The organism is Streptomyces sp. H27-C3 (assembly GCF_030063415.1).
Lineage (GTDB): Bacteria > Actinomycetota > Actinomycetes > Streptomycetales > Streptomycetaceae > Streptomyces.
Window position 1 is genome coordinate 1 of sequence record NZ_JASITA010000049.1, and the last position, 50249, is coordinate 50249.

A 50249-nucleotide genomic window follows, 5' to 3' on the forward strand; every position below is an offset into this window, starting at 1 on the left:
ACTTACCAGGTGCCCTCTTGCTCGGGTCTGATGGAAGCGTAAGAACTCCCATCATCCCAGGCCAGCGGGCACCTCTTCTGATTTCTCCATCCACAGCCCGACCACTACGCGGTGGATCGAGGCTGAGCGGTGACCCGTGCCCGGGACGGCAGTTCATGGGTGACGCGCGCCTCGCCCTGGACACCGCCCTCAGCAGGTGTGACGCCGAGTTCGTCCAACCGGGGCAGCACCACCCCGAACAGAAAAGGATCAAGAAAGACCCTACCCTCTTGGAGCCTCCATCTCCCTGACCAGCTAATCCTCACCCAGTGACCAGCAAATCCTCACTGCTTGTCCAGCACCAGCACCCCGAGAACCAGCCCGGACACGGAAGCGAAGACTCCCACCCATCAGTAGTATGACTGTCCGTCACCACCGCAAGTGAGACAGATCCGTTAATTTGACACACCCGGACGACGTAGATCGGCCGGTCGGCGACCGCGCCGTCCCGGAGCTCATGAGTTCTTTATGGCGAACTCGTGGATGGAGTCGGCGACGTATTCGACCATTTCCTCGGTGAGGCCGGGGAAGACGCCCACCCAGAAAGAGTGCTCGGCAATCAGGTCACTGTTGGTCAGTGGGCTGGGGATGCGGCGGGCCACCCCGGCGTAGGCGGGGTGGCGGGTGAGGTTCCCGGCGAAGAACCTGCGTGTTCCGATCCGGCGGGAGTCCAGGAATTCGACCATGTCCTTGCGGGTGTAGGAAGCGTCCGGGTCGATGGTCAGGCAGAAGCCGAACCAGCTGGGCTCGCTGTCGGGCGTGGGTACGGGCAGGATCAGGCCGGGGGTGTCCGCGAGCCGGTCGTGCAGGCGCTGCCAGTTGGCTCGCCGTGCGGCGGTGAAGTCCGGGAGCTTGGCCAGCTGGGTAAGGCCCAGAGCGCCCTGTAGGTCCGTCGCCTTCAGGTTGTAGCCGACATGGGAGAAAATGTACTTGTGGTCGTAGCCGTGGGGCAGGTCGCCCAATTGGTAGTCGAAGCGCTTGAAGCAGCGGTTGTCCTCCCCGGGCTCGCACCAGCAGTCGCGCCCCCAGTCGCGAAGCGATTCGATGATGCGCCCCAGCACCAGGTTGTCCGTCAGAACGCACCCGCCTTCGCCCATGGCGATGTGATGGGCGGGATAGAAGCTGACGGTGGAAATGTCACCGAAGGTGCCGGTCGGCTTCCCGCGGTAGGTCGAGCCGACGGCGTCGCAGTTGTCCTCGATCAGGAACAGGTTGTGGTCCGAGGCGATCTGGGCCACTTCCGCGGCGGCAAACGGGTTGCCCAACGAATGGGCGATCATGATTGCCCGGGTCCGGGGGCCGATCGCCGCCTCGATCCGTTCCGGGGTGGTGTTGTAGGTCCCCAGTTCGACGTCGATGAAGACCGGGATCAGCCCGTTCTGGACGATCGGGCTCACCGTGGTGGGGAACCCCGCCGCGACGGTGATCACCTCGTCGCCGGGCACCAGCCGGCGGTCCTCCAGCAGCGGGGAGGTGAAGGCGGTCAGGGCCAGCAGGTTCGCCGACGAGCCGGAGTTCGTCAGGTGCGCCTTGCGGAGTTTGAACGTCTTTGCGAAATTCCGCTCGAACTTGCGTGAACTGACGCCCGCGGCGATCCGCATGTCCAGGGCGGCCTCGACGAGCGCGACTCGGTCGTCGGCGTCGAAGACCGCTCCGGACGGCCAGATCGGGGTGACCCCGGGGACGAAGTGAGCGGGGGGCGATCCGTGCTGGTCCTCCGCGGAGCCGTGGTACGCGAGCACCTGTTCCAGGATCCGGGCCTTGGCGTCGTTCATGGTGTTCCCTGCCTTTCCCTGGGAGTTGCGCCGCGCGGGATGCGGCCGCGCTCGGTCGCGTCAGGTCGGCACATGGGCCGCACTCCCTACTGCTCGGCATTTCTTGATGGCCTCGTCCAGGCGCGCTGCCACGGTTCGTACGTCGTCGTCGGAAAGGCCGGGGTGGAGGGGAAGACAGAGCGTTCGGCCCGCCGCGTGGTCGGACTGGGGGAGCACGGCGTCGGAGCCGTAGGCCGGCACCTTGTGCAGGGTCGCGTAGCGGAACGTCGTGTAGATGCCCGCGGCGAACAGCTCGCTCGCGACCTGGTCGCGTATCGCCGCGTCCATCTGGACCCAGTAGAAGTAGTAGGAGGACGCGTGGCCCGCCGGCAGTGGCGGAGGTAGCAGCAGTCCGGGGATCCCGGCGAGTTCGCGGTCGTACAGGTCGACGATCTCCCGCCGCCGTCCGATCAGCTCCGCGAGACGGCTCAGCTGCACGGAGCCGATCGCCGCGGTCAGGTCGTTACCGATCACCCGGCGGCCCACTTCGGGGATATCCAGCTCCCACCAGCGGTGCGACACCTTGGCGGCTCCGAGGCCGCTCGGCTGCGCCAGACCGTGGTAGGCGAGGCGCCGGGCGCGGGCAGCCTGCTCGGCGTCCCGCGCGTAGAACATGCCGCCGTCGCCCGTCACCATGATCTTCATGGCGTCGAAGCTCCACATGGCCATGTCGCCGAACGAACCGACTCTCTTGCCGTCGACCGACGAGGCGACCGAACAGGCGGCGTCCTCGATCACCGCGATGCCGAGCTCCCGGCAGCGTTCTGTGATCCGGACGATGTCGCCGGGGTAGCCGCCGTAGTGCAGCACCACCACCGCTTTGGTCCTGGGCGTCAGCGCCTTCTCGATATCCTCGAGAGACGGGTTGAGCGTGCGGACCTGTGCGTCGCAGAAGACCGGCCTGGCTCCGGACGCCATGACGGCGTTCGCGGCGGCCACGAAGCTCATCGAGGGCAAGACCACATCGTCGCCCGGCCGGAGTCCCAGCGTCTCCATGGCGAGGAACAGGCCGGAGGTGCCCGAGTTCACGAAGACGACGCGGTCCGCCGGCACGCCCAGATGCTCGGCGAAGGCCGCCTCGAACGCCGTGGTACGCGGCCCGTGGCCGAGCCATCGGCTGTCGAACACATCGGCCACCGCGGAGAGTTCAGCCGCGCCCAGCTGGGGTTGAAACAGGTTGATCATCACGGTCCTTTCACCAGAGCCACGACGTCCACCGTCCGCTCGGGCCGTGGCGCGCGGGCTTGCGTGGCGGTCATCCCGCCAGGTCGACGAGCTGCGGGATGCGCGCGGCAAACGGCTCCTGGGACCGGATCTCGTTCGCGATACTCGCGGCCTTGTCATGGATCGGTTGGTAGCTGATGAGGTGGTTAAGCCGCTCGGAGGTGAGCTGGTCGGGCATCAGGCCGTCGCCGATCCCGTGGGTGCGGACGAGCTTGGCGTTGACGTAGTTGTCGGCGCCGTGCGGGAGTACGTACTGGGGGATCCCCGCTGCGAAGGTGGTGAGAGTCGTCCCGCCGCCGCCGTGGTGGATTATGGCGTCCGAGACGGCGAGCAGCTCGTTGAACGGGATCCAATCAACCGGGGTGACGTTCGGCGGCAGGGTGCCGAGCGAGGTGAGGTCGGCGCCGCCGAGGGCGAGTACGAAGTCGGCGTCGATGGTGCCGGCGGCCTGGATGAGCGTGCCGAGCGGGCTGATGCCGCTCGCCCCGGGGACGGTCGAGCCGAGGGTCGCGGTGACCCGTGGGCGGGTGCGCGGCTCGCTGAGCCAGGCCGGGAGGACGCCGCCGCCGTTGTACGGGAGGTAGCGAATCGGCCAGACGGTGTCGTAGTCGTTGTACGTCCGGCGCAGAGTGGGCGGCGCCACGTCGAGGATCACGTCGGGCCGGACAGCGCTCGGGTCTATCCCATAGCGCTCGAAGTGAGGCGCCATCTGGCGGGCGATGGCGGCCGTCATCTCGGATCCGAGGATGACATTGAAACCGTGCATGACGGCGGGGATGCCGAGCACGGCCGCGACCAGGGGCCCGGTGCCGTGGCAGGGCGTGTAGAGGATGACATCCGGGCGCCAACGCCGTGCGAGCTCCACGGTGTTGTCGACGGTGGGGGCGCTGACTTCGGCGAACAGTTCGGCGATGGCGTCGAACTGGAAGTCGTCGGCGTCGTCCTCCTGCAGGCTCCGTGGCTTGAGCAGGAGCCGGGGGTGGTTCGCCGCGAACTCGTACTGCAGTTTGTCGTAGTCGACGCCCGGTGACACGTCCACGACGGGCAGTCCGGCCTCGGCGGCCTTTCCGATGTGCCCGCTCATCGCGACGATGACGTCATGGCCAGCGGCCCTCAGAGCCCAGGCCGTCGGGATCGTGGGAAACACATGACCGGCCCCCGGAGAGGACGCAACCATAACCCGCACAATATCCACCTATCGCTAGGACGGCGGCACGACCGCCGCTCGAATATAGATCCTGGAAGAATAGAAAGAGCGGGTCAATAGGGGCCGATACAGGTATTCGTCAACTATGTGCGAGGAACGTTATTCAGGTTGAAATCGTGGTGCCCGTCGAACCTGGATCCGATGAGGGACTGCCAACCTGACGGCTCCGCCAAGATCTTCGTGTGCCGCCTGAACGCGACGGAGACGTCGACGCGGGGACGATGCGGAGCGCTGCTGCCCGGATGGCGGAGGCAGTCCCTCCGGAGCGGCCCTGCGGAGGGAGTCTCTCCGCAGGTGGCATCCGAGCGGGGCAATGCCGTTGCTTGCTCCGGTGGGGCGGGTTCTGGCGCTCGTTGGCCCGGCGTGGTTCCATCGCGGACGGGATCGTCCGCATCACGTGCGGCTCGGGGCGTTTCCCCCGGGCTGATGGTGTACTTCGTGCTCGCGCCGGCTCAGTTTCCTCAGGGCTCCTGCGACGATGGCGGAGAACCTGGTCAGCTCGACACCGGGCCTGAGCGGCCAGATTTCGGACAAGTCCTCGTTCACGTCCCTCGTTCACCCTGGCGCGTCAGCGTCTTGGGGCGCGGGTCCTGGAGACGGTGTTGCGTAGGTTCGGCTGCCGAACGGCCCCGGCGGGAGGCGCGGGACCGTTCCACCGGGGGATGCGGGTCACCGCGGCGGACGGCTTCTGTCTGGATGACTTCGATACGGCTGCGCACCGGGCTGGCGTTCCCGCAGGTCCGGGTGGTGACGTTGTCGGAGACGGACGCGCACGCGGACGCGACGCGCACATCGGCGGTCTGGCCGGCGGTGAGCAGGACCTGGCCGATCGGCCCTCAGTTCGCCATGACGATCACGGGCATGTCGCGGACACATGCCGCCGGCGGGACGGCCCGTACGGTGTCTCCATAGTGGCCGCCTATTTCGCGTCATCTTCGAGGACAACCAGCAGTTCTCGTTGACCTGTGACGTTAGAATTGGGGTGCTCCAGTTTCATACCGGCCGTGGAACGTCACGACATCGGCCGTGGTGGTTGCCTTGGCCCTTCCTGTCCGGAACGGGGCGGTCCGCAGTTCTGCTGGAGTTCACGAAGTCGATTGGCGGCGTCGAGGCGGGAGGTGGCACCCAACTTGGCGAAGACGTTGCGGAGGTGCCGCTTGACGGTGCCTTCGGCGATGCCGAGTTGGATTCCGATCTGGCGGTTGCTCAACGCTTGGGCGACATAGTGCATGAGTTCGTGCTCACGAGGGGTCAGGGGAGCGGTACGCGTCACTGACGGGCGGGGGAGATAAGTCATAGAGGCACCTATGGCCGCCTTTTGGATGGCCGAAATGAGAACGGCGCGCTCCACTTCCTTGTGGAGATAGGAGACGGCACCAGCGTCCAGGACGGCTGCGACCAGGTGAGGGTCGGAGTGCATGGACAGCATGATGATGCGGGCATGGGGGGCGACGCGCAGGATTTCCTGGATGGTATGCACGGGTCCCGAGCCCGGCATTTCCACGTCAAGGAGAACGATGTCGGGGCGCTGGGATGCGGAGAGTTCCACAGCGCTTCCGCCGCAGTCGGCCTGGGCGACGACATCCAGATCGGCGTGAAGGTCGAGGAGTTCGCACAACGCGCCGCGCAGGAGGGAGTGGTCGTCGGCCGCCAGAATGCGCAACGGGACGGCGGAGGGTGCGCTCACTCGGCGGACCTCGTTTTCGACAGGGGTATGTGGATATGAGCCTGCGTCCCTTGCCCGGGGACGGAGGACAACCGGAAGTGCCCGCTGAGAGAGGCGACGCGTTCACGCATGGCGGTGATGCCGTTGCCAGCGGGCAGGTGGGGGGCAATGCCGACTCCGTTGTCGGTGACGGTGCAGGTGGAGGCGGTTGGGGAGATGAGGAGTTCGGCCACGATGCGGCTGGCGCCGGAATGAGCCAGAGCGTTGTGCAGGCACTCACGTATGATCAGGAAGAGTTCTTGGCGGTGCGATTCCGGAATCCATGACTCGTCCCCTTTGACCTGGAAGTCGACGACGGTGGTGGGGGTGGCCAGCGTCTGCGCGTAGGTGTCGATCGCCTCGCTCAGGGAGCGGTTAAGGGGCTCGTGGCGCAGATCTCCCACAATAGTGCGAGTGAAGCGGACGGCGTCGCTCAGTACCGCGAGGGCCTCGGCGATCCGATCGCGGGCGGGATCAGGTGGAGTGCTGAGTTCCTTTTCCACCTCGTGGAGTTCCAAGTATCTTATGGCCAGGCTGAGACTGGTTCCGATATGGTCATGGAGGTCCCGTCCGAGTCGAATGCGGTGTGCCGCGTTGGCATCGCCCACGCTGCGCAGCGTGGCGGCCTCATAGCCGATACGTCCCGCGCTGAGCCGGGTCATCACCGAGCGGCTGAGCATGCGGGCAGCCCGCGACAGGCACCCGAGTGAGGATTCGGCCGGCAGACGGGCGGCCTCTGCGGACAGGACGTCCAGTGCGACATCCGTGAGGATTTGGGCGGCGCGCACGGATTCCAGTGGCGACACCTGGCCGATGGCCCGGTCCGACACCACGGCGAGGGACGTGAATTCTGCGTCTGCGCCGCTTTCCGGGAAGTCTCCGGTGAGCAGGGCGCCGATGCATTCGTTCAGGATGTGCTCGGCCTGCATTCGGCAGCGTGCCCAGATGCCCGGGTGTGCGACTAGTGGCGAGGAGACGGCGGCAAGTGCCTCGGCATAGGCGGTGAGGGCCTCGGTGACAAGGTGGGCTTGGCGAACGGCGGCCGCGGCGTCTGTGTCCTGCGATGGGGGAGGCTGGGAAACGGACGGGGAGGACACTGGGTAGAACCTTTCCTCGGTTTCCTGCGGCATTCCGGAGGAAACGACGCTGGTCCGCGTCCAGGATGTGCAGGGCTCCCGCTCCAGAGAGCATAGAAATCTTGTTCGACTCAGATTCTATAATGGGGCATCTGGCTACAAGGGCGCTCAGTGAGATTCTTCGTGTCGACTCGCCCGTCCATCCGGCGTACCGTTTCGACTTGTTCGGCAGGTTGCGGGTGGGCTTGAGAGCCCCAGTCGCGCCGGATTTCACGGTTCCGGTTCTCTGCGGTGTCGTGCGGTGCGCGTGGCGCGAGCTGCTGGTGGTGGTGTTGGTGGCGAACTGCTCAGCCGGTAGTCCGTCGGCACGGATGATGAGTAACTGGGCTCCCGCGCAGGAGCGTTCCTTCCGGACGATCAGCCGCGTCCCGGCCGGCTCACGTTCTGGCGCGTCACCGTAGAGCTACGAGACTCCATCGATCAGGCGGGTCTCCGCAGTCGCCGGACTCATCCTGCGCTCCGGATCTCCTTCACCGCCCTGGTGCTGCTCGCCCGGGTCACCGTCGCCGCCGAACTCATTGGCCGTGGCGCCCGCCAGACCGACCTGGAGCGACACCACCGTGGCCAAGGCCAGGGCACACAACGGTGAGAGCAGGGCCAGGGCGCGCGATCGGCTGGAAGAAGGTCGGGCAAGGGACTGCACGGAGAGTGTCGCCATGTGGAAGAATGCATTCCTGCTGCCATGGAGGAATGCATACCTCCGCCCTACCGCTTTGGAGGTATGGGGGTGTGCCTTGCGGAACATATTCATTGAAGTGCCGCGAGCTGCTCATATATCGTCCCTCCATGAGGGGTTGAACGAAGCAGCCTGATCCCGGACAGCAATTCGACGAGGTGTCACCGTCGCCGCCCGTCGGGCGGCGCGTGCAAATCGAAGGCGCAAGTGCAGCGATGGCCCGGACCGTCTTGGATTCGATTTGCTGGGGCATAACAGGTTCGAAATACTTGACCATTTGAGGGCGGGGCGGGTGGGCCTGACCCTGGCAAGGGCGAGCAGACGGGGGGATGATCGTCTCGGTGGGGTGGAATGCGAAGCCGTGGTCGCGGACGCGACAGCGGATGGTCGAGGAGGGGCATCGGTCCGGGTTCCTCGAAGTGCCCGTGAGGCAGATCCTGACCAGGACGGATGTCGTGCACAGAGGACCTCTTCGAGTGGTTGGCGCGGTGCGGGCGGGGGCCCGTGGCGGTGACCGGTCGAGCTTCGTGGACGGTCGGTCCGGGCAGTCGGCGCCGCAGTTCCACAGCGAGAAGAGGAAGTTCCTCAACGCCGCTACGGAGTCCCGGCTGTTGGCATCGCTGCGAGCTCCGACGGCCGGGCTCTCGACGATCCACCGTGCTACCTCGGTCCTGATGTGGGCCAGGCGGCCGTCCGCTCGGGGCTGAGGACGTCCGAGCAACTGGGCCAGGGCGACTTCGCTTCGGGCGTCGATCGACCCGGTTGGCGTCGATCGGAGACCGTCGAACGCGAGGGAATGCCCGGCATCGTGTCCCGCCTGCGGGTCCCGATCACCATCAGTCCGAGCCGTCGGCATTTCACTGAAGACGGGTTGACCTTTAAAGCGCCTTCCAGGCGCCGTGATCCATTTCCTCCCGCGTGAGAGAGCGCACACGCGCCGGCGCGGTTGCAGTGCGGAAGAGGGACGTAGCGCCACGGGGTGTCGCTCGCTACGGACCTGAAGCCCTTGACTGTCCGTTTTCGAACGCACAGATCGGGATATAGCGCCGTTGGCGCATGATAATCGACGGCCTGCCCGTAGGTATTGCCGATACTAGATCTTTCATTCCAGGACCCGTGCCGACGCCTTTCGTTCTGCTGCGGTGTGGCCGGCTGTACCACCTTGTGCCGAGCAAACGGCTCGCACACTTCGGAGTGGAAAGGAAACCTGAGAGATGGCGGCTAGCGAAACGGCGGTAGTGGCGGGACCTGTGGAGAGGGACAGGTTGCGCATCCTGGTGGTGGAGAGTCACGCCGGCGACGCCGAACTCCTGGTTCGAGGTCTGAGACGGCACAGCTACCAGGTCGACCGGGCCAGCACGGGTTCCCAAGCCCTTCAGATATTCGACGACGCTGACCTCGTGCTCCTCGACCTCGAACTCCCGGACCTGGACGGCTTGGAGGTCTGCCGGGACATCCGGTCGGCCAGCGGCATCCCGGTCATCGCCGTCACAGCCAGGGCGACCGAGCTGGACAAGGTGCTCGGCCTGCAGGCCGGCGCCGATGACTACCTGGTCAAGCCCTACGGCTTCCGTGAGTTGATGGCGCGGATCGACGCGGTGATGCGCCGCGTCAAGCCCGCGCCTCCGATCGCGGAAGTTCTGGTCCACGGCCGGCTGAAGGTCGACGCCGGTGCGCGGGAGGTCACGGTCGACGGGGAGGTCGTCGAACTGACCCGCAAGGAGTTCGACCTGCTGTACCTGCTCGCGTCGCGCAGCGGTGATGTCGTCCCGCGCAGGCAGATCATGGCCCAGGTCTGGGGTGACTCCTGGTCCCGGCGCACCATCGACACGCATGTGAGCAGCCTGCGGGGCAAGCTGGGATCCAGTGAGTGGGTCATCTCGGTCCGGGGTGTGGGCTTCCGGCTGGGCCAGGCCTGACGCACCCCGGCGCGACCCTTTGGGGCGAGCGCCGCCCGGCCCGGACGAATGCCCCGCGGCCGGCCCTTCCGGGCGGTGCCGGATTCGCCGCACCGACACGGGCCTCCCGGCGCACAGCGGGCCCGGCCATACGGGCCTGTGTCGCGGACCGACCGCGACGGGCGGACTGGCCGGGGCGAGGACGCGCCGGATCGGCTGCTCTCTGCCACCTCAGCGCGGAGCGGTGCCGACCGGGACCGCCGAGACCTCCTCGCACGCGCCCGGGCGCAGGGCGGGGCATGTACACGTTTTACGTGGCCTGAGCCACCGAGACATCGACACCGGGCGCCGCGCACGTCGAAACCGCGGCCGTCGCGACCTCGACGCTGCCGATATCGCGCAGGCGTTGGTCAACTCCAGCCGCACTCTGTGGAGGAGCGAAGCCGTCCCCGCCGACCGGCCCTCCGCCACCCCTGCCTGGATCACGGTCGTTGCCGACCGTCGCATGCACCGCGTCCGGCGCCTCAAGAGACCCCCGCGCGCCGTGTTCTCCCCAGCCGAGTCCCTCCCCCGCTGCACTACCGCGCCGTCCTGACGGTCGGCATAAGCAGCGGTCTGATCGAGCGCGCGCGAACGCCAAGGCCCGACGGAGGGCCTTAGGGCTCACCCACGCGGGAGGGGATCCACAGCATTTCTGGGCGTCCCGGACTTTTCTTTCCTCTGACACAGGCCTGAAGGCGGCCGCAGACGGCTGCTGAAAGCCTGAAATTTACAGTCATGATTTATGGCTGGCCACCTTGTTGGTTCGTTACGCGGCGAAGAAAAATGGTCGAGCCGGTCCAGAACGTCGTTACGGAGTAGCTATTTCGACTTCCCGCAGGCCGACCAGCGAAATATCCCAACTGCACAACACTCTTGTCGTCAACCGAGGTGAGATCGCGGTGAATCGCTCCATGTCCGTGTGACGGACGAGGTACGTGCAGCCGGTCGCGGAAGGCGACCCGGTCATCCTCCAGGAGGTGATGTAGATGAAGCAGCCCGTCAAAGCGTGCCGATCCGGCGCCGTACTCGGCATGACCGCCCAGTCAGGTGCAGCCCTCGCAGCCAGCGCCGTCATTTGCGAGACAGAAGACTAGGAGAAGAAGATCATGCACAGCACTTTGATCGTGGCCCGGATGGATCCGGCGGCAAGTGACGACGTGGCCAAGCTGTTCACCGAGTTCGACCGTACGGAGATGCCGCACCGGATGGGAACCCGGCGCCGGCAGCTGTTCTCCTACCGGGGCCTGTACTTCCACCTCCAGGACTTTGACGAGGACAACGGTGGTCGGCTGATCGAGCAGGCGAAGACCGACCCCCGCTTCGTCGGCATCAGCGAGGACCTCAAGCCCTTCATCGAGGCCTACGACCCGACGACCTGGCGTTCGCCCGCAGACGCGATGGCCGAACGGTTCTACCGTTGGGAGGCCACGGCGTGACCGGGCGACGCGCGGTTCTCACGGGCATCGAGGTCTTGGCCCCCGGTGGCATCGGGGTCGACGCCTTCTGGGATCTGCTGAGCGAGGGGCGCACCGCCACCCGGCAGATCACCCTTTTCGACCCGGCTCCCTTCCGCTCCCGGGTGGCTGCGGAGGTCGACTTCGATCCTGAGGCACATGGGCTGAGCCCACAGGAGGTCCGGCGTATGGACCGTGCCGCGCAGTTCGCGGTGGTCGCCGCGCGCGGCGCGCTCGCCGACAGCGGCCTCGACCTCGACGCTCACGACCCCTACCGCGTCGGTGTGACGGTCGGCAGCGCGGTCGGCGCGACCATGGGCCTGGACGAGGAATACCGGATCGTCAGCGACGCCGGACGGCTCGAACTGGTCGACTACGAGTACGCCGTCCCGCATCTGTACAACTACCTCGTCCCGAGCTCGTTCGCGGCCGAGGTGGCCTGGGCCGTGGGGGCCCAAGGGCCGAACACGGTGATCTCAACGGGCTGCACCTCGGGCATCGACTCGATCGGCTACGCGGTCGAGCTGATCCGCGAGGGATCCGCCGACATCATGATCGCCGGCTCTTCGGACGCACCGATCTCCCCGATCACCGCGGCATGCTTCGACGCGATCAAGGCGACCACGCCGCGGTACGACGCCCCGGAACGGGCTTCCCGTCCCTTCGACAACACCCGGAACGGCTTCGTCCTCGGCGAGGGCTCGGCGTTCTTCGTCGTCGAGGAGCTCGAAAGCGCCCGCCGCCGCGGCGCCCGGATCTACGCGGAGGTCGGCGGGTATGCGACGCGGAGCAACGCCTACCACATGACGGGCTTGCGTCCCGACGGCGTGGAGATGGCCGAGGCCATCCGCGTCGCGCTCGACGAGGCGCGTCTGAATCCGACCGACATCGACTACATCAACGCGCACGGCTCCGGAACCAAGCAGAACGACCGGCACGAGACCGCGGCCTACAAGCGGAGCCTCGGCCACCACGCCTACCGGACCCCCGTGAGCTCGATCAAGTCGATGGTCGGCCACTCGCTCGGTGCCATCGGCTCCATCGAGATCGCCGCCTCCGTGCTCGCGATGACCCACAACGTGGTGCCGCCGACGGCGAATCTGCACACCCCCGACCCTGAATGCGACCTGGACTACGTGCCGCTCATAGCCCGCGAACAGCTCACCGACGCGGTGCTGAAGGTGGGCAGCGGGTTCGGCGGCTTCCAGAGCGCCATGGTGCTCGTCAAGCCGGAAAGGAGCGCGGCATGACCGCTTCCGTGGTGGTGACAGGCCTGGGAGTCGTCGCACCCAATGGGCTCGGCGCGCAGGACTACTGGTCCGCGGTGCGGGTCGGCAAGAGCGGCATCGGCCGGCTCACCCGCTTCGACCCGACGCAGTACCCGTCCCGCCTGGCCGGCGAGATACCCGGCTTCCGAGAAGAGGAGTACCTGCCCAACCGGCTGCTGCCGCAGACCGACCGGATTACCCGGCTCGGGCTTGTCGCCGCCGACTGGGCGCTCGCTGACGCCGGGGTCCTGCCCACCGAACGGCCGGGTTTCGAGATGGGCGTCGTGACGTCCAGCGCGTCCGGCGGGTTCGAGTTCGGCCAGGGCGAGCTGCAGAACCTGTGGAGCAAGGGAAGCCAGTACGTCAGCGCGTACCAGTCCTTCGCCTGGTTCTACGCCGTCAACAGCGGCCAGATCTCCATTCGCAACGGCATGAAGGGCCCGAGCAGCGTGGTCGTCAGCGACCAGGCCGGCGGTCTGGACGCGGTCGCCCATGCGAGGCGGCTGATCCGCAAGGGCACCCCTCTGGTCGTCTCCGGAGGCGTGGACGCGTCCCTGTGCCCGTGGGGCTGGGTGGCTCAACTGACCAGCGGCAGGCTCAGCACCGTGGACGATCCGGCTCGGGCGTACCTGCCCTTCGACCCGGAGGCGGCAGGCCATGTGCCGGGCGAGGGCGGGGCCATCCTCATCCTGGAGGACGAGGCCGCGGCACGGGCCCGGAACGCGCGGATCTACGGGGAGATCGCCGGTTACGGTGCGACGTTCGACCCGAAGCCGGGGACCGGACGGGAGCCCGGTCTGCGCAAGGCCATAGAACGCGCCCTGGCCGACGCCGGCACCGATCCCGGGGATGTCGACGTCGTGTTCGCCGACGGTGCGGGGCTCCCCGACCTGGACGCGGCCGAGGCCGAGGCGCTGCGCGCGGTCTTCGGCACGAACGGCGTCCCCGTCACCGTCCCCAAGACGACGACCGGGCGGCTGTACTCCGGCGGTGCGCCGCTGGACCTCGCCACCGCGCTCCTCGCCTTCCAGGAGGGTCTCATCCCGCCGACGGTGAACATCGACCCGGACGCGGAGTACGGGCTCGACCTGGTCGTCGGTCAGCCGCGCGCCGCCGAGCTGTGCACCGCGGTGGTCGTGGCGCGCGGTCACGGGGGCTTCAACTCCGTCGTCGTGCTCCGCTCATCCGCGTGCCGGAACAAGTCATCCCACTAAGGAGAAGAACCTTGTCTGTACAGGAATTCACACTCGCCGACCTCAAGCGGATCCTGCGCGAGGCCGCCGGCGCGGACGAGACGGTCGGCGTCGACGAGGACATCATCGACGCGACCTTCGAGGCACTGGGCTACGAATCGCTGGCCCTGCTGGAGACCGGCAGCCGCATCGAACGGGAGTACAGCGTCTCGCTGAACGACGACGTCCTGGCTGTCGAGCACACGCCCCGCACGCTGATCGAAGCCGTCAACGCCAGCCGCACGTCGGCCGCAGCGGCCTGACCAGGTGATCCGGTGGGTCTCCCGCACCCGCAGTTCCCAACCGCAGTGCCCTCAGGAAGGAAGATGATGTCTTCGCAGGAGAAGCCCGTCGCTGTTGTCACGGGCGCCACGAGCGGCATCGGCCTCGCCGCGGCCCGCGCGCTGGCCGCCGCCGGGCACCGGGTGTTCATCGGCGCGCGCGATGCCGGGAATGTCACCGCGACCGTCAAGGCCTTGCAGGAAGAGGGCTTCGACGCCGACGGAGCCGTCCTCGACGTGTGCGACACGGCTTCGGCCGCCGCCTTCATCCAGTCCGCCGTCGATTGCTTCGGGGGCGTCGACGTCCTGGTGAACAACGCCGGCCGGTCCGGCGGCGGGGTCACGGCCGATATCGAGGAGGAGCTATGGGCCGACGTGATCAACACGAACCTCAATAGCGTCTTCAGGCTGACCAAGGAAGCCCTCAACACCGGCGGCATGCGGTACAGGAGTCGTGGGCGCATCATCAACATCGCGTCGACCGCGGGCAAGCAGGGTGTCGTCCTGGGCGCCCCCTACTCGGCCTCCAAGCACGGCGTGGTCGGTTTCACCAAGGCCCTCGGCAATGAGCTCGCGCCGACCGGTATCACCGTGAACGCCGTCTGCCCCGGATATGTCGAGACGCCGATGGCCGCGCGCGTGCGCGCCGGGTATGCCGCCGCCTACGAAACCACCGAGGACGCGATCCTCGAGAAGTTCCAGGCGAAGATCCCGCTGGGTCGCTACTCCACTCCCGACGAGGTGGCCGGCATGGTCGCCTATCTCGCCTCCGACGCCGCTGCGTCGATCACCGCACAGGCCATCAACGTCTGCGGCGGACTCGGCAACTTCTGACGGTTCCCCCCGTCCGCCCCGGCCGGATGCCGCACCGCAACCGAGACAAGGAAGCCACCCATGACGACCCGTGAGGTCGAGCACGAGATCACCATCGCGGCACCTCCGCTGACTGTGTACCGCCTGCTGGCGGAAGTGGAGAACTGGCCGCGAATCTTCCCGCCCACCATCTTCGTGGAGAAGATGGACGGTGATGACACCCAGGAGCGGATCCGCATCTGGGCGTCGGCCAACGGAGAGCCCAAGCACTGGACCTCGCGCCGCGAACTGGACAGCGAGGCGCTGCGCATCGTGTTCCGGCAAGAGGTCACCACCCCGCCGGTGGCAGCGATGAGCGGCACCTGGATCGTCGAGCAGCTGAGCCCGAACGAGTCCCGGGTGCGCCTGCTTCACGCATACAGCGCCATCGACGATGACCCGCACGAACTGCTCTGGATCGACCAGGCGGTCGACAAGAACAGCCGCAGTGAGTTGGCGGCGTTGAAGACGAATGTGGAGTTCGCGCACGCCACGCAGGAAGCGACGTTCTCGTTCGAGGACTCGGTCCTCGTCAACGGCACCGCCGAGGACGCCTACGCGTTCATCAACGACGCCCACCTGTGGGCCGACCGGCTCCCCCACGTCCACACCGTCCACCTCACCGAGGAAACCCCCGGCCTCCAAACCCTCGTCATGGACACCCAGGCCAAGGACGGATCGATCCACACCACCAAGTCCTACCGCGTCACCACCCCCCACCACCGCATCTCCTACAAACAGATCACCCTCCCCGCCCTCCTCGACCACCACACCGGCACCTGGACCTTCCACCCCACACCCCACGGCGTCACCGTCACCAGCCAGCACACCGTCACCATCAAAACCACCAACATCACCAACATCCTCGGCCCCCGCGCCACCCTCGACGACGCCAGGAAATACGTCCACACCGCCCTGTCCACCAACAGCCAAGCCACCCTCGACCACGCCAAGAACCACACCGAGAACAGACAACACCCATGACGCCGACGGCGGGCGCCTTAGCGGTCGGGAGGGGCGAGCTGGACGTGTGGCTGATCCCGCCGCCGGAGGCGTCCCCATACGTTCAGAGCGGTGAGCTCGACGGGTCCGAGCGGAGGCGGGCCGCGGCCTACCGCCGGCCGGGGGACCGCCTGCTCTACATCGCGGCGCATGTCGGGCTGCGCCGGATCCTGTCGGCGTACACCGGCATCGCACCGGGCCGGCTGGCCATCGCGGGCGTGCGCCACAATGCCGAGGGTGGCCGGCACGGCCGCCCGGTGATCCTGGGGGTGCCCGGAGCCCCTCAGTTCTCTCTTTCGCACAGCCGGGGCCTGGCGCTTCTGGCAGTGGCCCGGGGGCGCGTGGGCGCGGACGTCCAGGGGATGCCCACGGCCGCGACGGCGGACGCCTGCCTCCCGGCCCTGCATCCCGCCGAGCGGGACGAGCTGTCCGGGATCCCCGAGCGGGACCGGACCCGCGCGTTCTGCCGTCTGTGGACACGCAAGGAGGCGTACTTGAAAGGGCTGGGGACAGGGCTGGCCCGCAGGCCCAGCCTGGACTACCTGGGCGAGTCCGGGCTCGGCGAGCGCCCGGAGGGCTGGGCCGTCGGCGACCTGCCGCTGTGCTCGTCCCATGCCGGTGCGGTGGCCGTGCCAGGTTCCGGGGGCCACCGGATCGCCATGCGGGTGCTGCCGGCCGGTCTCCTGCACGCCCCCGACGCCGTAGAGCGGATCAGGGGCATCGTGCCTGTGCTCCGGACCGTGCTGCCGCCGGCGGAACAGGTCACCGCTCCAGCGGGTTGACGGTATTCCTGAGAGGGGTAGGGGCCGCGGATTCTTCCGCGGCCCCTACCCCTCTCCCTCCTTCGGTCACCGCCGTGCGGCGGTGACCGCCCAGCGTTCGGTCCTCCAGCTGCGCGGCCCGTCGAATCCGGTGATCCGCTCCGGGCGCCGCCAAGGGACGTCTGCCTGCCTCCAGCGGGCCGCCGGGCCGTCCTGGCCCTCACCGGCTCCGCCGGTCCGGGCCAGGAGGACGGCGACGAGGGTAGCCAGCTCCTCGGGAGAGGGGTTACCGTGCACGACCTTCAACAGCGGCTGGTCGGTCGGGATCTCGGGCACGCTCAGCGCACCTCCTTCGGTCACTGGGGTGGGTTGCCGTGCTTGCGGCGCGGCAGGTCGGAGTGCTTGCTGGTGAGCATCGCGAGGCACCTGGACAGGACGGACCGGGTCTCGCGCGGATCGATCACCTCGTCGATCAGGCCGCGCTCGGCGGCGTAGTACGGGTGGACGAGCTCCCGCGTGTACTCGTCGATCTTCTGCCGGCGCATGGCCTCGGGGTCCTCCGCGGCTGCGATCTCCCGCCGGAAGACCACGTTCGCGGCGCCCTCCGCGCCCATGACGGCGATTTCGTTCGTGGGCCAGGCCAACGCGATGTCCGCGCCGATGGAGCGCGAGTCCATCACGATGTACGCGCCGCCGTAGGCCTTGCGCAGCACCACGGAGACCCGCGGCACCGTCGCGTTGCAGTAGGCGTACAGGAGCTTGGCGCCGCGCCGGATGATGCCTTCGTGCTCCTGGTCCACGCCCGGCAGGAATCCGGGGACGTCGACCAGCGTGACCAGGGGGATGTTGAAGGCATCACAGAACTGGACGAACCGTGCGCCCTTCTCGCTCGCCTTGATGTCCAGGACACCGGCCATGGCCGCCGGCTGGTTGGCGACGATTCCCACCGTCTGGCCGTCGATCCGGGCCAGCACGCAGACGATGTTCGGCGCCCAGGCCGCGTGCACCTCCAAGTGGTCGCCGTCGTCGACGATCTTCTCGATGACCGAGCGGATGTCGTAGGAGCGGTTGCCCTCTGTGGGCACCAGGTCGAGGAGGTCCTCTCCGACGCGGTCGGCCGGGTCGTCGGTGGCGACGGACGGCGGCAGCTCCCGGTTGTTGGCGGGCAGCATGGACAGCAGGTAGCGGACCTCCTCCAGGCACGCCTCCTCGGTGTCGTGGACGAAGTGGACGACACCCGAGGTCTCGGCGTGCACGTCGGCTCCGCCGAGGCCGTTCTGGCTGATCTCCTCCCCTGTGACGGCCCGGACCACGTCGGGCCCCGTGATGAACATCTGCGAGATCTCGCGGACGGCGAAGACGAAGTCGGTCAAGGCCGGAGAGTAGGCGGCGCCGCCGGCGCAGGGGCCGAGCATCACCGAGATCTGCGGGATGACGCCCGAGGCCCGGGTGTTGCGCTCGAAGATCCCGCCGTAGCCGGCCAGCGCGGAGATGCCTTCCTGGATGCGGGCGCCCGCACCGTCGTTGAGCGAGACGATGGGGCACCCGGCGGCGATGGCCATGTCCATCAGCTTGTGGATCTTGGCGGCGTGGGCCTCGCCCAGCGCGCCGCCGAAGAAGCGGAAGTCGTGCGCGTAGACGAAGACCGTGCGGCCCTCGACGGTGCCCCAGCCCGCGACGACGCCGTCACCGCTCGGCTTCTTCTGCTCCATCCCGAAGCCGGTCGCCCGGTGCACACGCAGCATCTCGACCTCGCTGAAACTGCCCTTGTCCACGAGCAGTGCGATGCGCTCGTGGGCGGTCAGTTTGCCTTTGGCATGCTGCCGTTCGGTGGCTCGGGGGTCGGCACCGTCGCGGGCCAGCTGCCTCCGCTCGGCCAGGTCTGTGAGTCGATCCTTCTGTTTTTCTGGTGGCACGAGGTCTTCCTTTCCTGGAGGTCGGTCGGGGAGGCGCGGTCTGCCGCCTTCGGCGGATCGGCGTCAGGATCAAGCGGAGTCGGCCGCGCGGAGACGACGGCCCGTCGGCAACCCGGGGCGCGCGCCGGCCGACAGCGGGGAGCCGGTGATCTCGCCGGGCCGCATCAGACACAGCACCGCCTTGGTGGTGGCGTAGCGCGCCGTGCCGACCGGCATGACGGGCCCCGGGCCGAGGCCGGTGATCAACGCGCCTGTGAGGGCGGGACCGACCACTCGCTGACGAAGGACACCCGGGCGGCGAGCGGCGGCCGCGTCAGGATGCGTCGTCCGGCCCGCACGGGTTCAGGAGGCCGCCGACGCGCCGGCGGCCTGCCGGCCGAGGCACTCCTCGAAGAACGCGACTGCTCGCAGGTGGTAGGCGCGGGCGGCCCAGCCGAGGCTGATGTTGTGGCCCGCGCCCGGTTGGCGGTCGACGCGAACGAGGGGTGCCGCGGTAAAGCCCGCGGCCAGGTCGGTCAGGGACTCCTCGTCGTTCCGCCACCACAACTCGCACTCGGCGAAGGTCAGTCGCACCGGGACCCGTACCCGTCCGGCCAGCTCGGCGAACCGGAGTGGCCAACGCCCGGCCTCCGTCCGCTCGTGTACGGGCATCGGCCCGACCATGGTGTCGGCTTCGCGGAAGGTGTTCGGCGGGTAGTAGCGCAGTGCGCCCCAGTTCCGCTTCCAGCCGCTGTGCCGGTTCGCGCCCAGGAACTGGCTCGGGTCGTCGAGATAGGTGTGGCCGAGTCCGGAGATGTCGAGCCCCAGCAGGGCCGGCAGGGACGAGTCCCGCTCGTCCGCCCCGGCAGCGTAGGCCAGGGCCAGTTTGCCGCCGAACGAGTGCGCGAGCATGAACATCCCGGTGCCGGTGCCGCAGTGGTCCCCGAGGTGCCTCAGCGCCATACGCAGCGCCGTGGCCTGCTCGGTGAGCGTCTGGCCGCCCGGCAACTGGGCCGCGGACGCGCCGTAGCCAGGACGGTCGACCGCGACCACGGTGTACCCAAGCCGGGCGCCGAGCGTGAGCAGGGACACGTCAGGGTGGGCCTGCCCGTCGAAGTACGCGGCGCTCGTCCCGCCGCCGTGCACCGCCACGATCGTGCCCCGCGGCGGCCCGTCCGGTACGGCGAGGAGTGCGGACAGCGTGAGGTCGCCGGCCGGCAGCGACACCGGGTGCACGCCGTGGGACACCGGGTAGCCGGGCAGGGCCGGATGCCCGGATTCGGCAATCGGGGCGCTCACGCGACGTCCGGGGCACCGAACCAGCGGCGCAGGGCGGCCTCCAGGCCGTCGGAGTCGTCGCCCGCCCAGGCTATGTACCCGTCGGGGCGGACCAGCAGCGCGGTGGCGCCACTGTAGGCCTCTTCGTCCTGTGGCGTCCCGGTCACGCTGACGACGCGGTCCTTCCATCCTGCCGTGACCGCACGAAGTTCCGGGTTGTCCGCGAGGTCGAGCAGGCAGCCCTGGGCCGCGTGCAGCAGGTCAGGGGTGCTCACCTGCCCACCGGCCGTGTTCAGGACCTCCGCAGCCATCCTGCGCCCGGCCAGGGGGTGCCCGCCGAGGTCGTACGCGACATCGAGGTGGCTGACCACACCGGCCAAGTGCCGCTTGACCTGGTCGAGGCCGAGCAGTTCGCCGAACATGTCGCGAAGCGGGTCGGCCTCGGGGCCGCCGAGGAAGACCATGCCCTGGGCGCGGGTGTTCATCAGCAACCGGGCACCCACCGGGTGGCGTTCGCCCTCGTAGGTGTCGAGCAGCCCGTCGGGCGCTGTGCCCCGGACCGTGGCGGTCAGCTTCCAGCCGAGGTTGGCCGCGTCCTCGACTCCGGTGCTCAGCCCCTGCCCGCCTGCGGGGAGATGGATGTGCGCGGCGTCCCCGACGAGCAGGACCCGGCCGCGGCGGTACTCACTGGCCTGGCGGGTGGCGTCGGTGAAGGTGCTGACCCAGTCGCCGTGGCCGTGGGAGATGTCCTCACCGGTGAGGCGCTGCCAGGCGGCCGCGATCTCGGCGAACTCCGTTGTCTCGCCGCGGTCGGCCGGCGGGGCGCCGTGCTCGCAGACGATGATGCGGTCGATCCCTTCGGCCAGCGGCGCGGCCATCACCATGCCGCCGGGCAGCCGCTCGCCCAGGGGGCGCGGCTTGACCTGGCAGCCCACCACGTCGGCGAGGTACATGCCACGGGTCGCCGACGTGCCGGGGAACGCGAAGCCCGCGGCCGCGCGGACCGTGCTCTGCCCGCCGTCGGCGCCCACCAGGAACTGGGCGCGCAGCCGGTGCTCGCCGCCGGGACCCGCCACGGCGACCGACACGCCGTCGTCGTCCTGTTCCAGGGCACGGAATTCCCAGCCGCGGCGAATGTCCGTACCGAGTTCGCCGGCCCACTCCTCCAGCACCGCCTCGGTCTGGGACTGCGGGATCCCGCGAGCTCCGAAGTGCGCGTCCTTCAACACGGTGTAGTCGAAGACGATCCCGCCGAAGTGGCCCATCGGACTGGTCTCGACGGCCCCGAATCGAGGGACGAGCCCCCGCTGCTCGAACGACTCCAGGGCGCGGGCGGTGAAGCCCAGTCCGCGCGACTGCCCGGTGGGCCGCTCAAGCCGCTCGACGACGATGACGTGCGCGCCGCCCAGCCTGAGTTCCCCGGCCAGCATCAGCCCGGCCGGGCCCGCCCCGATGATGACGACGTCTGCGTCCATCTTCGCTTTCATGAGAGTCCCTTCAACGCGCATTACCTGCGCCTCGGTGTGTGAGTGAATGCTCCGGACCGGCCGGGGCCGGGTGCAGGCGTGCCGAACCAGCGGCGCAGCGCCGCGCGCAGGCCGTCCGGGCGGATGCCCGCCCAGCCGACGTATCCGTCCGGACGAACCAGGAGTGCGCGACCCGCGGTCGCCCCGACCTCTTCCGCCGGAGGGGCGTCGCAGACGACGACTCGGCCGGCCCAGGGCGCGGCGACCGCTGCCAAGGTGACGGCCTCGTCCGAGTCCAGGAGGAACAGCACCCCGTTGCCGGCCCGCAGGAGCTCCGTGGTCCGCCGCGGGGCGCCGGGCGTCCGCGGGCGCAGCGGGAGGTCGGGCAGCCGCCGTCCCAGCAGAGCGTGCTCACCGGCGCCCATGGCGTAGCGGATGCCGAGGCCGCTGATCATTCCCGCCCAGTGTTCCTGGACACCGGGCAGAGTCAGGAGCTCGCTGAGCAGGACGCGGGTCGGCTCGACCTCCGGCCCGCCGAGCAGTAGGTGGCCCTGGGCCCGGATGTTGGCCAGGACGTCCCGTCCCACGGCGTGGCGTTCGGTGTGGTAGCTGTCGAGCAGGTCGTCGCCTGCCGTTCCACGGACCACTGCGGCCAGCTTCCAACCGAGGTTGAAGGCGTCCTGGATGCCCAGGTTGAGGGCCTGGCCGCCACTGGGCATCTGCCGGTGCGCGGAGTCCCCGGCGAAGAGCACCCGTCCGTGCCGGTATCGGGAGAGCTGGCGGTTGGCGTCGCCGAACGCGTTGAGCCACAACGGTGTCCCGTGGCTGATGTCCTCGCCCGTGACGCGCTTCCAGGCGCTGCACACCTCGGCGAAGTCGGGCGCGGTGCCGTCCCGGACACCCGGTGGCCGGCCGAACTCGTGGACCATCACCCGGGTCGTGCCGTGCCTGGTCGCGGCAATCGCGAGCCCGTGCTCCAGCCGTTGGAACCGCCGGTCGGCGACGTCCACCCCGGACACGTCGGCGCGCAGCAGCTCACGGGTGGCGTCCCGGCCAGGGAAGTCCGCCCCGGTCAACCGCCGTACGGTGCTGTCCTCGCCGTCGCAGGCGACCAGATAGCGCGCGCGGATCCGCAGCCTTCCCCGCGGGCCGACCGTCTCAGCCGCCACCTCTCCGTCGGCGGCCGTCACGGAGACCAGCCGGTGCGAGCGGCGCAGGTCGGCTCCCAGCCCGGCGGCCACCTCCTGCAGCATCTCCTCGGTGCGGGTCTGGGCGACCTTCCACTGCCCGGAATGGGTGCTGGGCAGTGCCAGGTCCAACGGCAGCCCTCCGAAGTGGCCGCGTGTCTCGCGCGGCGGCTGTCCGAGGTGCTTCGTCCAGTCGCGGGAGTCGAAGATCTCCATGGTGCGGGCGTGCAGGGTGGACGCCCGGGATTCGGTGGTCGGCCCCGGACGTTCGTCGACGACGACCACCCCGGCGCCGCCCAGCCGCAGTTCCGCGGCGAGCGTCAGCCCGGCCGGACCCGCCCCGACCACGAGGACGTCTGCGGTCATGTTCGCAGGACCCGGACCGCCGCTCATGGGTGTTGTCTGTTCTCGGTGTGGTTCTTGGCGTGGTCGAGGGTGGCTTGGCTGTTGGTGGACAGGGCGGTGTGGACGTATTTCCTGGCGTCGTCGAGGGTGGCGCGGGGGCCGAGGATGTTGGTGATGTTGGTGGTTTTGATGGTGACGGTGTGCTGGCTGGTGACGGTGACGCCGTGGGGTGTGGGGTGGAAGGTCCAGGTGCCGGTGTGGTGGTCGAGGAGGGCGGGGAGGGTGATCTGTTTGTAGGAGATGCGGTGGTGGGGGGTGGTGACGCGGTAGGACTTGGTGGTGTGGATCGATCCGTCCTTGGCCTGGGTGTCCATGACGAGGGTTTGGAGGCCGGGGGTTTCCTCGGTGAGGTGGACGGTGTGGACGTGGGGGAGCCGGTCGGCCCACAGGTGGGCGTCGTTGATGAACGCGTAGGCGTCCTCGGCGGTGCCGTTGACGAGGACCGAGTCCTCGAACGAGAACGTCGCTTCCTGCGTGGCGTGCGCGAACTCCACATTCGTCTTCAACGCCGCCAACTCACTGCGGCCCTTTTCCCGGGCCTCGGCCCGCGCCCGTTCCACCCCCGCCTGACCGGTGCCGCTCGCCGCGAACTTGTGCTCCAGCCGCACCCGCGACGCGCCCGCGCCGTGGCGTTCGATGGTCCAGACGCCGCCCAGCCCGGCGAACGGTGCCGCGCACGTCAGATCCTCGAAGTGCATCTGCCATGTGTCGGGTTCGACGACCCGGCGGATCGTCCGGCTGCGCGGCCCGCCAGCGGTGGCCTCGACGATCCGAAGCCGGTCCTCGGCCTCGGGGGCGTCCTCGTGCACGATGTCGACGACCGAGGGGAAGATCCAGGTCCAGTTCCCGGTCTCGGCGAGCAGGCGGAGAACGTCTTCCGCCGGGACCGCGACGTCTGTCGCGTGCATGACCTGGTGCATGTCCGCATAGTCCAGATGTCCTATCCTTTCCAGGTTTCCCATGCTGGCTGTCTCCTGATCGATGAGGCGGGAAGTGAGCAGGCCGGTCTCGACGGGCCGCCGCCGGCGCGAGGGATCCGGCGGCGGGGCGACCGCGTCAGCGCGTCCGCGCGCGGAGTTCTGTGCACGGACGCGCCCTGCGGATCACTCGCCTGCGGCGCGGGTGTGCACTACGCGGTAGGTGTTGCTGTCCTGCCAGGTCTGCAGGGCCGTTACGCGGGCGTCGACCTTCTGGCGCTCCACCGGGCGCTCGGACTGCGGCTGAGCGGTGAAGGCGTCGTAGGCCTCCTGGTCGTCCCACTGCGAGTAGACGACGACGAACATGCCCTCGAGCCCGCGGGCGCGCAGGCCCTTGAGAACGGTGTGGCTGCGGTAGCCGGGGACCTGCAGCAGCCACTCCTGAGAACGGCCGAGAGCGTCGACGAGGTCGTCCTGGTCGGACTCCTCGACCCCGAACAGTTCGATAGCGGTGCAGTCGTCGCGATCCGGGGAGATTTCGGTGACGCCGCCGAGCTCCGGCTTCTGCTGGGTGAACACGACCTCGTTCTGGAGCAGCCGGATCGAGGTGGTGATCTCACCGAACAGCGGGAGCGTCCGGTGCTTGAACTCCTCACCCGAGTAGCGGGCCTCGAGATCCTCGGTGCTGCGCCACTGAATGAAGTTGGCAGTTCCCGGCTTGCCCTGGCCTGCGTGGACCGTGCTGGAAATCCAGCCGTCGTACGCCGCGGAGTTGACGATTTCGCTCATCGCCGCGAGTAGTTTTACCTGCTTCTCATCCGTGTCGGTCGAGAACAGGTTGAGGACGGTCAGGTGTCGGCCATCGGCTGCGATCTTCGGCATTATTGCGCCTCTTCCGGTTTCGAATTTTCGGAACGCCACGAGCATCGCAGCCCATTCGGTACCAGTGAAGGCTCCCCGGTTCAGTATCGATGTTGATATTTCAGAGTTGCCGGGCGAACCACAGAGCTCTTCGAGATGTTTGTTAGAGGATCGAAAAGCCTCTTCAGCGGCTCCGGCCGGTGTCGCATGATTTGGCAATGCATCCAGGCCCGGAAGTGTTCGAAATAAGCGCCCTGCTGGACCGCTACCTCATCGGCCTCGACGACGGCGCAATCAACGAGGCTTGGGCGCGGGACCTCTTCACCGAGGACGCGCGGGTCGAGTTCCCGATGAGCCGGCACACGGGGCTCGACGGGCTTGACATCTACCACCGGGACGCGCTGGGGGCGTTCGCCTCCACCCAGCATCTCGGCTCACCCGCGATCGTCGACCGCGACGGCGACCTGGCGGTCTTGCGCGCCAACCTCATCTCGACCCACGTCCACCACCCCGGGGCGGTCGGCGACTCCCTTTTCCAGGTCGGCACCCTCGTCACGGGCGAGGCCCGCCGGACCGCCGAGGGATGGCGGCTGGCCGTCCTGTCGTTCCGAGTGCTCTGGACCCGCGGAGCCCCCTCGCGGGCTCAGGAGCCACGATGACCGCATTGGCCTCCGCCGGTCTCCAGGACATGAAGATGGCCGTGATGTTCGCCGACATCGGGCTGATCCTGATCGTCGGCGCGGTCCTCGGCCGGCTTGCCCAGCGAGTGGGCCAGCCCGCCGTGGTCGGCGAAATCACCGCGGGCATCCTGCTCGGCCCCAGCCTCCTCGGTCTGCTCCCCGGCGACCTGACCCAGCGCATCTTCCCGGCGGACGTCCGGCCGCTGCTCTCGGCGGTCGCTCAGGTCGGCCTGGTCCTGTTCATGTTCCTCATCGGCTGGGAGTTCGAGAAGCGGCTGGTGCGACGGCACGCGAAACTCGCGGCGGGCGTCTCGTTGTCGTCGATCGCGGTGGCCTTCGCATTGGGCGCCGCCCTCGCGGTTCCTCTGTACCCGCACCACTCCGTGGTGGCGGGGCGGGAGGTCTCCTTCGCCGCGTTCGCCACGTTCCTCGGCACGGCGATGGCCGTGACCGCCTTCCCCGTGCTGGCCCGGATCGTCACCGAGAACAAGCTGATGGGGACGCGGATCGGCTCGCTGTCCCTGGCCAGTGCTGCCATCGACGACCTGATCGCGTGGTGCCTGCTCGCCTATGTCTCGGCGCTCGTCACTTCGAACGGCGATCTGAGGGAGCTGGGTCGCATCGGCGTCCTCAGCGTCCTGTACGTGCTGGTGATGCTGCTGGTCGTCAGGCCGCTGGCCGGCCGACTGGTGTGGCGTTGGGCGGCTTCCGAGCGCTGGTCCGTGCTGCTGGCGGTGCTCTGCGCGGGCGCGTTGATCTCCGCGTGGGTGACCACCTGGATCGGGATCCACGCCATATTCGGCGCCTTCCTCTTCGGGTTCGTCATGCCGCGGGAGCCGAAGACGATCCTCAGCCAGCGGATCCGCACGCCACTGGAGCATGTCAGCACCGTGCTGCTGCCCGTCTTCTTCATCGTCACCGGGCTGGATGTCGACCTCGGGGCGCTCACCCGCGGAGACACCCTGGCGCTCGCCGCGATCATCCTCGTGGCCTGCGCCGGCAAGCTGATCGGTGCCCTGATCCCGGCCCGCATGGCCGGCCTGCCCTGGCGGGAGTCCATGGACCTGGGACTGCTGATGAACACCCGCGGACTGACCGAGCTCATCATCCTGAATGCCGCCGTCAGCCTGGGCGTCCTCAGCGGACGCATGTTCACCATGATGGTGATCATGGCGCTCGTCACCACGGCGATGGCCGGACTGCTGCTGTCCCGGCCGCCCCCGGAATCCCCGGCCGACGAAGACGGGGCGGCTCTGCCGAAGTCCGCGTCCGAGGCGGCCGCCATCAAGCCGCTAACCTGACAGATGAGAGGCCTGTTGTGAGCCCTGTTTCACGAGCCGACCACGCATCGAGAACGCCGGTCGACGGACGAGCGCTGCGTTCGGTGTGCGGACACTTCGTCACCGGCGTCACCGTCGTCACGTCTGGAAGCCAGGCGGACGGCAGCGGCAGCACGGTGAACTCGTTCACCTCGGTCTCCTTGAATCCGCCGATGGTCCTGGTATGCCTGCACGAGAACTCCCGGCTGCTGCCGGTGGTCCAGCGCTCCGGAGGGTTCGTGGTCAACTTTCTGACGCATCATCAGGAGTCTGTGGCGTGGGCGTTCGCCGGCCGTCAGACAGCCCGACTCGAGAGTGTGCCGCACCATCGGTCAGCCCACGGGCTGCCGGTGCTCAGCGAGTCGCTGGCCCATGTGGAGTGCCGGCTGGTCTCGGAGTACGACGGCGGCGATCACACCATCCTGCTCGGCGAGGTCATCGGGCTGGGCACCCCGGTTCCGGAGGAGGACCCGCTGGTGTTCTTCCAAGGATCGATGCGTGAACTCGGCTCGGCCCCGGCGCCCGCCGAACCGCGCGCCTGAGACCGGATCCGCCGGCTCTGCTCGGCGACGAGCGTGTCCTGCTCGGCCGGCCACAGCGGCCGGTGGATCCGGGCTGAGCCATTCCGTTCCTCCGGACCAGGGCCGCCCGGCGGAGCTGCGCCGACTAAGGGCTGTCCCGCAATCCCTGGCAGGCGCACGACGACAGCTACGGCACCTCGCCGCGTTGTCGGAACGCCCGAATACGTCCAGTATGCGAACGTCCCTCCGCCTTGCGATGCACCGCATCTGACGCCGTGCGCTGATCCACCAGGGATTACGGGACAGCCCTTAGTTCCGGCGGCGTGTGGCGGCCAGGTCCTCGGCCGCGTCAAAGGCCTCCCGTGCTTGGTCCACGCGGGGCAGGTTGTCGGCGGACCAGTCGGCCAGGGCCGCGAACAGCGGGGCCAGACTCCGGCCCAGATCGCTGATCTCGTACTCCACCCGGGGCGGAACCTCCGGGTGGTAGGTGCGGATCAGCAGGCCGTCCCGTTCCAGCTGGCGCAGCCGCTGCGTCAGGACTTTTGGCGTGATGGCACCGATATTGCGGTGCAATTTGACGAATCGCTGCCTTCCGTGCGCGTTGAGTGTCCAGAGGATGGGTGTGGTCCAACGGCTGAAGACGATGTCGACGACCGGGGCGATCGTGCATGCCTGATCCGGTGGTTCTGACGTCGCCTCTTCGGTGGCCTCGTCGCGGTCCACGGCGGTCTCCAGCATCTCTGCTCACCTTCCGGGAAGTCACTTTCCCCTAGGTACCCACTCTATTGAGGTTGCTAGCTTCCCGGAAGCGAGTAGTTCCAGGTTCCAGGCGCCATCTTCTGTCCGCGCTCCGAATTCCCCTAGGAGAGTCATGTCTGTCCATCAGTCAGTCAACACACCCGGAGGGAAGTCGGGCGGCCCGGCCCGACGGCCGGGCCTGATCCTGGCGTTCCTCTGCGTCGCGGGGTTCATGACCTTCCTCGACGTCTCCATCGTGAACGTCGCTCTGCCGACCGTCGAGGATGAGCTCGACATCTCGCAGACCGCCCTGCCCTACGTGGTCACCACCTACGCCACGATCCTGGGCGGCTTCCTGCTGCTGACCGGGCGGCTCGGTGACAACCTCGGCCGCCGAAAGATGCTCCAGACCGGCCTGGTGCTGTTCGCCGTGACCTCGCTGATCGCCGGGCTCTCGCAGAACGCCGCCATGCTCATCCTCTCCCGCGGCGGCCAGGGCCTGGGTGCGGCGTTCATGGCCACCTCCGCGCTGAGTCTGCTGGCCAGCAACTTCGAGGAGGGCCCGGAGCGCAACAAGGCCCTCGGCGCCTGGGGGGCGCTCAGCGGCATCGCCGCCGTCGCGGGAGTCATGCTCGGCGGCCTGCTCACCGACGGCCCCGGGTGGCGCTGGATCTTCTTCGTCAACGTGCCGATCGGCCTCATCGGCGCCCTAGTAGCTCCCGCGCTCGTGGGCGAGAGCAAGGCGGACTCCCGTCGCGGCTCCTTCGACTTCGCCGGCACCCTCGCCCTCACCGCGGGTCTGATCCTGCTCATCTTCAGCCTCGGGCAGACCGTCGACGACTCCAGCGTCCCGCAGGCCCGGATCTACGGCGGGTTCGCCCTCGCCGCGGTCCTGCTCGTCGCCTTCGTCTTCATCGAGCGCCGCGCCAAGGCTCCGCTGATCCCGCTCGGGATCTTCCGTCGACCCTCACTGCGCTCGGCGAACATCATCGCCATCCTACTCATCGGCACCGTCGTCACACTCTTCTTCTTCGCCAGCCTCTTCATGCAGCAAGTGCTGGAGTTCACGGCCATCGAGACGGGCATGGCGTATGTGCCGCTGGCCCTGCTCACCGGCGTAGGCGCCGGCATCGCGTCGAATGTGGTCACGAAGGTCCCCGCCAAGATCGTCCTGCTGGTCGGCCTCACCCTCGCGGGCACGGGCATGGTGCTGCTGTGGCGAGCGCCGTCCGACTCGTCCTACTGGGTCGATCTGCTGCCGGCGTTCGCGCTTCTCGGCATCGGCCTCGGTCTGTCCTTCGTCTCCCTGCAGATCTCCGCTTTCGCGGGGATCAAGGAAGAGGAGGCGGGAGTGGCCTCCGGCCTGATCAACACCTCCCAGGAGATCGGTGGGGCGCTCGGCCTGGCCGTCGCGGCGACCTGGGCCTTCCGCAACATCGCGGAAATGGAGGCCAAGGCCGCCAGTGACCCGTCACTCGCCGCGGCTGCCCGCACCGACGTCTTCCACGACGCGTTCCTCGTCGGCGCGACCTTCGCCGCCGCCGCGTTCCTCGTCACCCTGGTCCTGCTCCCGCTGACCAAGTCCGAGCCGGCGTCCGAGGAGCCCCAGGCCGTCGGCGCTGACGCGCCCACCACCTCCTGACGAGCGGGCACGGACATGGGACAGCTTGACCTGACCGCCGCGGCCGAGGAGTTCCTCGCCGAGAACCACCTGTGCACCTTCACGACCCTGTACCCGGACGGCGCGCCGCACGTCGCACCGGTCCGGTTCACCTGGGACGGCGAGGCGGGCCTCGCCCGGGTCATGACCATGGGGTCACGGACCAAGGTGCGGAATCTGCTGGCCACCGAGAAGGCCCGGGTCGCGGTCTGCCAGGCGGCGGGGCCCCGCTGGATCACCCTTGAGGGGTCGGCGCAGGTGCTCACCGACCCCGCGCGGGTCCAGGAAGGGATCCGCCGCTACGCCAACCGCTACTGGTCCATGCCGCCGGACCTGCCCGGCATGGTGGTCATCGAGATCGCGGTCGACCGCGTGATGGGAATTTACTGAGCCCGGGCAGGGTCGGCGCCGCCAGAGCCAAGGGAGGGTGTCGGAGTATTCCGACACCCTCCGATGTACTCTGCCTGCCGTTTCCGTCACGGACATGACGAACTTTTCCGAATCGTGTAAGAGCAGGTGTTCAGCTTCTCCGGCTTTTTCGAAACAATTATGAAAACCATGGCAGGAGAGGTGATATGAACACATTCGCCGCTGAAGTGATCATTGCAGGTGCTGGCACCGCCGGTCTTATGCTTGCGGGGGAGCTCAGCCTTCAGGGAGTTTCCGTCATCGTTCTCGACAAGCTCGACGAGCCGATGCAGCAGTCCCGCGCACTGGGTTTTTCCGCGCGCACCATCGAGGAATTCGGGCAGCGCGGTCTGCTCGGCGGGTTCGGTGATCTCGAGACCATTCCGATCGGGCACTTCGGCGGTCTTCCCATCGACTACCGCATCCTCGAGGGAGGCAATTTCGGGGTCCGGGGCGTCCCACAGTCGCGCACGGAGGCCATCATCGGCAAATGGGCGGCCGGCCTGGGCTCGGATATCCGCCGCGGCCACGAGGTGGTCGGCTTCAGCCAGGACGATACCGGCGTCGACGTCCAGGTCACCGGGCCCGGCGGCACCGAGACGCTGCGCGCCGCCTACCTGGTCGGCTGCGACGGTGCCCGCAGCACCGTCCGCCGCGCCGCGGGCATCGACTTCCCCGGCGTCAGCGCCACCATCGAGATGAAGATGGCCGACATCACCGGTGTACCGGTCCGGCTGCGCCCGACCGGCGAGCTCGGTGAGGCCGGCATGGTCGTCGTGCTGCCGCTCGGCCCGGCCGCCACCCGCGTCGTGGTCTTCGAGCGCGACGCCGGGGTCCGCAGCACGCAGCAGCCGCCCACGTTCGAGGAGGTGGCGGCCTCCTTCCAGCGAGTGACGGGCGAGGACATCAGCGCCGCGACGCCGCTGTGGACCAGCTACTTCACCGACAGCAGCCGCCAGGCCGCCGAGTACCGCAAGGGCAGGGTCTTCCTGGCCGGCGACGCCGCCCACATCCACATGCCGATCGGCGCCCAGGGCATCAGCGCCGGTGTCGGTGACGCGGTCAACCTGGGCTGGAAGCTCGCCGCCGTACTGAGGGGGCGCGGCTCGGAGGACCTGCTCGACACGTACCACGGCGAGCGCCACCCGGTGGGCGCCCGCGTCGTCTGGAACACCCTGGTGCAGCGCACCCTGTACCTCGGCGGCCCCGAAGCGCAGCCGCTGCGCGACCTGTTCGGCGAGCTGATCCAACTGGAAGAGGTCCAGAAGCACCTCGTCGGTGTCGTGACCGGTCTCGACGTGACCTACGGTGCCGCCGCCGGCGACCACCCGCTGCTCGGCCGCCGCCTGCCCGACCGGGACCTGCGGGTCGACACGGATCGGACCACTGCCTACGAGCTCCTGCAAGCAGGACGTCCGTTGCTGCTCGACCTGGGCGCCGGCCCGGCCCTCCGCGAGGCTGCGGGCCCGTGGGCCGACCGCGTGAACATCGTCACCGCGGACTGCGACGACGCCCCGGCCGCCGGCCTGCTGGTGCGGCCCGACGGCTACGTCGCCTGGCTCACCGCGGACGGCTCCCCCGCGGGACTGACCGAGTCCCTCACCCAGTGGTTCGGCGGCCCACGGTGACGCCTGACCCGACGGCCGACCGATGTTCTTTCAGGAACGCGCCCGTCCCGTTCGAGACAGAAGAGGAGAGCGGTTGTGTCCGCGACGTCTGAGCACGTGAAGGAAGACCCTGATTCCGCCAAGTGGATAGAATGCGACGTTCTCATCCTGGGCTCTGGTCTCTCCGGATCGATCATGGGATCCATCCTGGCCAGGCAGGGTGCCAACGTGGCGCTGATCGACGCGGGCCAGCACCCGCGCTTCGCCGTTGGCGAGTCGCAGAACCCGCAGCTGGTCGAGTGGCTCAACATCCTGGCGGTGCGTTACGACGTGCCTGAGATCAAGCACATGCTGGACATCAAGGCCATCAGCCAGCACATGGGCCCCCACCACGGGCGCAAGCAGAGCTTCGGCTTCGTCTCCCACCGTCCCAACCAGGAGCCGGACCCCCGGGAGGCGACGATGTTCGTCATCCCGAAGATGCTCACCGAGGCCGTCCACCTCTATCGCCAGGACACCGACTCCTACTACTTGAACGTCGCCGCCAAGTACGGGTGCACTCTGCGCCAGAACTGGTTCGCCACCGACCTGGACTTCGACGACGACGGCGTCACGGTCACCGGCCGGAACGGCGAGGTGTTCCGCGCGAAGTACCTCATCGACGCGTCGGGCTTCCGCTCACCGCTGGCCGAGAAGTTCGACCTGCGAGAGAAGCCGTCCCGGCTCAAGCACCACGCGCGCTCGCTGTTCACGCACTACATCGGTGTCAAGCCGTACGACGACGTCTGCAACTACCCCAAGGATCTGCTCCCGCCGGCCGAGTCGCCCTTCCACGGCGGCACGCTGCACCATGTCATCGAGCGCGGCTGGTTCTGGATTATCCCGTTCGACAACTACAAGGACTCCAAGAACCCGCTCTGCAGCGTCGGCCTGACCCTTGACGAGCGGCTCTACCCCAAGCCGACCGACATGACACCGGACGAGGAGTTCCAGCACTACCTCGACATGTATCCGGCGGTGAAGCGCCAGTTCGCCGGCGCCAAGCGGGTCCGCGAGTGGGTCTCCACCGACCGCATTCAGTACTCCTCGAAGCAGACCGTCGGCGACCGCTGGTGCCTGATGTCGCACGCGTCCGGATTCATCGACCCGTTGTACTCACGCGGCCTGTCCAACACCTTCGAGGTGGTGGACGCGTTGGCATGGCGCATCCTGGACGCGCTCAAGAGCAACGAGTTCAAGGCGGAGGACTTCGAGTACGTCGAGCGGCTGGAACAGGGCCTGCTGGACTACAACGACAAGATCGTCAACAGCTCGTACATCGCGTTCAAGCACTTCCGGCTCTGGAACGCGGTGTTCCGGGTCTGGGCCTGCTTCACCACGCCGGCCACCATGCGCCAGATCATGGCCCGCCAGAACTTCGAGCTGGACGGCGACGACCGCCACTTCAAGGACATGGAGAAGGCCCCGTACACGGGCTTGTGGTGGCCCGACAGCACCGCCTTCAAGACTCTCCTCGACCTCACGGCGGAGACCTGCGAAAAGTACGAGGCGGGCGAGATCGACGGGGACAAGGCCGCCGACATCGTCTTCCAGGCGATCAACGACTGCGAGTCGGTGAACACGCCGTTCGGCTGGAAGGGTCCTGAGGACCTCCGCTTCTTCCGGGCCACCACCCCCACGATGATGAAGTTCATGTGGTGGGCCAACACCCAGGGTCCCGATGAGATCCGCGACCTGGGCCGAGCCTTCCTCAAGGGCATGATCAAGCAGGGGACAAAGGGCCGCAAGGTTGCCTGACCCACGTGCTCCGGAGGGCGTTCTGCCCCGGGGCCCGCACCCACGCCGGGTGCGGGCCCCGGGGCTCCGGGCTGCCATCCGTCCCACCATCCCCGCGAGGGGCCGTCCTATCCCCGCGAGGGGCCGTCTGGACCTTCACTTCCTCGCGGACACGGCCAACGGCCCCGCCAGGCGGCGCTGTTACGCCGAAACCTGTGCGAGGCCGCTTGCGGTGCGGGCCGCCCGCGACCTGCACCGCACCGGTGTCCCGCCCGGAGCGTCGGCTCCCGAGCGGGAACGGGCGCAGAGACCTCGTCGGCCTCTGCGCCCGTTCCCCTCGTCACGGCTTGCGGCCGAACCACCCGGCGAGCTTGTCGATGTCCGAGGCGTCGTCGGGAACCTCCACAACCGGGCCGAAGGGCACCGGGTTGCCGCGAGGCTGGGCCGGTGCGTCCTCGTGCATGGTGGCGACCAGGCCGGCCACCACAGCCTGGTCCCATCCGGGCTGTTGGCCCGTGGCCTTCGCCAGATCCCAGGTGTGCAGGATGAACTCCGAAATGTAGGAGGCCACCGTCGCGGACCCGCTCTGCGCGCCCCACGGCATCTTGAACTCCTTCTTCAGGAGCGCGTCGTCGGACCATACGGCCACGGCGTCCCGGACGGCGTCGTCCCACGCCCGCACCCATCCGCCATCGGGCACGTCCTCCGCGATGTGAGGGACGCTGAAGAAGTCACCGCCCGAGCCCAGTGCCGACACCCGGCGAAGGACGGAGACCAGGTGGCTGGAGAGCGTGCGCACGTCGTACTCGGGGCACGGGGTGGCGTCGCCGTATTGGTCCGCGCGGACTCCGGCGAGCGTGCGGCCGACGAGGTCGAGGGCCTTCTTCAGTTCGGGACGGGCGTCTGTCCCGAAGGGATCAGTGCTGTCGGTGCTTTCAGTCATGTCACCAGTCTGGAGTCGAAAGTGGCCACCCTCTGGACAGTTTTGTCGAGGAGAATCAACAATGCGTGCTGACCGCTTAGTGGCGACGCTGCTGTTCCTGCAGTCTCGCGAGCGCGTGACCGTCCGCGAAGTGGCGGCCGAACTGGAGATCTCCGAGCGGACGGCGCGGCGGGACTTGGAGGCGCTGGCGACAGCGGGGGTCCCTGTCTACTCCCAACCCGGACGCGGCGGCGGATGGTCGCTCGTGGGCGGCGCCCGTACGGATCTGTCGGGGTTGAACACGGGGGAGATCCGTGCGCTGTTCCTGTTCGCGGGCGCGGCGTCCTCGGCGGTGCCCGAGCTGCGGCTGGTCCTCCGCAAGCTCATGTGGGCCCTTCCGTCGCGCCTGCGGCCAGCGGCGGAGGCGGCTTCACGGACGCTCGTGATCGACGAGACGGACTGGCCGAGCATCGCCGTCGGAGCCGAGGACGCCCACCTCCGGGCACTCCAGCAGGCTGTGATCGACGGACTCCAGGTCCGGGTCGGCTACACCGCTCAGGAGGAGCCCGCTCAGGAATGGGCCGTGCACCCCCTCGGACTGGTCTTCAAGGCGGGGTGCCGCTACCTCGTCGCCGGATCGGAGGGCGGGCTGCGCGTGTTCGAGGTCGGCCGGATCACGGCCGCCGTCGTGACGGGCGAACCGGTCGACCGGCCGGAGTCCTTCAACCTCGCCGCGGTCTGGAGGTCCTTCGCCGGGCAGCTCGAAGAGCGCCTGCTCACCGCGACGGTGCGGGCTCGCGTCCGGCACGTCTCCCTGCTGGCCCTCCAGAGCCAGCAGGGCATCCGGGTGCGGGTCGGCAGGGAGGTCGGCGGATGGGTGGGAATCGAGGTTGACGGCCCGTCCCTGGACGTTCTGGTGGCGCGGCTGGCTGGGCTCGGATCGCGCGTGGAGGTGGTCGGCCCGCCCGAAGCCTGCGAACGGCTCGCCCGGCTCGCGGGCGAACTGGCCTCTCTTTATCTGCCTCCGAACAACATGGAGCAGGTTTCCCGCGAGCTCCTGATCCAATGAGTTGGATCGTGTCCGATAAGTATCACAAGCCGGACTCACCATCCGCTGGGGGGTGACGGGACCGCATCTACACAGCCCTTCTCGCAGCGTTACCGGAACTAACCGTGCTCGCACATAGTTGACGACCATCTGTACCCGGTCTCGTTGACCCGTTCATTTCGCTCCGGCAGCATTCTTTAATGCGGCCGGCGGTGCCGCCGTCGCGAAAGAGGGATGGGAATTGTCCGGGATGCTGCGTGACCGTGAAGATCACTCGCTGGCGGCGGAGTTTGCCCGGTCCATGGACCGCACCTCCTCTGTGGACCACGAGAGCACCAGTGACGTCCTGGAATGGATGGAGCAGCGTCACCGGGCTCATGATTTCCAGGTGAACCGCATTCCCCTCGCCGATCTGGACGGGTGGAATTTCGAGCCGGGCACGGGAAATCTGGTGCACCGAAGTGGACGCTTCTTCACCGTCGAGGGGCTTCACGTCACCCGTGAAGAGCCACACCAGGAGTGGCAGCAGCCGATCATCAAGCAGTCCGAGGTCGGGATCCTCGGGATCCTCGCCAAGGAGATCGACGGGGTTCTGCATTTCCTGATGCAGGCCAAGATGGAACCCGGCAACTCCAACCTGCTTCAGCTGTCGCCCACGGTGCAGGCGACCCGCAGCAACTACACCAAGGTCCACAAGGGCTCGAACGTCAGGTATATCGACTACTTCCTCTCCCGCTCCCCGGCGCATCAGATCCTCGCGGACTCGCTGCAGTCCGAGCACGGCTCCTGGTTCCTGCACAAAGTCAACCGGAACATGATCGTCAAAACGGCCGAGGACGTGCCGGAGCACGAGGACTTCCGCTGGCTGACCCTCGGCCAGATCGGCCAACTGCTCCTGGCCGACAACGTCGTGAACATGGACGCCCGTACGGTTCTGGCCTGTGCGCCGGTCCGGCACGAGGAGCCCGGCGCCTTGTGGCCGGACAGCGAGGTGCTGTCCCGTTTCAGCTGGGAGCGAGCCCGCCAGGTGGTGCGTGCCGAGCGCATTCCGCTGGCGGACGTGGCCGGCTGGAAGCGCGGCGAAGCCTCCATCGACCATGAGGAGGGCCGCTACTTCGGCGTCGTCGCCGTCTCGGTGGCGGCGGGCAGCCGGGAGGTCAGCGGCTGGAGCCAGCCGTTGTTCGAACCTTACGGCCTCGGCGTTACCGCGTTCCTGACCCGCTCCTTCAACGGCGTCCCGCACCTGTTGGCACATGCTCGGGTCGAGGCCGGGTTCCTCGACACCGTCGAGCTCGCGCCCACCGTCCAGTACACGCCGGAGAACTACCGACACGTGACCGGCCCGAGCCGTCCCCCGTTTCTCGACCTGGTGCTCGACGCGGATGCCTCGCGGGTCCGCTACGAGGCTGTGCACTCCGAGGAGGGCGGCCGCTTCCTGAACGCCGAGAGCCGCTACCTGTTTGTCGAGGTAAGCGAGTCCGAGGCGCCCGACGAGCCGCCCCCCGGCTATCTGTGGGTCACTCCCGGGCAGCTGACCTCCCTGACCCGGCACGGGCACTACGTCAACGTGCAGGCACGAACTCTGCTGGCCGTCCTGAACGCGGGATGCGTGCGGCTGTGACAGTCCGCGAAGTCCGGCCTGTACGGATAGCCGTCCTGGGCTGCGCCGCGATTGCCCGCCGCCGGATGCTGCCCGCGTTCCATGCCTCGGCGCATACCCGCGTGGTGATGGTGGCGAGCCGGGACGGTCGGCGCGCGGCGGAACTGGCGGCCCCGTACGGCTGCCGGGCGGCGGCGGGCTACGACGCTGCCCTGGAGGCCCCCGAGGTCGACGCGGTCTATGTCCCGCTGCCCTCCGCCCTGCACGCGACTTGGGTGGAGAAGGCCCTGCTCGCGGGCAAGCACGTGCTTGCCGAGAAGCCGCTGACACTCGACCGGAATCGGACCGCGGAGCTCGCGGCGCTCGCGCGCGAGCAGGGCCGGGCGTTGATGGAGAACGTCATGTTCGTCCATCACCCCCAGCACCATCGCGTCCGGCGGCTGATCGCAGAGGGAGCCATCGGCGAACTGCGCACCTTCCACGCCTCATTCACCGTGCCCCGGCTGCCGATCAGTGACATCCGCTTCGCCCCCGCGCTGGGCGGCGGTGCCCTGACCGACACCGGGGTCTATCCGGTGCGGGCCGCCCTGCACTTCCTCGGAGACGGCCTCGAAGTGGTCGGCTCGTCCCTGACGAGAACGGCCGGACTCGACGTCGACACCGCCGGTACGGCGCTCCTCCGCACGCCCGGAGGCGTCACCGCGCAGCTGACCTTCGGCCTGGACCACGGATACCGCAGCGGTTACGAACTGGGCGGCTCCCGGGGGCGCATCGTGCTGAACCATGCGTTCACCCCGCCGGCCGACCACCGGCCGGTGATCCGTGTCGAGACCGCCGAGGGGGCTGTCGAAGTGGCCCCGGACCCCGCCGACCAAGTCGCGAACACGGTGGACGCCTTCGCGGCAGCGGCACGCACCGCCGCGCCGCTGGACGAGGCATCGATCGAACAAGCACGCCTGTTGGACGCAATCCGCCGAAAGGCAATCACCGGTACAGCCGATCAAATGGAGGTCATGGCGTGAAAGGAATCATTCTGGCCGGGGGGCACGGCACCCGGCTCTATCCCAGCACGCTCGGAGTTTCCAAACAGCTGCTTCCCGTCTACGACAAGCCGATGATCTACTACCCGCTCTCGATCCTCATGCTCGCCGGCATTCGCGAGATCCAGATCATCTCCGCGCCGACGGACCTCGCGAGTTTCCAAAGGCTCCTGGGCGACGGCGGCGACCTCGGCCTGACGTTGACCTACGCTGAGCAGGAGGAGCCCCGCGGCCTCGCCGAGGCGTTCCTCATCTCCGCCGACCACATCGGCGACGACTCCGTCGCCCTGGTCCTCGGCGACAACATCTTCCACGGCGCCGGGTTCGGTCAAGCGCTCCAGCAGCACGCGAAGTCGGTGGACGGCTGCGTCCTGTTCGGCTACCCGGTCCCAGACCCTGAACGCTACGGGATAGGCCAGCTCGACGCGGACGGGCGGCTCATCGGGCTGGAGGAGAAGCCCGACCGGCCGCGCTCCAACCTGGCGATCACCGGACTGTACTTCTACGACAACAACGTCGTCGACATCGCGAAGAACCTGCGGCCGTCCGACCGCGGCGAACTTGAGATCACCGACGTCAACCGGGTCTACCTCGAACGAGGCAAGGCCGAGCTGGTCGAGCTGGGCCGTGGCTTCGTCTGGCTGGACGCCGGGACACACGACGCGCTCAACGACGCCAGCCAGTACGTCCAGATCCTGGAGAACCGGCAGGGCATCCGGATCGCCTGTATCGAGGAGATCGCCTGGCGGATGGGATACATCGACCAGGAGGCGTGCCGCGCGCTGGGCCGCAAGCTGGCGAGTTCCCCCTACGGCCAGTACGTGCTCGACGTGGCTGCGAGCTCCTGACGGAACGAGTTCGTCATGCGCCGTCTGTCCACGACGATCCCCGGCACGTCGCAGCTGCCTCGGCCGGCCCGCGCATCCCTGCCCGGCGCCCGTGGCCGGCTCAACTCATATCTGGAGGACATCCGATGAGGATTCTGGTCACCGGCGGGGCCGGGTTCATCGGCTCCCACTACGTCCGTTCCCTGCTCAACGGCGGCTTGGAGCCCCAGGGGACCGTCGAGGTCACCGTCCTCGACAACCTGACGTATGCCGGGAACCTCGGCAACATCCCGATCGGCCACGACCGCCTGAACTTCGTCCAGGGCGACATCGGCGACTTCCCCCTCCTGCTGGATCTACTGCCGGGCCACGACGCGATCGTGCACTTCGCCGCCGAGTCGCACGTGGACCGGTCCCTTGTCGGCGGCCAGGACTTCGTCCGCACCAACGTGCTGGGCACCCAGTGCCTGCTCGACGCCGCCCTGCGCCGAGGCGTCGAGCGCTTCGTCCACGTGTCGACGGACGAGGTCTACGGCACCATCGAGCACGGCTCCTGGACCGAGGAGTGGCCGCTGCTGCCGAACTCGCCCTACGCCGCGTCAAAGGCGGCCTCGGACCTGGTGGCCAGATCCCACTGGCGCACCCATGGCGTCAACCTGTCCATCACCCGCTGCTCCAACAACTACGGCCCGTACCAGCATCCGGAGAAGCTCATCCCGCGGTTCGCCACCAACCTGCTGGAGGGTGTCCGCGTCCCGGTCTACGGGAACGGCGGCAATGTCCGCGAATGGCTGCACGTGGACGACCACTGCCGGGCCGTCCACCTGGTCCTGCGCGACGGCCGCGCGGGCCGCATCTACAACATCGGTGGCGGCGCCGAGCTGACGAACCTCGAGCTGACGCACCGCATCCTGGAGCTGTCCGGCACCGACCGATCGATGATCGAATACGTCACCGACCGCAAGGGCCACGACCAGCGCTACTCCCTGGACAGCACCAGGATCCGGGAGGAACTCGGCTTCGAGCCCCTCGTCACCTTCGACACCGGACTGGCCGAGACGGTCGCCTGGTACCGGGACAACCCCGGATGGTGGAAGAGCGCCAAGTCCGCAGCGGAGGCGGCCGCGGTCTGACGAGCTCGTGCACGGTGGGCGGTGAGACCTCGTCCACGTCATCGCCGAGATCATGGGGCGCCTCGGAGCCGAGAGCCGCTTCCGGACCTGTCGCGGAGTGCGGCCCGCCGGTGTTCCGAGCCCCGATCTCGTAGTACCGCGGCGAGCTCCGCCGGCGGCAGCTGGGCGGCGCTCCCCCAGGAGCGGGTGTCGAGTGCGCCCCACGGCAGGATCGCGAACTGCACGCACTGGCGCTGCCCGCCGGCCGCGGGGCGGTAGACCCGAGCCCAGGGGCCGAAGCCGCGCCGGGTGAGCTGCCACTTGGCCTTGGTGATCTGCTTGAGGACCTTGTGGTCCTCGGGAAGGCGCAGGCCTCTGCGGTCTTCGAGCGTGGCGGGCAGCGCGAGGCGTTCGGCGGCGGCTGTGGTGATGACGATGAGCGGGTCGCCGTCCTTGCCGTTGCGGTTCAGCCGGGGTGTGCCGAGTTTCGCCTCGGTCAGGGTCCATTCGACGAGTGCGGCGAAGTTCTTGGCCGGGCAGTCGAGCACCAGGCCGCCGACGCAGTACAGCGATCCGTCGCCGTCCAGCGCACCGAGCGGACCGTGTGCGAAGCGCGGGTCGACGGCGGCCGGGGCGGGGGCCGGCTTCTTCGCGACGGCCTTCTTCACTCTCGGGCGCCGCGACGTCGCGCTCGCCCTGGCGGTGCTCGCCGACGCCGCGGCGGGAGCAGCGTCGGGAGCCGACACCGGTGCCGGCCGCGGTGCCGGCCGCGGTGCCGGCCGGGCCTGTGAATGACTGCGGCACCGCCGGGTTGCCGCTGGTGGGCGTGCCGGGGTTGCGGGCGGCGAGGCCGTCCAGGAGCCGGATGTATGCGGCGCGTTTCGGCGGCCGGGGCTCGGTCCGCCCCGACTCCCAGCCGGTGATGGTCTCGCGCCGCACCGACAGCGCCCGCGCGACCTGGTCCTGACTCAGCCCTCCTGCCTCACGCAGTCGCTTGCGTTCGGCGGGATCCGGCAAGTCGTCCTGCGCAGCCGCCTGTTCCAGCAACGCGTCGACCGACGCGAACGGCTTGTCGTGCTCGTTGGACACAGCGATCACCTCCATCCCCCACCCCACTCGGAACACACAGCTGGTCGCATCGAAACGCACAACATTTCCTTGAGTCCACATCCAGGTGCAGCGATGATCGTCCACAAGGGGCCCTGAGCGCCGATCTCCGCCCCGGATGACGGATGGGGCCCCGGGGCGATGGGGCCCCGGGGCGGTTGATCGTCAACGAGAGGCGCACTCAGGCGGCTTATCGGGGCTACTGATCACGGCCGGGGGCTGTAGGTTCTCGCGGCCCGTGACATAGGCCGTCGCCCTGACCAGGGGCTCTCTGGGCTGTCTCAGCCCATGTGCGTGTCTGGTATCTCAGGATCGTGGCATTTCTTCAGGGTCGGCTTCGGCAGTCGACCAACAGCTTCTGCCCACTCACGCTGGGCTGGTGCCCGCTCCATGCGGCTTGCGATGTCCGTCTTGACCGTGGCGTCCAAGGTTTCCGGGAGCTTGCCGAAAGTGGCGGGAAGCATGTCGAGCAGGCTCAAGAACTGCTCGCCGCTCGGGGCCGTCAGCAGCAGTTCGCATCTCCATTGCGGCGACACCTCGGGGCGGTGACTGAGGTGATGCACGAGTGCGGGGGACAAGTAGTGCGTCGCTCCGGGAGCGAGGTGGTCCCGAAGCCAGTCGACCGGAAGCTGCTGGCTGAAGCCGTATGCACCGGCCTCCCGCTCCAGATCGAGGAGCTGTTCGGTATCGACTGCCCGGATCGTGCGGGGAAGAGTTGGGGCCATGCCGTGATGATGCCAAGAAGCCGCCGCAGGGCCGGCAGCGCTCTTCCCCTTCGTGGGGCCAGCCCTCCATCACCCATAAGAGTGAACGCTCCGAGCTGCGGATCTCATAGTCGCTGCATAAATGCCATCCATATGCAGCTGACGCTGAGATTATGAAGCGGAATTTGAGACCGTACAGGGGCGGGCGTCACGTCTGGGCCATGTCGACGAACCGGCTGTAGTGGAGTTGCGCAGCGACGGTGATCGTTGCTGTTGGTCCTCCCCTGTGCTTGCCGATGATCAGGTCGGCTTCGCCCGCGCGCGGTGACTCCTTCTCGTACGCGTCCTCGCGGTGCAGGAGAATCACGATGTCCGCGTCCTGTTCGATGGCGCCGGACTCCCGCAGGTCGGAGATCATCGGCTTCTTGTCCTGGCGCTGTTCGGGGCCGCGGTTGAGCTGGGACAGGACCACGACGGGCACGTTCAACTCCTTGGCCAGGAGTTTGAACTGGCGGCTCATCTCGGAGACTTCGACCTGCCGGTTCTCGGCCTTAGCTTGACTCTGTCGGGGATCTTGGAGTTACCGAGGTCAGCTGCCCAGGGTTCGCCAGGATTTCGGCCGGGGGATCTGGTGCTGATCGAGGTAGTTCTGGAAGGCGGTCGGCTGACGGGGCGGGGGTGCTTCCGCGGTCGGTGGCAGTCTGCTGAGGCGCTCGATGTTGACGGCGATGGCGGTCAGGACGTGCTGGAGGTGGGCCTTGTCCTGTCCTCGGTAGCGGCAGCGGCGCATGCCGTGGCCGTGGACGAACTCATTGACCGTGCCCTCTACTCCGGAGCGGACCGCGTAGCGGGTCTTCCACTCGGGCGTCTGCTGCTCGGTGCGCACGCGGAGTTGCAGGTCACGCAGTTCTCGCGGTGGGAAGCCCACGTTACGGGCGCTTTCGCGGGAGGTGGTGCACTGGGCGCGGGCCGGGCAGGGCTGGCACTGGCCCTTGGTGAACCGTGCCACGATCAGCGGGGCCGCGGTGGGTGAGGAGGTCGGGTAGGGGCCGTGCCAGCCCCGGCTGACCTGGCCCTGGGGGCAGGTGACCTGTCGTTGGTCGTAGTCGATGTGGAAGTCGTCCCGGCCGAAGCCTTCATTCTGGCGGTGCTGGCGGGTGGGGTTGCCCGGCAGCGGTCCGGTGACAGTGACCCGATGCTGTCAGGCGGCCTGGGCCACGAGGACCAGGGAGGTGTAGCCGCTGTCGACCAGGTGCTCGGCGGGCAGCAGGCCGCGGCGGTGCAGGCGGGTGTGGATGCCGGGCAGGACCTTGCTGTCGTGTGTGGTGGCCGCGGTGGTTCAGTTCGGCGGCCACCGTGATCGGGTCGGCGGGCTCCCCGCGCCCGTAGAGGTCCAGGATGGTGCTGAAGACGGTCTCGTGGGCGGGCCGGTAGAAGTTCGTTCCGGTGACGATGTCGATGACTTCGCCGATCGCATCCTTCGACAGCAGCATGGCGCCGATCACGGACTGTTCGGCGTCCAGGTCCTGAGGCGGTACCCGCTCGAATCCCTGGGCGCTACGGCGGGCATCACGGCTGTCGTCGTACGGCGCACCGGTGGTGACGTCGGGGGCCTCTACGGTGGTCATGTGCACTCCTGTTCGGTCTGAGAGCTGGCTGGGGTGCTGGCGGGCCGTCCGGGCAAACGGGCGGCCCGCACTGCGTACAGCGTCACTGCGGAACGGTGTGGTTCTGCGCCTGACCCGGAACCGTGGGCAGGCCCAGCGCGGCGACGGCTTCCTGCTGAAGCAGCGCCCCGGCCTTGCGCCGGTTCTCCTCGGCTTCGGCTTCGGCCTCAGCAGAGCGGGCACCGGCGGTCTGGCGCCGGGCCCGGGCATCACTGCGCGGGTTCTTCTCCCGGCGGCGCCCGGAACTCTTCCCAGCCTGGGCAAAGGCCTTGGCAGCGGCGATCACATCGGCGGGCACCGGATCCTCTGAACGAGCGGCCGGCTTCTGCTCCTGGGCCTCCGGGTCGATACGGCAGGGAACGCGGTCAGCGGCAGCACGATGCGGGTGATTCGGGCACGCGCCCTCCACCGGGCCCCGGTTCGCCGCCGTGCCGGTGGGCGCACCGGCACGGCGCCAGGCGCTGAAGCGGGGCAGGTTCTTCAACCGGGCCGGGATGACCCTGGGGTACGCACCACGGATCGAACGCTCATCAGCGGTCAGCCACCGCTCGAACTCCGCGTCCAGCGGCCAGCCCTGACGGCGGGCCGTTTCGGCAAGCAGCTTGGCGTACTTCTCAACGTCCTGGAGCCCGCAGGCCCAGCGGCCGGGCAGGTCCGCAAGGAACTCGCCCGCCGCGTGCAGCTCGGCCTCGGCTCCGGCCAGGGCAGCCCCAGCACGAGCCATCCGACCGGCGCCAGCAGCTTGTTGCTCACCGTGTATTTCCCCCTCGGTCGTGACGTCAGTGTCGTGTCGATCTTTTCGCCCGGCGGTGACGGTGGACAAGGCGCTCTCCTGCCGCCCCGGTCTGGAACATGGCCTCTTCCCTTCGGCTATCGCGTAGGAAAGAGGTGTCGTCGTCCGGAACGGGCTTGCCCACCAGGGGTGACCTGCGAGAACGGGCGGTGTCCGTTTGGGGGAGCCCACACCTGCGGTCCCCCGCTGGAAGCAACCGTCCAGCCAACGGTTCACCGCCGCTCGGTGCAACCCCGGCCCGGCGCCGTCAGGCCGGGACCGGCTGTGCGCTCCCCCAACGCAGCGCGTGCCGCACGGTCGCGGTCATCCACTCCATTGCCTGGGCCTCGGTGGGGTCGGTCATCCGGAAGGTGGCGCTGACCGAGCGCATGCCGCCGTTGTGGTGGGCGGTGCCGGTCAGGTATTCCCAGACGTGCACGCGCGGCTCTTCGCGTCGCTGCTGTCGGCGGTGGGTCGGCTCCGGTGGAATCTGCTGCCGAACCCAGGCGCGGTCCTGCTCACCCTGCCCATGGCAGGCGCGCAGCAGGACGTCGTTCCATTCACCCAGGCCGGGATGGGGCACGAACTCGAGGACCGCGTCGCGGAACCAGCCGCGGAGCTTCGGGTCGTCGTCCTCAATGCGGTCCTGGCCACCGCCGTCCACGAGCTGGCCGACAATGCGGCCGAGCTGCGCTACCGGCTCCAGGTCGCCGGTCCACGCGTAGTTGACGGCCTCGAACACCCTCCAGGTCTGCTCGGTCCACTCGCCTTCGTTCGGGCTGGTGTTGATGCCCCACCCCGCACCGAGCCGGACGGCCTGCATGAACTTCATGCCGATGTTGCTGACAAACTTCTTGCCCGTGGTTCCGGTCAGCCGGTGCCGGACGTGCGGGGTGCGGGAGCGATGGAACCCGAGTTCCGGTGACCAGCACCACGGGTCACGCTTGTAAACGGGCGCCGGTAAGAGCGGCAGCGGTGATCGCGTGCAGTCCTGGGTGCGCAGCCACACATTCCTCCCGACTCTCGGGCTACAGGGACGGCCGACGCCGTTCTCGGCCAGGTCAGCCGGGCCAGGTACCCGTCACATGTCTGACAGTGGTGGCGCCGGCCCGGTCGACGGTGGCCTTGACGATGGCGAAGATCGCGCCCTGGAGGGCCGCGGCGAGGAGGATCTCCTGCCACGTACGGTCTTCGTCGGTGGCGTCGGGGGCGTCGTCGTCGTGTCCGATCATCTTCCACGCCTGCTTGAAGGCCGCGCCGGCGAGCATTCCGCTGACGGCGCCCAGGGCCAGACCGACCGGCTTGTAGGCGATCTTCGATGCCTTCACCGGCACCGCCTGCTGCGCCGAATGAACAGGAAGACAACGAGCGCGGCCGCCGCAGCGAGCAGGGGGGTGCGCTTCGCCCGCGCCATGCTCGCGGCCTGTGCGGCCTTCTCCCCTACGGGGTCGGGTGTCTTGTCCGCCGCGAGCTGTCTGGCGCGGGACGCCACGCCGCGGACCTGCGCTGCGGCTGCGGCTGCCTTGTCGAGGACCGGATCGGGGGTCTTGTCCTTCACCAGCTGTTTGGCCTGTTCCGCCTTGCCGCGCGCCTGGCCGGTCAGATGTGCGGCCTTCTGTGTGGCTTGCTCCTTGACGGCGGCGGCCTGCTCCTGCGCCCGGGCCTTCACGTCGGCTTTGGCCGCCAGCGCCTCGACGGTCTCGCCCAGCTCCTCGCGGGTGTGCTCGACCTGCTGCCGCAGCTCCTCAGGAGTGGGGGCGGACTCGCTGCCATAGGGCTTGTCGCTCATCGCTGGGTCTTCTCCTTGATCTCGGCCACGTCGGCCTTGACGCTGTCGACGGTCTGCCCAGGCACGGGCGGCCCGGCGTTGGCGATCTGCTTCTTGCCGACCATCGCCATGACGGCGGCGGCCGCTGCCAGCACGGCGGCGACGATCAGCGCCGAAGCCCACAGGGGAAGCAGCAGTGCCACGGCGGCGATCCCGGCGCCCGTCAGGGCCTGTGCGGCCAGGAAACCGGTCAGGCCGGCCCCGCCGAACAGGCCGCCGCCCACCCCGAACCGCTTGCCCTTCGCGGTCATTTCAGCCCGGGCCAGCTGCATCTCTTCGCGTACCAGTTCAGAGAGCTGCTGCGACGCGCGGGTCACCAGCGCACCCACCGAGTCATCGGAGTCGTGGGCGTGGCGCTCAGCGCTACTCACGAGTCTTCACCTTGCCTTCCTCGTGCTGCTCGCAACGGATAACCATCGTTGGCTGCACGATGGCGGCCATCCGCATTGCGGGGGCGGCGCCGCGCCGCTCAGTTGTCGCTCTTGGTCCCGGTGGTGTCCTGGATGGGGGCGTCGGCGTTGCGTTTGACCGAGTCGATGCCGTTCAGGCAGGAACGATGCGTCTCGTAGTGCTCGCTGGTCGCGATGACCTGCCCGTTGGTCGCGATCAGAACGAAGTGATAGCCCTTGCCCGGCTGGTGCCGGACCTCGAAGCGAGCCGCCATGACAGATCCTCCTCTTTGGATGTATACGCTGCTGTCCGTAGTGCGGTTACCCCGCAAGGGGCCGAACACCCGCCCCGCGCCGCCGCTTTTACCCCAGGCGGCGTACAAGCAGGCGAGGTGTGGCCCGCGCCAGTGCGGCTGCGGCCAGCCCGATGGCGGCTCCCGCCGCGACATCGGAGGGGTAGTGGGCGCCGTCGTGGACGCGCTCGATCGCCACCAGAACCGTCGGTACGGCGCAGGCGGCGCCCGCCCACGGCCAGCTCGGGGTAACGGCGGCGGTGAAGGCGACGGCCGCGGCGGTGTGCCCGGAGGGGAAGGAGGAGCTGTCGGGCCGCTCCTCCACCTCCTCGTGCGGGAACCACTCCTTCGGGGGCCGGCGGCGCTCGACGAGCTGCTTGGCGACCCCGTTGGCAAGCACCTGCGCGACCGCCATGCCCGCGATACCCGCCGCCGCGGCCCTGCGGCCCCTCCAGCCGCCCCCGGCCGCCATGAGGGCGGCCGCCGCCCACCACAGCTTCGTGTTCTCGGCGGCGTCCTCCACCTGCGGCAGCAGGCCACGCGCCCAGACCGAGTCCCAGGACGCCATGCGTTTGGTCAGCCGGTTCTCGCCCGTGCGCAGGGCCTCCAGAATCCTCATGGTGAGCAGCTTCCCCGGCAGAGGCGGTTCAGACGATGGTCACTCCATGCGGCGGCGGTCCTCATCACTCCATTTGCGGGTGTCGCGCGGCGGGACGTAGGGCTCCTCACCTTGGGGGTGGCCTCCGGCGATTGCGCGCTGGCGGGCCATCTCGGCGTCGAACTCCAGCCCGAGGAGGACGGCGAGGTTGGTGATCCACAGCCACACCAGGAAGATGATCACGCCGGCGAGGGTGCCGTAGGTCTTGTTGTAGGAGGCGAAGTTCGCGACGTAGAACGCGAAGCCGGCCGAGGCGATCATCCAGATCAGCAGTGCCAGGAAACTGCCAGGGGTCACCCACTTGAACCCGCGGCCCTTCGCGTTCGGAGCAGCCCAGTAGAGCAGCGCGATCATGATCGTGACCAGGAGGAGCAGAACCGGCCACTTGGCGATCGACCACACTGTCAGCGCACTGTCACCAATCCCCAGAGCAGTACCCACCTGCCGTGCCAGGCCCCCCGTGAACACCACGATCAACGCGCTGACGACGGCGAGGATCATCAGCACGACGGTAAGAGCCAGGCGCAGCGGCAGGACCTTCCATACCGGGCGGCCCTCGGGCATGTCGTAGACGGCGTTGGAGGCGCGGATGAACGCGGCGACATATCCGGAGGCGGACCAGATCGCAACGGCGAGGCCCACGATCGCCAGGAGCGAGCCGACACCGGCGTTGCCCTGCAACTGCTGGACCGCGCTGCTGATCACATCACGCGCCGAGCCGGGGGCGAGCTTTTGCAGGTTGTCCAGGACCTGCTTGGTCACCGAGTCGCCGACGATGCCCAGCAGGGACACCAGCACCAGCAAGGCCGGGAAGAGAGCCAGCACCCCGTAGTAGGTCAGCGCCGCCGCCCGGTCGGCGAGCTCGTCGTCCTTGAACTCCTTGAGCGTGCCCCGCAACACCCCCATCCAGGACCGTTTGGGCAGCTCGGTGAGCTGGTCAGGGGCCCGCTCCTCCACCCGCTCATCCGGCCCCACACTGTTGTCCCGGTCCGCGTCGAAGCGGTCGTGGTCGTCTCCGCGTCCTGATTTCGGTGTGATAGGTGCCATACCTGGCAGCTTGCCACCACAACGCAACCCATGCCTCCCAGTCCCGGCTCAATGCCGAGAACACGTTGGCACTGGGCCGCGCGGGCAGGCGCCACAAGAAGGTGCAAAAGGTACCGCTCCTGTGAACGTGAAAGGAGAGTGCACATGATCCCCCGAGAGCAGATCCCGACCGTGCTGGACCACCCGGTCCACGACAGTGACGGGAACAAGATCGGCGAAGCCAAGCACGTCTTCCTCGACGACGCCACCGGCCGGCCCGAGTGGGTCAGCGTCAAGACCGGCCTGTTCGGCACCAGCGAGTCCTTCGTCCCGATCCAGGACGCCACCCTGGTCGAAGACCACCTGGAGGTCCCCTTCGCCAAGGACAAGATCAAGGACGCACCCCACGTCGACGTCGACTCCGGCGGCCACCTCTCCGAAGACGAAGAACACCGCCTGTACGAGCACTACGGCATCGACTGGGACGCCGCCTGGACCCAGGCAAATCAGCCCGGCACCAGCGGCTGGGCCCGCATCGGCGACACCAGGCAGAGCGCGGCGGACATGGACGCCTCCGGCGACGCGATGACCCGCCGGAGCTCACCGTCGTCCAGGCCGGGCAGCTCCCGGTCGATGTCCGTGGCGATCCGGGCGCGGCGGGGGTGGATGACGTTGCCGCAGTTCTCGCAGTCCTCCCCGGTGTCCAGCCGGATCCCGTCGTCGCACTTGCGGTGCGAGCAGGCGCGCCGCTGGGGCGGCCCCGTCGGATCAGCCGCCCGTACGGGCCGGTGACCAGGACCTCGCCACCGGCCTCCCTCCAGGCGGTCGGTGAGCCGGTCGGCCAGCAGCCGCGGCGCACCCTCCGGCGCCACTCCCAGGCCCGCCAGGTGTGCCAGCAACGGCGGCCTTGGCGGTGGCGCCACTCTCGGCGGCAAGGGCGGCGCCGGCGGCGCGGCCAGTCCGGTGTGCCCGGGCAAGCCCGGCGGCAACGGCACCACCGGCGCTGCCGGCAAGACCACACTCCCCTGTTGACCACCTCCGATGAGCGGGTCGCCGCGGCAGGACAGGAAGCACCGGTCCGGGACATCGCACCCCGTGACTACTGATCGCTGATGGGAAGTCAGTGAAGTGCGGGACCCGGACAAGCGCCCGGCTGAGATTCCTCAGCCGGGCGCTGTCCGTCGTGCTTGCCGAAGATCCATGGACCGGTGTCGACGACGATGTGGGAGGAGCCGATGCCCTCGGTGGCCTCATCGGCTTGGCCGATGTGCCCGTCGGTGGCTTCGGCTTTGAAGCCGACCAGGCTGCTACCGGGCGAGTACTGGGACGCGGCCGTGAGCCCGGCACGAATCTCAGGGCAGCAGGAAGGAGCGCCGCGGGCCGCTGTGTTCACCGGCGGGCGCGGCGGCGGTGTGTGGGCGAGCGGCGGTGCTGCGCGGCGGGCCGTGGGGTGAAGAGGCGTTCTTCGTAACGGCCCAGGGCGAGAATGAGGCCGAGGAAAACAGCGGGAAGCAGGACTGCGAGCGCGGCCACGGCGGGGCCTTTCCAAACGGACGTCAGGACGGTGCGCCGGCAGGAGTACCGGCGGCGTCGAGGACATCAGGCAGAGGCAGTGCCAGGGCCAGAGCCAGTTCGGCCAGCTCTGCTTCCGTGGGATGGACGGGGCCGTGTGCCCCATCCTGGGCGAGAACCCGGATGCGTGGAGTACGGATACCAGTGTGCTCAGCGAGTGCCTGAGCGGTCAGATGACGGCGGCGCATGGTCTGCTGCAGCAACTGCGAAAGGTCAGCCATCTCGTTCACCTGCCCAGCCCACACACACTTAGGGCTCGCAGAGATTCAACATGCGTGTTTGATGTTGTCCGGGGGTTCGGTGCCGTAGGCATCGAGGTAGGCGGCCACGTCTGCGGGGGTGGTGAATCGTGCTGTGGAGCGAGGGACGGTGCAT

The 50249-nt window shown here is 68.4% G+C and carries 51 protein-coding genes and 3 pseudogenes; 22 read left to right on the forward strand and 32 right to left on the reverse strand.

Translation table 11 applies throughout. From position 1 onward, the window contains the following. Nucleotides 1–494: 494 nt before the first annotated feature. The 3 genes from rfbH to QMK30_RS33180 all read right to left on the reverse strand — a co-directional run bounded on the left by rfbH (nt 495) and on the right by QMK30_RS33180 (nt 4254). Nucleotides 495–1814, reverse strand: a complete 1320-nt coding sequence (rfbH, locus tag QMK30_RS33170; RefSeq protein WP_283522045.1) for a lipopolysaccharide biosynthesis protein RfbH — start codon at nt 1812–1814, stop codon at nt 495–497. Between the two features lie 60 nt (nt 1815–1874). Continuing rightward, complete coding sequence (locus QMK30_RS33175) at nt 1875–3038, reverse strand: DegT/DnrJ/EryC1/StrS family aminotransferase (protein ID WP_283522046.1); 1164 nt, start codon at nt 3036–3038, stop codon at nt 1875–1877. 70 nt (nt 3039–3108) lie between these two features. Next, nucleotides 3109–4254, reverse strand: a complete 1146-nt coding sequence (locus QMK30_RS33180; protein WP_349362136.1) for a nucleotide disphospho-sugar-binding domain-containing protein — start codon at nt 4252–4254, stop codon at nt 3109–3111. Between the two features lie 726 nt (nt 4255–4980). Here QMK30_RS33180 and QMK30_RS33185 point away from each other — a divergent pair. After that, on the forward strand, nt 4981–5196 hold the full coding sequence (locus tag QMK30_RS33185; protein WP_283522048.1) for a hypothetical protein: 216 nt from the start codon (nt 4981–4983) through the stop codon (nt 5194–5196). 100 nt (nt 5197–5296) lie between these two features. Here QMK30_RS33185 and QMK30_RS33190 read toward each other — a convergent pair whose 3' ends face one another. The 3 genes from QMK30_RS33190 to QMK30_RS33200 form a co-directional block, all read right to left on the reverse strand. Further along, a complete protein-coding gene (locus tag QMK30_RS33190) occupies nt 5297–5971 on the reverse strand; it encodes a response regulator (protein ID WP_283522049.1) in 675 nt (224 codons plus the stop codon). Continuing rightward, entirely contained in the window at nt 5968–7086 is a 1119-nt protein-coding gene (locus QMK30_RS33195) for a sensor histidine kinase (protein ID WP_283522050.1), read from the reverse strand. The genes QMK30_RS33190 and QMK30_RS33195 overlap by 4 nt, the downstream gene beginning before the upstream one ends. A gap of 442 nt (nt 7087–7528) precedes the next feature. Beyond that, nucleotides 7529–7783, reverse strand: coding sequence for a hypothetical protein (locus tag QMK30_RS33200; protein ID WP_283522051.1), 255 nt, complete (start codon nt 7781–7783; stop codon nt 7529–7531). A 1232-nt stretch (nt 7784–9015) separates the two neighbouring features. On the opposite strand from QMK30_RS33200, the gene QMK30_RS33205 reads away from it, so the two are divergent. From QMK30_RS33205 to QMK30_RS33240, 8 genes are all read left to right on the forward strand, one after another. Beyond that, nucleotides 9016–9720 (forward strand): response regulator transcription factor, encoded by a 705-nt coding sequence (locus QMK30_RS33205; RefSeq protein ID WP_283522052.1) that lies wholly within the window; start codon nt 9016–9018, stop codon nt 9718–9720. A 1127-nt stretch (nt 9721–10847) separates the two neighbouring features. Beyond that, nucleotides 10848–11177 (forward strand): TcmI family type II polyketide cyclase, encoded by a 330-nt coding sequence (locus tag QMK30_RS33210; protein WP_283522053.1) that lies wholly within the window; start codon nt 10848–10850, stop codon nt 11175–11177. Further along, the gene (locus QMK30_RS33215; RefSeq protein ID WP_283522054.1) at nt 11174–12445 is read left to right on the forward strand and encodes a beta-ketoacyl-[acyl-carrier-protein] synthase family protein; all 1272 of its coding nucleotides are present in this window, start codon (nt 11174–11176) and stop codon (nt 12443–12445) included. The genes QMK30_RS33210 and QMK30_RS33215 overlap by 4 nt, the downstream gene beginning before the upstream one ends. Next, nucleotides 12442–13677, forward strand: a complete 1236-nt coding sequence (locus QMK30_RS33220; protein ID WP_283522055.1) for a ketosynthase chain-length factor — start codon at nt 12442–12444, stop codon at nt 13675–13677. Before QMK30_RS33215 ends, QMK30_RS33220 begins: the two co-directional genes overlap by 4 nt. Before the next feature lie 11 nt (nt 13678–13688). Then, complete coding sequence (locus QMK30_RS33225; RefSeq protein WP_283522056.1) at nt 13689–13958, forward strand: phosphopantetheine-binding protein; 270 nt, start codon at nt 13689–13691, stop codon at nt 13956–13958. Nucleotides 13959–14024: 66 nt separating this feature from the next. Then, on the forward strand, nt 14025–14810 hold the full coding sequence (locus tag QMK30_RS33230; protein ID WP_283522092.1) for an SDR family NAD(P)-dependent oxidoreductase: 786 nt from the start codon (nt 14025–14027) through the stop codon (nt 14808–14810). Nucleotides 14811–14870: 60 nt separating this feature from the next. Then, nucleotides 14871–15812, forward strand: coding sequence for an aromatase/cyclase (locus tag QMK30_RS33235; protein WP_283522057.1), 942 nt, complete (start codon nt 14871–14873; stop codon nt 15810–15812). Beyond that, on the forward strand, nt 15809–16612 hold the full coding sequence (locus QMK30_RS33240; protein WP_283522058.1) for a 4'-phosphopantetheinyl transferase family protein: 804 nt from the start codon (nt 15809–15811) through the stop codon (nt 16610–16612). The genes QMK30_RS33235 and QMK30_RS33240 overlap by 4 nt, the downstream gene beginning before the upstream one ends. A 66-nt stretch (nt 16613–16678) precedes the next feature. On the opposite strand, the gene QMK30_RS33245 is transcribed toward QMK30_RS33240, so the two are convergent. The 8 genes from QMK30_RS33245 to QMK30_RS33280 all read right to left on the reverse strand — a co-directional run bounded on the left by QMK30_RS33245 (nt 16679) and on the right by QMK30_RS33280 (nt 24621). Then, nucleotides 16679–16927 (reverse strand): acyl-CoA carboxylase subunit epsilon, encoded by a 249-nt coding sequence (locus tag QMK30_RS33245; RefSeq protein WP_283522059.1) that lies wholly within the window; start codon nt 16925–16927, stop codon nt 16679–16681. 20 nt (nt 16928–16947) lie between these two features. Further along, a complete protein-coding gene (locus QMK30_RS33250; protein ID WP_283522060.1) occupies nt 16948–18507 on the reverse strand; it encodes an acyl-CoA carboxylase subunit beta in 1560 nt (519 codons plus the stop codon). 69 nt (nt 18508–18576) lie between these two features. Next, on the reverse strand, nt 18577–18780 hold the full coding sequence (locus QMK30_RS33255; protein WP_283522061.1) for a hypothetical protein: 204 nt from the start codon (nt 18778–18780) through the stop codon (nt 18577–18579). A 69-nt stretch (nt 18781–18849) separates the two neighbouring features. Next, nucleotides 18850–19722 carry an alpha/beta fold hydrolase gene (locus tag QMK30_RS33260; protein WP_283522093.1) on the reverse strand — a complete coding sequence of 291 codons (873 nt, stop codon included), beginning with the start codon at nt 19720–19722 and terminating at the stop codon, nt 18850–18852. 59 nt (nt 19723–19781) lie between these two features. Then, nucleotides 19782–21272 carry an FAD-dependent monooxygenase gene (locus tag QMK30_RS33265; RefSeq protein ID WP_349362137.1) on the reverse strand — a complete coding sequence of 497 codons (1491 nt, stop codon included), beginning with the start codon at nt 21270–21272 and terminating at the stop codon, nt 19782–19784. Further along, nucleotides 21272–22783: an FAD-dependent monooxygenase gene (locus QMK30_RS33270; protein ID WP_283522063.1), complete on the reverse strand. Its 1512-nt coding sequence runs from the start codon at nt 22781–22783 to the stop codon at nt 21272–21274. Before QMK30_RS33270 ends, QMK30_RS33265 begins: the two co-directional genes overlap by 1 nt. A 23-nt stretch (nt 22784–22806) precedes the next feature. After that, nucleotides 22807–23784: an SRPBCC family protein gene (locus QMK30_RS33275; protein ID WP_283522064.1), complete on the reverse strand. Its 978-nt coding sequence runs from the start codon at nt 23782–23784 to the stop codon at nt 22807–22809. 141 nt (nt 23785–23925) lie between these two features. Then, complete coding sequence (locus QMK30_RS33280) at nt 23926–24621, reverse strand: antibiotic biosynthesis monooxygenase family protein (protein ID WP_283522065.1); 696 nt, start codon at nt 24619–24621, stop codon at nt 23926–23928. Between the two features lie 215 nt (nt 24622–24836). On the opposite strand from QMK30_RS33280, the gene QMK30_RS33285 reads away from it, so the two are divergent. From QMK30_RS33285 to QMK30_RS33295, 3 genes are all read left to right on the forward strand, one after another. Then, nucleotides 24837–25259, forward strand: a complete 423-nt coding sequence (locus QMK30_RS33285) for a nuclear transport factor 2 family protein (protein ID WP_283522066.1) — start codon at nt 24837–24839, stop codon at nt 25257–25259. Beyond that, nucleotides 25256–26581 (forward strand): cation:proton antiporter, encoded by a 1326-nt coding sequence (locus QMK30_RS33290; RefSeq protein ID WP_283522067.1) that lies wholly within the window; start codon nt 25256–25258, stop codon nt 26579–26581. Before QMK30_RS33285 ends, QMK30_RS33290 begins: the two co-directional genes overlap by 4 nt. A gap of 83 nt (nt 26582–26664) precedes the next feature. After that, nucleotides 26665–27141, forward strand: a complete 477-nt coding sequence (locus QMK30_RS33295; RefSeq protein ID WP_283522068.1) for a flavin reductase family protein — start codon at nt 26665–26667, stop codon at nt 27139–27141. Between the two features lie 288 nt (nt 27142–27429). Here the strand turns inward: QMK30_RS33295 and QMK30_RS33300 are convergent, their stop codons facing one another. Further along, nucleotides 27430–27858: a winged helix-turn-helix transcriptional regulator gene (locus QMK30_RS33300; RefSeq protein WP_283522069.1), complete on the reverse strand. Its 429-nt coding sequence runs from the start codon at nt 27856–27858 to the stop codon at nt 27430–27432. 133 nt (nt 27859–27991) lie between these two features. On the opposite strand from QMK30_RS33300, the gene QMK30_RS33305 reads away from it, so the two are divergent. The 4 genes from QMK30_RS33305 (at nt 27992) to QMK30_RS33320 (ending at nt 33330) form a co-directional block, all read left to right on the forward strand. Beyond that, nucleotides 27992–29500, forward strand: coding sequence for an MFS transporter (locus QMK30_RS33305; protein ID WP_283522070.1), 1509 nt, complete (start codon nt 27992–27994; stop codon nt 29498–29500). 15 nt (nt 29501–29515) lie between these two features. Beyond that, on the forward strand, nt 29516–29908 hold the full coding sequence (locus QMK30_RS33310; protein ID WP_283522071.1) for a pyridoxamine 5'-phosphate oxidase family protein: 393 nt from the start codon (nt 29516–29518) through the stop codon (nt 29906–29908). A 185-nt stretch (nt 29909–30093) separates the two neighbouring features. Then, nucleotides 30094–31554, forward strand: a complete 1461-nt coding sequence (locus QMK30_RS33315) for an FAD-dependent monooxygenase (protein ID WP_283522072.1) — start codon at nt 30094–30096, stop codon at nt 31552–31554. Between the two features lie 75 nt (nt 31555–31629). Beyond that, on the forward strand, nt 31630–33330 hold the full coding sequence (locus tag QMK30_RS33320; protein WP_283522073.1) for an NAD(P)/FAD-dependent oxidoreductase: 1701 nt from the start codon (nt 31630–31632) through the stop codon (nt 33328–33330). Between the two features lie 319 nt (nt 33331–33649). Here QMK30_RS33320 and QMK30_RS33325 read toward each other — a convergent pair whose 3' ends face one another. Further along, a complete protein-coding gene (locus QMK30_RS33325) occupies nt 33650–34252 on the reverse strand; it encodes a TIGR03086 family metal-binding protein (RefSeq protein WP_283522074.1) in 603 nt (200 codons plus the stop codon). A gap of 61 nt (nt 34253–34313) precedes the next feature. Between QMK30_RS33325 and QMK30_RS33330 the strand changes: the two genes are divergently transcribed. The 5 genes from QMK30_RS33330 to rfbB all read left to right on the forward strand — a co-directional run bounded on the left by QMK30_RS33330 (nt 34314) and on the right by rfbB (nt 39879). Further along, the gene (locus QMK30_RS33330; protein ID WP_283522076.1) at nt 34314–35300 is read left to right on the forward strand and encodes a helix-turn-helix transcriptional regulator; all 987 of its coding nucleotides are present in this window, start codon (nt 34314–34316) and stop codon (nt 35298–35300) included. A gap of 280 nt (nt 35301–35580) precedes the next feature. After that, on the forward strand, nt 35581–36900 hold the full coding sequence (locus QMK30_RS33335; RefSeq protein WP_283522077.1) for an NDP-hexose 2,3-dehydratase family protein: 1320 nt from the start codon (nt 35581–35583) through the stop codon (nt 36898–36900). Next, entirely contained in the window at nt 36897–37901 is a 1005-nt protein-coding gene (locus QMK30_RS33340) for a Gfo/Idh/MocA family protein (protein ID WP_283522078.1), read from the forward strand. Before QMK30_RS33335 ends, QMK30_RS33340 begins: the two co-directional genes overlap by 4 nt. Beyond that, nucleotides 37898–38767, forward strand: a complete 870-nt coding sequence (gene rfbA / locus QMK30_RS33345) for a glucose-1-phosphate thymidylyltransferase RfbA (protein WP_283522079.1) — start codon at nt 37898–37900, stop codon at nt 38765–38767. The genes QMK30_RS33340 and rfbA overlap by 4 nt, the downstream gene beginning before the upstream one ends. 125 nt (nt 38768–38892) lie before the next feature. Beyond that, nucleotides 38893–39879: a dTDP-glucose 4,6-dehydratase gene (gene rfbB, locus QMK30_RS33350; RefSeq protein ID WP_283522080.1), complete on the forward strand. Its 987-nt coding sequence runs from the start codon at nt 38893–38895 to the stop codon at nt 39877–39879. Between the two features lie 50 nt (nt 39880–39929). On the opposite strand, the gene QMK30_RS38575 is transcribed toward rfbB, so the two are convergent. From QMK30_RS38575 to QMK30_RS33415, 14 genes and pseudogenes are all read right to left on the reverse strand, one after another. Continuing rightward, nucleotides 39930–40526 carry a DUF8841 domain-containing protein gene (locus QMK30_RS38575; RefSeq protein ID WP_349362138.1) on the reverse strand — a complete coding sequence of 199 codons (597 nt, stop codon included), beginning with the start codon at nt 40524–40526 and terminating at the stop codon, nt 39930–39932. A gap of 232 nt (nt 40527–40758) precedes the next feature. Beyond that, nucleotides 40759–41028 (reverse strand): annotated as a pseudogene (locus tag QMK30_RS38580) (helix-turn-helix transcriptional regulator); the annotation flags it as partial. Between the two features lie 218 nt (nt 41029–41246). After that, nucleotides 41247–41690: a hypothetical protein gene (locus QMK30_RS33360; RefSeq protein WP_283522081.1), complete on the reverse strand. Its 444-nt coding sequence runs from the start codon at nt 41688–41690 to the stop codon at nt 41247–41249. A gap of 187 nt (nt 41691–41877) precedes the next feature. After that, nucleotides 41878–42222: pseudogene (locus QMK30_RS33365) on the reverse strand (DnaB-like helicase C-terminal domain-containing protein); the annotation flags it as partial. Nucleotides 42223–42258: 36 nt separating this feature from the next. Beyond that, nucleotides 42259–42843, reverse strand: a complete 585-nt coding sequence (locus QMK30_RS33370) for a transposase (RefSeq protein WP_349362139.1) — start codon at nt 42841–42843, stop codon at nt 42259–42261. A gap of 154 nt (nt 42844–42997) precedes the next feature. Next, nucleotides 42998–43297 (reverse strand): annotated as a pseudogene (locus tag QMK30_RS33375) (DnaB-like helicase N-terminal domain-containing protein); the annotation flags it as partial. 82 nt (nt 43298–43379) lie between these two features. After that, nucleotides 43380–44060 (reverse strand): hypothetical protein, encoded by a 681-nt coding sequence (locus tag QMK30_RS33380; RefSeq protein WP_283522082.1) that lies wholly within the window; start codon nt 44058–44060, stop codon nt 43380–43382. Between the two features lie 316 nt (nt 44061–44376). Continuing rightward, complete coding sequence (locus QMK30_RS33385) at nt 44377–44940, reverse strand: hypothetical protein (RefSeq protein ID WP_283522083.1); 564 nt, start codon at nt 44938–44940, stop codon at nt 44377–44379. Nucleotides 44941–45169: 229 nt separating this feature from the next. After that, nucleotides 45170–45436, reverse strand: a complete 267-nt coding sequence (locus QMK30_RS33390; RefSeq protein WP_283522084.1) for a DUF4235 domain-containing protein — start codon at nt 45434–45436, stop codon at nt 45170–45172. Next, nucleotides 45433–45897 (reverse strand): DUF3618 domain-containing protein, encoded by a 465-nt coding sequence (locus tag QMK30_RS33395; RefSeq protein ID WP_283522085.1) that lies wholly within the window; start codon nt 45895–45897, stop codon nt 45433–45435. Before QMK30_RS33395 ends, QMK30_RS33390 begins: the two co-directional genes overlap by 4 nt. Beyond that, nucleotides 45894–46307 (reverse strand): phage holin family protein, encoded by a 414-nt coding sequence (locus tag QMK30_RS33400; protein WP_283522086.1) that lies wholly within the window; start codon nt 46305–46307, stop codon nt 45894–45896. Before QMK30_RS33400 ends, QMK30_RS33395 begins: the two co-directional genes overlap by 4 nt. Before the next feature lie 98 nt (nt 46308–46405). Beyond that, nucleotides 46406–46600 carry a YegP family protein gene (locus tag QMK30_RS33405; RefSeq protein WP_283522087.1) on the reverse strand — a complete coding sequence of 65 codons (195 nt, stop codon included), beginning with the start codon at nt 46598–46600 and terminating at the stop codon, nt 46406–46408. Between the two features lie 88 nt (nt 46601–46688). Further along, nucleotides 46689–47237: a phosphatase PAP2 family protein gene (locus QMK30_RS33410; protein ID WP_283522088.1), complete on the reverse strand. Its 549-nt coding sequence runs from the start codon at nt 47235–47237 to the stop codon at nt 46689–46691. 39 nt (nt 47238–47276) lie between these two features. Beyond that, nucleotides 47277–48323, reverse strand: a complete 1047-nt coding sequence (locus QMK30_RS33415) for a YihY/virulence factor BrkB family protein (RefSeq protein WP_283522089.1) — start codon at nt 48321–48323, stop codon at nt 47277–47279. A 144-nt stretch (nt 48324–48467) separates the two neighbouring features. Here QMK30_RS33415 and QMK30_RS38970 point away from each other — a divergent pair, with 144 nt between their 5' ends. Next, nucleotides 48468–49094 carry a PRC-barrel domain-containing protein gene (locus QMK30_RS38970; protein ID WP_502963272.1) on the forward strand — a complete coding sequence of 209 codons (627 nt, stop codon included), beginning with the start codon at nt 48468–48470 and terminating at the stop codon, nt 49092–49094. A 597-nt stretch (nt 49095–49691) separates the two neighbouring features. Here the strand turns inward: QMK30_RS38970 and QMK30_RS33430 are convergent. Further along, nucleotides 49692–49835, reverse strand: coding sequence for a hypothetical protein (locus QMK30_RS33430; protein WP_283522090.1), 144 nt, complete (start codon nt 49833–49835; stop codon nt 49692–49694). 23 nt (nt 49836–49858) lie between these two features. Continuing rightward, nucleotides 49859–50095, reverse strand: a complete 237-nt coding sequence (locus QMK30_RS33435) for an XRE family transcriptional regulator (RefSeq protein WP_283522091.1) — start codon at nt 50093–50095, stop codon at nt 49859–49861. Nucleotides 50096–50249: the final 154 nt, after the last annotated feature.

What these genes read in the sequence shown, in the direction of transcription:
- QMK30_RS33330 (WP_283522076.1), top strand. Translation starts at nt 34,314, where the DNA reads ATGCGTGCTGACCGCTTAGTGGCGACGCTGCTGTTCCTGCAGTCTCGC.
- QMK30_RS33405 (WP_283522087.1), bottom strand. Translation starts at nt 46,600, where the DNA reads ATGGCGGCTCGCTTCGAGGTCCGGCACCAGCCGGGCAAGGGCTATCAC.
- QMK30_RS33310 (WP_283522071.1), top strand. Translation starts at nt 29,516, where the DNA reads ATGGGACAGCTTGACCTGACCGCCGCGGCCGAGGAGTTCCTCGCCGAG.
- QMK30_RS33300 (WP_283522069.1), bottom strand. Translation starts at nt 27,858, where the DNA reads ATGCTGGAGACCGCCGTGGACCGCGACGAGGCCACCGAAGAGGCGACG.
- rfbB (WP_283522080.1), top strand. Translation starts at nt 38,893, where the DNA reads ATGAGGATTCTGGTCACCGGCGGGGCCGGGTTCATCGGCTCCCACTAC.
- QMK30_RS33410 (WP_283522088.1), bottom strand. Translation starts at nt 47,237, where the DNA reads ATGAGGATTCTGGAGGCCCTGCGCACGGGCGAGAACCGGCTGACCAAA.
- rfbH (WP_283522045.1), bottom strand. Translation starts at nt 1,814, where the DNA reads ATGAACGACGCCAAGGCCCGGATCCTGGAACAGGTGCTCGCGTACCAC.
- QMK30_RS33235 (WP_283522057.1), top strand. Translation starts at nt 14,871, where the DNA reads ATGACGACCCGTGAGGTCGAGCACGAGATCACCATCGCGGCACCTCCG.
- QMK30_RS33180 (WP_349362136.1), bottom strand. Translation starts at nt 4,254, where the DNA reads ATGGTTGCGTCCTCTCCGGGGGCCGGTCATGTGTTTCCCACGATCCCG.
- QMK30_RS38970 (WP_502963272.1), top strand. Translation starts at nt 48,468, where the DNA reads ATGATCCCCCGAGAGCAGATCCCGACCGTGCTGGACCACCCGGTCCAC.
- QMK30_RS33335 (WP_283522077.1), top strand. Translation starts at nt 35,581, where the DNA reads ATGGACCGCACCTCCTCTGTGGACCACGAGAGCACCAGTGACGTCCTG.
- QMK30_RS33230 (WP_283522092.1), top strand. Translation starts at nt 14,025, where the DNA reads ATGTCTTCGCAGGAGAAGCCCGTCGCTGTTGTCACGGGCGCCACGAGC.
- QMK30_RS33280 (WP_283522065.1), bottom strand. Translation starts at nt 24,621, where the DNA reads ATGCCGAAGATCGCAGCCGATGGCCGACACCTGACCGTCCTCAACCTG.
- QMK30_RS33305 (WP_283522070.1), top strand. Translation starts at nt 27,992, where the DNA reads ATGTCTGTCCATCAGTCAGTCAACACACCCGGAGGGAAGTCGGGCGGC.
- QMK30_RS33290 (WP_283522067.1), top strand. Translation starts at nt 25,256, where the DNA reads ATGACCGCATTGGCCTCCGCCGGTCTCCAGGACATGAAGATGGCCGTG.
- QMK30_RS33265 (WP_349362137.1), bottom strand. Translation starts at nt 21,272, where the DNA reads ATGCGCGTTGAAGGGACTCTCATGAAAGCGAAGATGGACGCAGACGTC.
- QMK30_RS33210 (WP_283522053.1), top strand. Translation starts at nt 10,848, where the DNA reads ATGCACAGCACTTTGATCGTGGCCCGGATGGATCCGGCGGCAAGTGAC.
- QMK30_RS33435 (WP_283522091.1), bottom strand. Translation starts at nt 50,095, where the DNA reads ATGGCTGACCTTTCGCAGTTGCTGCAGCAGACCATGCGCCGCCGTCAT.
- QMK30_RS33240 (WP_283522058.1), top strand. Translation starts at nt 15,809, where the DNA reads ATGACGCCGACGGCGGGCGCCTTAGCGGTCGGGAGGGGCGAGCTGGAC.
- QMK30_RS33315 (WP_283522072.1), top strand. Translation starts at nt 30,094, where the DNA reads ATGAACACATTCGCCGCTGAAGTGATCATTGCAGGTGCTGGCACCGCC.
- QMK30_RS33395 (WP_283522085.1), bottom strand. Translation starts at nt 45,897, where the DNA reads ATGAGCGACAAGCCCTATGGCAGCGAGTCCGCCCCCACTCCTGAGGAG.
- QMK30_RS33380 (WP_283522082.1), bottom strand. Translation starts at nt 44,060, where the DNA reads ATGGCTCGTGCTGGGGCTGCCCTGGCCGGAGCCGAGGCCGAGCTGCAC.
- QMK30_RS33200 (WP_283522051.1), bottom strand. Translation starts at nt 7,783, where the DNA reads ATGGCGACACTCTCCGTGCAGTCCCTTGCCCGACCTTCTTCCAGCCGA.
- QMK30_RS33360 (WP_283522081.1), bottom strand. Translation starts at nt 41,690, where the DNA reads ATGGCCCCAACTCTTCCCCGCACGATCCGGGCAGTCGATACCGAACAG.
- QMK30_RS33205 (WP_283522052.1), top strand. Translation starts at nt 9,016, where the DNA reads ATGGCGGCTAGCGAAACGGCGGTAGTGGCGGGACCTGTGGAGAGGGAC.
- QMK30_RS33270 (WP_283522063.1), bottom strand. Translation starts at nt 22,783, where the DNA reads ATGACCGCAGACGTCCTCGTGGTCGGGGCGGGTCCGGCCGGGCTGACG.
- QMK30_RS33175 (WP_283522046.1), bottom strand. Translation starts at nt 3,038, where the DNA reads ATGATCAACCTGTTTCAACCCCAGCTGGGCGCGGCTGAACTCTCCGCG.
- QMK30_RS33325 (WP_283522074.1), bottom strand. Translation starts at nt 34,252, where the DNA reads ATGACTGAAAGCACCGACAGCACTGATCCCTTCGGGACAGACGCCCGT.
- QMK30_RS33275 (WP_283522064.1), bottom strand. Translation starts at nt 23,784, where the DNA reads ATGGGAAACCTGGAAAGGATAGGACATCTGGACTATGCGGACATGCAC.
- QMK30_RS33220 (WP_283522055.1), top strand. Translation starts at nt 12,442, where the DNA reads ATGACCGCTTCCGTGGTGGTGACAGGCCTGGGAGTCGTCGCACCCAAT.
- QMK30_RS33385 (WP_283522083.1), bottom strand. Translation starts at nt 44,940, where the DNA reads ATGAAGTTCATGCAGGCCGTCCGGCTCGGTGCGGGGTGGGGCATCAAC.
- QMK30_RS33415 (WP_283522089.1), bottom strand. Translation starts at nt 48,323, where the DNA reads ATGGCACCTATCACACCGAAATCAGGACGCGGAGACGACCACGACCGC.
- QMK30_RS33185 (WP_283522048.1), top strand. Translation starts at nt 4,981, where the DNA reads ATGACTTCGATACGGCTGCGCACCGGGCTGGCGTTCCCGCAGGTCCGG.